The organism is Mesorhizobium sp. CA16 (assembly GCF_020165175.1).
Classification (GTDB): domain Bacteria; phylum Pseudomonadota; class Alphaproteobacteria; order Rhizobiales; family Rhizobiaceae; genus Mesorhizobium.
Window position 1 is genome coordinate 57,155 of sequence record NZ_JAIUHP010000005.1, and the last position, 56,092, is coordinate 113,246.

Sequence of the window (56,092 nt, forward strand, 5' to 3'; positions counted from 1 at the left end):
GGTCTCAACCCGAAGAAGATTGTCGAGTTCAATTACGACGGGGCGCTGATCGCCCGCTTCTTCTTCATCGAGGATCCCGACGGCTACAAGATCGAGGTCCTGCAGCGGGGAGGGCGCTTCCAATAGGGGATACGCCGCGGAGAGGCGCGGCGCCAGCAACGGCACTCTCAGGGTGCGAACAGCAAGCAGGGAGGAAAATCATGGTTACAGTCTACGAGAAGAAACCGGGCTATGAGAGAAAGGCCGGACTATCTAGGCGCGAGCTTCTGAAACGTGGCGGCGCGGGCGCGCTGCTCATCATCTCCGGCAGCGCCGTCATCAGCCCCGAACACGCCTGGGGTCTCGAAACCTCGGCGCTGAAGCCCGAAACGATGGCGACGCTGATCCAGGTGGCGCGCGACATCTACCCGCACGACCAGGTGCCGGACAAATATTACGCCATTGCCGTCAAGGGCCATGACGAGACGGCCGCCAAGGACCCCGCCCACAAGGAGCTGATCGAGAAAGGCATCGCCGAGCTCGATAAGAAGGCTGGCAAGGGCGGCTATCGCGGGCTTGGCTGGGAAGAGCAGCGGGTGGCGCTCCTCACCGGTATCGAGAAGACGCCGTTCTTCCAGGCGGTGCGTGGCGGTCTTGTCGTCAGCCTCTACAACCAGAAGGAGGTGTGGCCGATCTTCGGCTACGAAGGCGAGTCCTACTCCAAGGGCGGCTATATCGCGCGCGGCTTCAACGACATCGAGTGGCTGTAGGCCGCTCTGTCACGAACCGCTTTTCGACAGATTTCATGGGAGGAAACCATGGCAGCACAATTTGATCTCAACAATGACGGGGTGGTCGTCATCATCGGCTCCGGCGCGGGCGGCGGCACGCTCGGCAACGAGCTCGCCCAGAAAGGCATCGACGTCGTCATCCTCGAGGCGGGCGCACGCCACGAATATGAGGACTTCATCAACGACGAGTGGGAGTCGTTCGCCCAGCTCGCCTGGAAGGACAAGCGCACCACTTCGGGCGACTGGCGCGTGGCCAAGGATTTTCCGAACCTGCCGGCCTGGATCGTCAAGTCGGTCGGCGGCTCGACCACGCACTGGGCCGGTGCCTCGCTGCGCTTCCAGGAGCACGAGTTCAAGGCGGCCACGACCTACGGCAAGGTCAAGGGCGCGAACCTTCTCGACTGGCCGGTGACGCTGGCCGAGATGGCACCCTATTACGCCAAGGCCGAAGCCAAGATGGGTGTCACCGGCACCAACAATTGGCCGCGGCTGCCGGGCAACAACAATTTCAAGGTGCTCAAGGCCGGCGCCGACAAGCTCGGCTACAAGGAATGCCACACCGGCAACATGGCCATCAATTCGGTGGAGCGCGACGACCGCAATTCCTGCCAGCAGACCGGCTTCTGTTTCCAGGGCTGCAAATGGGGCGCCAAATGGTCGACGCTCTACACCGAAATTCCGAAGGGCGAGGCGACCGGGCATCTGGAGGTGCGACCGAACTCGATGGCGATCAAGATCAATCATGACGCTTCAGGCAAGGTGACCGGCGTCGTCTATGCCGACAAGGACGGCAAGCTGCAGGAGCAGAAAGCCCGCATCGTCGCGGTCGCCGGAAATTCGATCGAGAGCCCGCGCCTGTTGCTCAACTCGGAATCATCGAAATTCCCGCACGGGCTCGCCAACTCGTCGGGGCAGGTGGGCAAGAATTACATGCGCCACACCACCGGCTCGGTCTATGCCATCTTCGACAAGCCGGTGCATATGTATCGCGGCACCACCATGGCCGGCATCATCCGCGACGAGGCGCGCCACGATCCGTCGCGTGGCTTCGTCGGCGGCTATGAGATGGAGACGCTGTCGCTCGGCCTGCCATTCATGGCGGCCTTCCTCAATCCCGGCGGCTGGGGCCGCTCCTTCACCACGGCGCTCGACCATTACGACCATATGGCGGGCCTGTGGATCGTCGGCGAGGATATGCCGCGCGAAGAGAACCGCATCACGCTGCACAAGGACGAGAAGGACGAGCACGGCATGCCGATCGCCGACGTCCATTTCGATGACCATCCGAACGACGAGGCCATGCGCAACCATGCCTACAGCCAAGGCCAGGCGCTCTACGCCGCGGTCGGCGCGACGCGGACCTTCCCGACGCCGCCTTATCCTTCGACCCACAATCTCGGCACCAACCGGATGAGCGAAAAGCCGGAGGACGGCGTCGTCAACAAGCACGGCCAGTCGCACGACATCAAGAACCTGTTCATCTCAGACGGCAGCCAGTTCACCACGGGTGCGGCGGAGAACCCGACGCTGACCATCGTGACGCTGGCGATCCGCCAGGCTGACTACATCGCCGCCCAGATGTCGGCGAAAACGATCTGACCTCCCGACTGCCTGCTGGCGCGGGACCCAAACGGGTTCCGCGCCTTTTTTATGCGGGCTATCTTTTGGTGCAGGTCGAGGCTGTGAAGGCGCCGTCCTGCTGTTTCATGATGATGTCGAACGAAGGACCGCTCGGGTCATCCAAGGTCGCCTGGGTCATCGAGATCGAATTGCCGCCGCTGGTGTAGCCGCCGAGCGGACCGAGCCAGGTGATCTCGCCATTGGGATTCATCTGGTAATTGTAAGGCGGCGGCGCGGCGCCGAAGGTCACCGGGCCGCTGTAGAGGCTGCCCTTGATGGTGATGTCGCCGAGGTTGAAGAACAGGCCAAGCAGGTAGACCTCGCAGTGATAGATGCCGTCCGGCAGCTTGCCGTCGGCAAAATCGGCGCGGGTGCCGCCGGCGGCGGACACAAGAAGCAGGAAAGCCAGGATTGTTCGCAGGGCCATGACGTCGCTCGTTTGCACGGCGACCTTGCCCCATTTCGCCATGAGCCCGCAACAGGGCTGACAAAGCTATCCTTGCTGATGTGGTGAAATCGTAGGCATTTTTACAATTTGGGCAAAATATAGGCAGAGGTGCGTAAACTTTTCTCAATCCTGCCGCGTTGCAGTAGAGGCGACAGTTGCGCGGCTATCATATAACCGACTGTAATCACGGCATTATCGCGAAAATCAGTTCAGCGCATTCCTATCTGGCACGTCGCTTGCACCCGCTAATATTGCGATGCAAAACAACCAGCTTGGGAGTGTGTCATATGAGGGGTAACTTCGCGAAAATAACAAAAATCCTGTCCGCCGGCGTCGTCGCGGCTGGTCTGCTGGCTTCAGCTTCCGCCAAGGCGGCTGAAGACACGATCAAGGTCGGTATCCTCCATTCGCTGTCGGGGACCATGGCGATTTCGGAAACGACGCTGAAAGACGTCATGCTGATGCTGATCGACGAGCAAAACGCCAAGGGCGGCCTGCTCGGCAAGAAACTGGAAGCCGTGGTGGTCGATCCGGCGTCCAACTGGCCGCTCTTCGCCGAAAAGGCGCGCGAGCTGATCTCGAAGGACAAGGTCGCGGCCGTGTTCGGCTGCTGGACCTCGGTGTCGCGCAAATCGGTTCTGCCGGTGTTCTCGGAACTCGACAATATCCTGTTCTATCCCGTCCAGTATGAGGGCGAGGAGAGCGAGCGCAACGTCTTCTACACCGGTGCGGCGCCGAACCAGCAGGCCATTCCGGCCGTCGATTACCTGATGAGCGCCGATGGCGGCTCGGTGAAGCGCTGGGTGCTTGAAGGCACCGACTATGTCTATCCGCGCACCACCAACAAGATCCTCGAAGCCTATCTCAAGTCGAAGGGCGTGCCGGCCGAGGACATCATGGTCAACTACACGCCGTTCGGCTTCTCCGACTGGCAGACCGAGGTCTCGGCGATCAAGAAATTCGGCTCGGCCGGCAAGAAGACGGCCGTGGTGTCGACCGTCAACGGCGATGCCAACGTGCCGTTCTACAAGGAGCTCGGCAACCAGGGCGTCAAGGCCGAGGACATTCCGGTCATGGCCTTCTCGGTCGGCGAGGAAGAATTGGCCGGTCTCGACACCGGGCCGCTGGTCGGCCATCTCGCCGCCTGGAACTACTTCGAAAGCATCGACACGCCGGCGAACAAGAAGTTCATCGACGACTGGCACAAGTTCATCAAGAACGACAAGCGCACCACCAACGACCCGATGGAAGCCCACTATATCGGCTTCAACATGTGGGTGAAGGCGGTGGAGAAGGCCGGCACCACCGATCCGGACAAGGTCATCGACGCCATGGTCGGCGTTTCGGTGCCGAACCTGACCGGCGGCTATTCGACGATGATGCCCAACCACCACATCACCAAGCCGGTGCTGATCGGCGAGATCCAGGCCGACGGCCAGTTCGAGACCGTTTCGCAAACGCCCGGCCTCGTCATGGGCGACGAATGGTCCGACTACCTGCCGGATTCCAAGGACCTGATCTCCGATTGGCGCGCGCCTCTGTCCTGCGGCAACTTCAACGTCGCCACCGGAAAGTGCGGCGGCAAGGGCACCAACTGATCCCGGTCCGTGATCCCAGGTCTGTCGGATCGCGGAGTGGCCCCGCGATCCGAGACCGCCGCCCGGGCAGGTTCCTGACCCGCCCGGGCAAGATCCCTGAAACCTAGTTTTGCGCAATTCCGGACGGAAAACCGCTTCACACTTTTCCTGGAATTGCTTGAGAAAGCTGCTTGAAAACGACGATGCTGCTGCTGCGCGCAATCGGTCTGATGTTGCTGCTGACGATGGCTGGACTGACGCCGTCGAAGGCGGCTGAGGCCGACCTTCGCGCATCGATCGGCAAATTCGCAGCTGCAACCGGCTTCTCGGCTACCGAGGCCGTCGTGCGCGAGCTTGCCGCGAGCGGCGATCCCGCCGTCGAGCGGCCGCTTTCGGCGCTGGCCGACGGCAATCTCTACATCCGCAAGGCCGATTCCCAGGTTTTTGTCGGCAAGGAGAGCGGCGACAGCATCGAGCTGCTCGATCCGCTGAGCGGCGAGAACGCCGCCGAAGCGGCCAAGGCCGACCTCACCAAGATCAAGGTCAATAACGGGCTGCGTCGTGTCATCCGCGACGCGCTGGGCACGCTGACCTTGCGCGCCAAGGACGCAAGCGTGCGTCTTGCCGCGGCAATGACGATGTTCAAGACGCCCGATGCGGCGAACATCGGGCCGCTGGATGCCGCAATCGCCGCCGAAATCGATCCCGGCGTCAAGGCCCTGTTCGAGCAGGCGCGCGCGGCATCGGTTCTGGTTTCCGACAAGCCCGAAGCCGATAAGCTCGCGGCGATCTCGGTCGTCGCCGCTCGCGGCGACCGCGACGCGCTCTCGCTGCTCACCTCAGTTGAGGCGAACGCCCAGGGCGCGGTCAAGGAGGCGGCAGCCGCCGCGATCGGCAAGATCAACTCCAAGCTGGCTTTGTGGGATGCGGGCCAGAACATCTGGTACGGCATTTCGCTGGGATCGGTGCTGCTGCTTGCGGCGATCGGGCTTGCCATCACCTTCGGCGTCATGGGCGTCATCAACATGGCGCATGGCGAGATGGTGATGCTCGGCGCCTACACCACCTTCGTCGTCCAGCAAGTTATCCGCACCTCGTTTCCGGGCCTGTTCGACTGGTCGCTGGTGATCGCGCTGCCGCTCGCCTTCCTTGTCGCGGGGCTGGTCGGCCTTGCAATCGAACGCGGCATCATCCGCTTCCTCTATGGCCGCCCGCTCGAAACGCTTCTGGCCACCTGGGGCGTCTCGCTGGTCCTGCAGCAGGCGGTGCGCACCATCTTCGGGCCGACCAACCAGGAGGTCGGCAATCCGTCCTGGATGTCGGGTTCGTTCGATGTCGGCCAGCTGGCCATCACCTGGAACCGGCTGTGGATCTTGGTGTTCGCGCTCGCCGTGTTCGGTGTGCTGCTCTACGTCATGAAGCGCACGGCCTGGGGTCTGCAGATGCGCGCCGTCACCGCCAACCGCCGCATGGCCGCCTCGATGGGCATCAGGACGCCCTGGGTCGACGCGCTGACCTTTGCGTTGGGCTCGGGCATCGCCGGGATCGCGGGCGTGGCGCTCAGCCAGATCGACAATGTCTCGCCCAATCTCGGCCGCGGCTACATCATCGACAGTTTCATGGTCGTGGTCTTCGGCGGCGTCGGCAATCTGTGGGGGACGCTGGTCGGCGCCCTCTCGCTCGGCATCGTCAACAAATTCCTCGAGCCCTATGCCGGCGCGGTGCTCGGCAAGATCGTCATGCTGGTGCTGATCATCCTGTTCATCCAGAAACGCCCGCGCGGCCTGTTCGCGCTGAAGGGCAGGGCGGTGGAAGCATGATCGCGCAGCGCTTCCTTTCCGCCGATCGCCGCATCGGCATTGCCATCTTCGTCCTGCTGGCCGCCGCCATCATCGTGCCCCTGCTCGACCTGGCGGTCTCGCCGCAAAGCGCCTTCTACATCCCGCCTTACATCGTGGCGCTGATTGGCAAATATCTCTGCTACGCGCTGCTGGCGCTGGCGCTCGACCTGGTCTGGGGCTATTGCGGCATCCTTTCGCTCGGCCACGGCGCCTTCTTCGCGCTTGGCGGCTATGCGATGGGCATGTATCTGATGCGCCAGATCGGCTCGCGCGGCGTCTACGGCAATCCCATCCTGCCGGACTTCATGGTGTTCCTGAACTACAAGCAGCTGCCCTGGTTCTGGTACGGCTTCGATCATTTCTGGTTCGCGGCGCTCATGGTGCTGGCCGTGCCTGGCCTGCTCGCCTTCGTCTTCGGCTGGTTCGCCTTCCGCAGCCGCGTCACCGGCGTCTATCTTTCGATCATCACCCAGGCGATGACCTATGCGCTGCTGCTCGCCTTCTTCCGCAACGACATGGGCTTCGGCGGCAACAACGGCCTGACCGATTTCAAGGATATACTCGGCTTCAGCGTCCAGGCCGACGCGACGCGCTCGGCGCTGTTTGCGGCTAGCGCCGTGACGCTGGCGCTCGCCGTCTTCGTCACCGCTGCGATCGTGCGCTCAAAATACGGCAAGCTCCTGATGGCGGTGCGCGACGCCGAAAGCCGCACCCGTTTCCTCGGCTGGCGGGCGGAGAACGTCAAGCTGTTCGCCTTCACCGTCTCGGCTATCATGGCCGGCATCGCCGGCGCGCTTTACGTGCCGCAGGTCGGCATCATCAATCCCGGCGAATTCGAGCCGTCCAACTCGATCGAGGTGGTGATCTGGACCGCCGTCGGCGGGCGCGGCACCATTGTCGGCCCGATCCTCGGCGCGCTGCTGGTCAACGCCGGCAAATCCTGGTTCACCGGCGTGCTGCCGGAATTCTGGCTGTTCGCCCTGGGCGGCCTGTTCGTCGCCGTCACGCTGCTTTTGCCCAAGGGCATCGTCGGCATGTGGGATGCCTGGCGCAGCCAGGCCAAGGCGCTGCGGTCAGCTTCGCTTGCGGCGGAGGCCGGCGCCGATCCGCAGGCGCCGGAGCCGAAGATCGTGCGCTCGGCGGCGACGACGCCCGGCGCCTGGTCTGCCACCGGCGCCGAGCCGCAGCCGGCGGAGTGAACGATCATGAGCAAGTCGAACACCATCCTTTATCTCGACGGCGTCTCGGTTTCCTTCGATGGCTTTCGCGCCATCAACAAGCTGTCGCTGGTGCTCGACAGGGGCGAAATGCGCGCCATCATCGGACCCAACGGCGCCGGCAAGACGACGATGATGGACATCGTCACCGGCAAGGCGCGGCCGGACGAGGGCGAGGTGTTCTTCGACGGCGAGGTCGATCTCACGCGGCATGACGAGGCCGAGATCGCCATGATGGGCATCGGCCGCAAATTCCAGAAGCCGACGGTCTTCGAGAGCCATAGCGTCGAGGACAATCTCATGCTGGCGCTGAAAGGGCCGCGTTCGATCTTCCCGGCGCTGTTCCATCGCCGCTCGGCGGCCGAGACGCGGCGCATCGACGACATCCTAGGCATCATCCGTCTCGGCGACAAGCGCGGCGAGCTCGCCGCCAACCTCAGTCACGGCCAGAAGCAATGGCTGGAGATCGGCATGCTCCTGGCGCAGGACCCAAAGCTTTTGCTCGTCGACGAGCCGGTCGCCGGGATGACCGATGCGGAGACCGAGGAGACCGCGCGTCTGCTCAAGGACATCGCCCGCGACCATTCGGTGGTGGTCGTCGAGCATGACATGCATTTCGTGCGCGAGCTCGGCGTCAAGGTTACCTGCCTGCACGAGGGCTCGGTGCTGTCGGAAGGCACACTCGATTTCGTCTCGGCGGACGAGCGTGTCGTCGAAGTCTATCTGGGGCGGTGAGCATGGTTTGGCGGGTTCCATTTTGCCGTTTCGATTTCGCCTTCCTGAAGCGCTGGAGAAGGGGCTGACCATGCTCGAGGTCTCCAATGCCACCCTGCATTACGGCGCCGCCCAGGCGCTGCGTGGCGTTTCGCTGAAAGCCGACGCCGGCAAGATCACCTGCGTGCTCGGCCGCAATGGCGTCGGCAAGACAAGTTTGATGAGATCGATCGTCGGCCATCACCGGCTGACGAGCGGAAGCGTTGCCTTCGAGGGGAAGGCGCTCGACCGGAGCGCGGCGTATGATCGCGCCCGGTCGGGCATCGCATTCGTGCCGCAGGGCAGGGAAGTCTTTCCGCTGCTCACGGTGCGCGAAAACCTGGAGTCCGGCTTCGCGCCGTTGAGGCGCGCCGACCGCAACATTCCGGCCTATGTCTTCGAGCTGTTTCCGGTCTTGAAGCAGATGCTCGGCCGCCGCGGCGGCGATCTCTCCGGCGGCCAGCAGCAGCAACTTGCCATCGGCCGCGCGCTGGTGATGCGGCCCAAGCTCCTGGTGCTCGACGAGCCGACCGAAGGCATCCAGCCGTCCATCATCAAGGATATCGGCCGCGCCATCCGCTATCTGCGCGACCAGGCGGGGATCGCCGTGCTTCTGGTCGAGCAATATCTCGACTTCTGCCGGGAACTTGCCGACGAGGTCAACATCATGGATCGGGGCCAGATCGTGCATACCGGTCCTGCAAAAGACCTCGACCGGGCGGATGTGCGGAAGTTTCTGACAGTCTAAAATCGTTTGCTCGACTTCGGTCGACATCGCGAGGCGGCAGCAATCCCAGTATTTCTCTCCGCTGGCCAGGCAGAGCTCTGGCGCGTTGAATACCGCATGCTAGTCTTTTCTTGGCCCTGGTGAGTCGGCCGCTTTCCGTATCAGTTGCGAATGAGGGGGAGGCGCGGACTCCGTCCGCAAGTTCCACGCAAGCCAATCCACCTAGCTTTCCCCGCAGTGATTGTCGGTCAATGCGTCCAAAAAGAATTTTGCCAGGGGACGGCGATGGAACGTTTTGTCGAGGACTACCAAAAGCGGCGCCTCACCGAGCGCGTCGACATCATGACCGCGATCAACATCCTGATGTCGCAAGGCTATGACGAAGATCATCTCCTGGATGAGATCACCAAGGTTTTCTACGTCGATCTCGACGCCTTCAACGAAGTAATCTCACACCATTGAGAGTTTGCACGCGGCGGTAAAACTCAGCCGGCGCGGCGAAAATCCAGGACGCGGTTGCGGCCGCCGCGCTTGGCGGCATAGAGCGCCTTGTCGGCGGCGCTGAGCACCTTGTCGAAGCTCATGCCATCCCTGCTGCCAAATGCGAAGCCCGCGCTGACCGTGCAGCGCAGCGGTCCGGTCTCGGTCTCGACCGTGCGCGCAGCGAACGCGGCCCGGACGCGTTCGGCCGTCGCCTCGGCTGTCTCGGGCAAAGTGCGCTTCAACACCATGGCAAATTCCTCGCCACCCATGCGGGCCACCGAGTCGTTCGGGCGCAGGTCGGCGGAGATCACTTGGGCAAAGACCTTCAACACTTCGTCTCCCGCGGCGTGGCCGAATTGGTCGTTGATCGCCTTGAAGCCGTCGAGGTCGAACACCACCACCGCCGTGAAAGCGCTGACGGGCGCCTTGCCGTGCAGGTCGAACAAAGCGCGGCGGTTGAGCAGCCCCGTCAGCACGTCGGTCTAAGCCTCATGCTTGTGGTGGCGCGCGAGCCGCCCCTGGTTGAGCGCCAGCGACAGCGCGCCGATGCCGGTCATCGAGGCGATGACGATGACCAAGCTCAGATCCTCCGCCCAGTTGCTCGGCGCGTGGCCGAGGATGAGCTTGCCGTCCCAAGCCAGCACGGCCGCGCAAAGCACGAAGGAAACAGCGGTCAATGAATAGAGCAGCGCCACGCCCCCGAGTTGCGCCGGTGCCTCCTCGCGACCCTTCCAATATTCATGCGCGGTGCCGAATAGGAGCAGCGCGGCAAGGAAATTCTCAAGCATGAAGCCCAGACCGTCATAGCCGAGCGCCATTGGGGGTAACGCCAGCGCAAAGGAGATGGCAGTGCCAAGCGTGATGCGCGGCAGCGGCGAGCGTCCGGTCCGGAACTGGTGGGCGGCGCCCAACATCACCGAGAAGCCGAACAGCAGCAGCGCCAGCGCCAGGATGCCGAGGGCTGTTCCGGGCGCATCGATATAGGCGTCATAGACAAAAACCTCCGCCACCACCACCAGCACGCTGGTCGCCCAGGTCAGCAGGAACCTGTCGGAACGGGCGGTCAGCCAGGTTCCGAACAGGGTGAGGCTGAGGCAGGCGGCGGAGAAGCCGACGGCCAGCAGCAATGAATTGTAGTCGAGAAGCATGCGCTCGCCCTTGCCGCCGCCGGGTCTCTGCAACCTGCCGTGCGTTCCATTAGTGCAGCAAGGAAGTATCGATTACGTTACGATAGCGGTGAAGATGCCATAATTCCGCGGCGTCAGAGGACCGCCACCAACAACAGCAGGATGATGCCGACCCCCATCATCACCAGACCCGGCCAATTCTGCGACAGGCCGAGGAAACCGAGTCCGCGCCGGCGTGGCTCAAGCGTCGGGCCAGGCGTTGCCAGGTTTGGCATCGGGCGATCCGAGGCTGCAGGTGCCGGATCGCTAAGTTTCCCGCGCCTGAGGACCGCGCCGGCCATGTACACGATGCCGGCGACAATGAGCAATGCCCCGATGAGGATGACAGCCATATCACCTCGCTTTCTTCGGGCTTCCCCGATCCCGGAGCCTGGGTCATTGCCGCGAAAGCTCAACCGCTATGGAAACCCGCTCCCGGCGAGAAAGGCAAAACGGTCAAGATGCCTCGTAAGTTCCGACGGGGCTCGCCCCTTCAATCGGTCACCCGCTTCATCAGCGCCATGGCGCCGAAGGGGGCGCGCACCTTGCCCTCGGTGATGAAGTAGACAAACACGTCGCGCGGCTTGACCGGCGCATCGGTCTTGGGATCGGCGCGCGGCAGCTCGGCGGGTTGCTTGCCTTGCGCCCATGTCTTCACGCGTCCCGCCCATTCGTCCAGGCCTTTCGGCGTGTAGCAGTCAGGGTTGTCGTCGCTGCCGGTCTGCAGCCGCGCATAGACGAAGTCGCCGGTTACATCGGCGATCGCCGGATATTTTGCGTGATCGGCATAGACGATCGCGGCGTTGTATTTTCGGGCGAGCGCTGGAAACTCCGGCACGACGAAGCTGTCGTGGCGCACCTCCAGCGCGTGACGCAGAGGCACACCGTCCTGCTTCTCGGGCAGCAGCTTCAGGAAGGCTTCGAAATCGTCCGCGTCGAATTTCTTGGTCGGCGCGAACTGCCACAGAATCGGGCCGAGCTTCTCGCCGAGCGCGGCAACGCCGGAGCCCAGGAAGCGCATCATCGATTCGCCGGCCTCGCCGAGCACCCTCCGGTTGGTCACGAAGCGGTTGCCTTTGAGCGAGAAGACGAAACCCTCCGGCGCTTCGTTGGCCCACTTGGCGAAAGTCGGTTCCTTGAAGCTGGAATAATAAGTGCCGTTGACCTCGATGGTCGGGACCTGCCGGCTGGCGTAGTGGAGTTGCTTGGCCTTGGCGAGCTTGTCCGGGTAGAAGGAGGTGTCCCAAGGCTCGAAAGTCCAGCCGCCCATGCCGGAGCGGATTTTTCCTTGGCTCATTATCGTCCTCCTCTGTTCAAATGTGATCAGGCGGCTCGGTCGGCCGACTTCATCATGTCGACCAGGGTCCATCCTGGCCGGTGTGGGTTGGCGCGGCGACCCGTTTCCCGATAGCCGTAGGCGGAATAGAGCGCGATGTTCCGCTCCATCCGCGAATTGGTGTAAAGCCGCACCTCCGGTACGCCCACAACCGCGCCTGCTCGTCGGCGAAGTTGAGCAGTTTGATGCCGAGTTTTTTACCTTGGAAGGCCGGCGCGACGGCGACGCTGAAGATCATGGCGTGGTCGGGATGCCGTTCGAGGACGATCAGCCCGGCCAGTCCTCCGTCCTCTTCGAGCAGCCAGACCTCGCCGCGCTCGATGCGCGGCGCGTAGTCTTCCGTCACCGGAATCGGCGGGGCGCCGAACAGAGCGGTGTAGGACGCATAGGCAGCCGTCGTCACCGCGGCAACGGCCGGAAGATCACCGGAAAGCGCTCTTCTAATTGTCATTCAAGCGCCCTTCCGACGAAATGCGCGCTCACTCCGCCGCTTCGCGTTTGCCTCCGGGGCGCCGCTCCAGCAGCTCCTTGAGGAACTGGCCTGTGTAGCTGCGCTTCTCGCGCACGATCGCTTCCGGCGTGCCGGACGCTACCAGCTCGCCGCCGCCGTCGCCGCCTTCGGGGCCGAGGTCCAGCACCCAGTCGGCGGTCTTGATGACTTCGAGATTGTGCTCGATCACCACCACCGTGTTGCCCTGGTCGACCAGCTCGTGCAGCACTTCGAGCAGCTTGGCGACGTCGTGGAAATGCAGGCCGGTGGTCGGCTCGTCGAGGATGTAGAGCGTCTTGCCGGTCGCCTTGCGCGACAGTTCCTTGGCAAGCTTGATGCGCTGCGCCTCGCCGCCCGAGAGCGTCGTCGCCTGCTGCCCGATATGGATATAGCCGAGGCCGACCTGCTTCAGCGTCTCCAGCTTGTCGCGCACGCCCGGCACCGCCGAGAAGAAGTCGACGCCTTCCTCGACCGTCATGTCGAGCACGTCGGCGATCGACTTGCCCTTGAACAGCACGTCCAGCGTCTCGCGGTTGTAGCGCTTGCCGTGGCAGACGTCGCAGGTAACATAGACATCGGGCAGGAAGTGCATCTCGATCTTGATGACGCCGTCGCCCTGGCAGGCCTCGCAGCGGCCGCCCTTGACGTTGAAGGAGAAGCGGCCCGGCTGATAGCCGCGCGCCTTGGCTTCGGGGAGGCCGGCGAACCAGTCGCGGATCGGCGTGAAGGCGCCGGTATAAGTCGCGGGGTTGGAGCGCGGCGTGCGGCCGATCGGCGACTGGTCGATGTCGATGACCTTGTCGAGGAATTCCAGGCCCTCGATGCGGTCGTGCTCGGCCGGATGCTCGCGCGAGCCCATGATGCGGCGCGAGGCCGCCTTGAACAGCGTCTCGATCAGGAAGGTCGATTTGCCGCCGCCGGACACGCCGGTGACCGCGGTGAAGGTGCCAAGCGGGATTTCCGCCGTCACATTCTTCAGATTGTTGCCGCGCGCGCCGACCACCTTGATGCGCCGGTTCTTCTTCGCCTCGCGCCGCACTGCGGGCGTTGCCACTTCGAGCTCGCCCGACAAATATTTGCCGGTGATCGAGGCAGGTGTGGCCATGATCTGCTGCGGCGTGCCTTGCGCGATGATCTGGCCGCCATGGACGCCGGCCGCCGGGCCGATGTCGACGACATAGTCGGCATGCAGGATGGCGTCCTCGTCATGCTCGACGACGATCACCGTGTTGCCGATGTCGCGCAGGTGCTTGAGCGTATCGAGCAGGCGCGCATTGTCGCGCTGATGCAAGCCGATCGACGGCTCGTCCAGCACATAGAGCACGCCGGTGAGGCCGGAGCCGATCTGCGAAGCGAGCCGGATGCGCTGGCTCTCGCCGCCCGACAGCGTGCCGGAATTGCGCGACAAGGTCAGATAGTCGAGGCCGACATCGTTGAGGAAGCGCAGCCGCTCGCGGATTTCCTTCAGCACGCGGACCGCGATCTCGTTCTGCTTGTCGTTCAACTGCGCCGGCAGGTCGGTGAACCACTGGTCGGCCTTGCGGATCGACATCTCCGTGACTTCGCCGATATGCTTGCCGCCGATCTTCACCGCCAGCGCTTCCGGCTTCAGGCGGTAGCCGTTGCAGGCGGGGCAGGGGGTGGCCGACATGAAGCGCTCGATCTCCTCGCGCATCCAGGCGGATTCAGTTTCCTTCCAGCGCCGGTCGAGATTGGGGATGACGCCCTCGAAGGTCTTGGTCGTCTTGTAGGAGCGCAGGCCGTCATCATACTGGAAGGTGATCTCGCGCTCGCCCGTGCCGCGCAACACGGCTTCTTTGGCCTCGGCGCTCAGATCCTTGAACTTGTCGCCGAGCTTGAAACCGTAGACCTTGCCCAGCGCTTCCAGCGTCTGCGCGTAATAGGGCGAGGTCGATTTCGCCCACGGGCTGATGGCGCCGTCGCGCAGCGACACGTTCTCGTCCGGCACGACGAGGTTGGGATCGATGGCGCGCTGGCTGCCGAGGCCGTCGCAGGTCGGGCAGGCGCCGAACGGGTTGTTGAAGGAGAACAGCCTGGGCTCGATCTCCGGAATGGTGAAGCCAGACACCGGGCAGGCGAATTTCTCCGAGAACAGGATGCGCTCATGCGTCTCGTTCTTCGACTTGTTGACCGAATCCTCGCCGGTCTGGCTGGCGTCGAGCGGCTTGTCGGCGAATTCGGCCACGGCAAGACCTTCGGCAAGCTTCAGCGCTGTCTCGATCGAGTCCGCGAGACGCGTGGCCAGATCGCCGCGCACGACGATGCGGTCGACGACGACGTCGATGTCGTGCTTGTATTTCTTGTCGAGCGCCGGCACGTCGGCGATCTCGTAGAAGACGCCGTCGACCTTGACGCGCTGGAAGCCCTTCTTCTGCAGTTCCAGCAGTTCCTTGCGGTACTCGCCCTTGCGGCCGCGCACGATCGGCGCCAGCAGGAACAGGCGCGTGCCCTCGTCCAGCGCCAGCACGCGGTCGACCATCTGCGAAACCGTCTGGCTTTCGATCGGCAGGCCGGTGGCCGGCGAATAGGGGATGCCGACACGCGCGAACAGCAGGCGCATGTAGTCGTAGATTTCGGTGACGGTGCCGACGGTCGAGCGCGGGTTGCGCGAGGTGGTCTTCTGCTCGATCGAGATGGCGGGCGACAGGCCGTCGATCTGGTCGACGTCCGGCTTCTGCATCATCTCGAGGAACTGGCGGGCATAGGCCGACAGGCTTTCGACATAGCGGCGCTGGCCCTCGGCATAGATGGTGTCGAAGGCAAGCGACGATTTGCCGGATCCCGACAATCCGGTCATGACGATCAGGCTGTCGCGCGGCAGGTCGAGATCGACGTTCTTGAGATTGTGTTCGCGCGCCCCGCGAATGGAAAGGTATTTATGGTCGGCCATCGCCGGTCGCCGCCTCAGATCTGGAATTTGCTGGATTGGCGGGATTGTCCCGGCCATCCCCTATGTAGGTATTTTCACCGCCACGTCGAGAGACGCCACAATCTCGACGGGACAAGCCGATCATGGGTTTAACCGTCTTTCGCGCGACCGGGCAAGCGGAAAGAACAAAGGTCGAACACGCTCCTGACAAAGCGTTGTGGAAACAATCGCTCAAGCGTTGTGAGAACAATTGTCCAAGCGTTGTGGAAAACAATCGCGGCCGAGCTACGCGCCGTTGGGTGTGTCGAAGCACTCGACTTACCTGCACGTAACCTCCAGACGATCACATTTTTCGGTAACCGACTATTCAACGGTTGACGTCCCGGGCCCAGGGGAGCAGTCTCAAACGCGTCAACGAAGCCGGCCGTCTTTCGATGGCCTCGCCGCCCAATAGGCGGTCTGCGAGACGCCGCAGGCGATAGCGATTTGCGCTTCGAACGACATTGTCGCAACGGACCCAGGAGCGGAGCATGACGCCACCGGACAGTCCCTTGAGGCTCCACACTGAGATGGAGCCGCGGCGGGCATAAGTGCCAGGGCAGACTTGAAACGCCGGCCCGACAAACCGTGACTTGCCGATTCTTAACAATCAGAGACGATAGTCGGATCGTCGGCTGAACGCCGCGTTGCATCCGAAACAGAACGCCGGCAGTCCACTCCCGGCTAAAATTGGATTATCAGATCCATGAAAGCCCCGTCCACCTGCGGAAGCAGTGGCGGGGCTTACACTTTGTGGTGTTCGCGTTTGACCCGCTCGCAATCAATGGTTCGGGATCCGAGCGCCGCCCGTGGCCATATCGATCGTTATGCTGCCACCGATCCTGACATCGGTGTCGCCGATCTTGAAGGAACCGTCGCTGCCGGCCGGTAGCGCGTCTGGTTCCGGCTGCGGCGCCGGCTTGGCGATGCGATAGTCGCCGCTGACGCCAGGCAGTTTCTGCGCCGAACTGTCGTCGGCAAGGGCGGCGCCGGCCACCAGCGCGCCGGCAAGCGCGGCGAGGGCAACGCACAAGTGCCTGGATTGGAACGGATCGATCATGCGCGGACTATAGGGACGCGGCTAGGGCAATGCCAGACGCGCGGCGATCAATTTGCCGCGCGCCTTCCCGCAACGTCAGGCCGCTTTCTTGCGCGTGTCGTAGACGTGGTCGACAAGGCCCCAAGTCTTGGCTTCCGCGGCGCTCATGAAGTAATCGCGATCGAGCGTGCGCTCGACCTCCTCGTAGGTCCGGCCGCAATGCTTGGCGTAGAGCTCGGTCATATGCTGCTTGGTACGCACGATGTCCTCCGCATGGCGCTGGATGTCTGAGGCCTGGCCCTGAAAGCCGCCCAGCGGCTGATGCAGCACGATCCTTGTGTTGGGCAGCGCGATCCGCCGCCCCGGCGCGCCGGCCATCAGCAGGAAGGAGCCCATCGAGGCGGCAAAGCCCATGCAGACCGTCGACACCGGGCAGGAGATGTACTGCATCGTGTCGTAGATGGCGAAGCCGCTGGTCACCATGCCGCCCGGCGAGTTGATGTAAAGCGAGATCTCCTTGTCGGGGTGGTCCGATTCCAGCGACAGGAGCTGTGCGCAAACCAGAGCCGAGACGTTGTCGTTGATCTCGCCATTGATAAAGACGATGCGCTCGCGCAGCAGCCGCGAAAAGATATCGAAGGAACGCTCGCCGCGGCTCGATTGCTCGATGACCATCGGCACCAGATTGGCAATGCTCATGGCGGGTTTCCTCGGTCCTCTTTTTGATCAGGCCGCGCGCAGCATCATGCAGGGCGCATTGGCGGCGGTCGGGTTCTTGCGCGCGTCGAGCGAAAGCCCGCAGCCGGCGCCGGAAACAGCGATAAGAGGCTGTGCGACCGGCACGAAGCCGTCATGCACGATGCTGAGATGTGTGCCGCCCGAGGCCGTGCCGGCAAGCGTGAAGGTGACGACACTGTCGAAGGGTGGAAGCCCGCCGTCGTCAGCACCAGGTTTTTCGCGCCAGGAATAGCGCAGCAGCCTGCCGGGCTCGGCCTCGAGCACCTCGCATTCGATCGGCGCATCCGGTCCGGCAAAGGCGAAGCGGCTGCCGGCTTCCGGCTTGATGTCGTTCGGCATCATCCAGGCGGCGAGCAGTTCCGGCTCGGTCAGCGCCCGCCAGACCTTTTCCGGCGGCTCAGGGAGGTCGCATTCGAAGCTGAGCGGCGCTTCGTTGACAATCGGGTTTTCGGTTGCCGTCATTGGTCCATTCCCTTCAGAACCGTCTTCAACTTCTCGATGCGTTCCGGCCAGAAGGCGCGGTAGCGTTCGATCCAGCCGAGCAGCGGGTCGAGCCCTTGCGGATCGGCGCGATAATATGCGTTGCGGCCGGCGCGCCGCTCGACCACCAGGCCGGCGCCGCGCAATACGGCAAGGTGCTGCGAGACCGCCGGCTGGGACACCCTCATGCCGGCGCGCAGCTCGCTCACGCTCATCTCGCCAGCGGTCAGCCGCTCGTAAACCGCGCGTCGCGTCGGGTCGGCCAGAGCGCGGAAAATCTCTGCTTCGATCATGACAGAAGCATAAGTCGATACTTATCGATTTGGCAAGCTTCTATTTGATCGCCATATCAGAATGCACGTCCACTCCTGCCTTTGCTGACATTCCTTGACAGAAAGTGCAGCTATGACTAGAACGAAAAGAGAACAAAAACCTTGTGGGAAAAGCCAGCCTTTTGCGGGCGGCGACGACCCGCAGGCTATAAGGTGAGCGACTTGAAATTTGTTTCGGATGAGCGCGGAGAAGTAAGATGGCGGGTAGCGTCAACAAGGTCATTCTGGTCGGCAATCTCGGAGCGGATCCTGAAATCCGCCGCCTGAATTCCGGTGATCCGGTCGTCAACATTCGCATCGCCACGTCGGAAAGCTGGCGCGACAAGAACTCGGGCGAGCGTAAGGAAAAGACCGAGTGGCATAACGTCGTCATTTTCAACGACCAGCTCGCCAAGGTGGCCGAGCAGTATTTGAAGAAGGGCATGAAGGTCTATGTCGAGGGTCAGCTGCAGACCCGCAAATGGCAGGACCAGACCGGTGCCGACAAATACACCACCGAGGTCGTGCTGCAGAAATTCCGAGGCGAGTTGCAGATGCTCGACGCGCGCGGCGAGGGCGGCGGCGGCCAGGTCGGCAATTATTCCGGCGGCGGCAACAGCCGAGGGTCGGATTTCGGCCAGTCCAGCCCGAATGAAAGCTTCAACCGCGGCAGTGGCGGCTCCAGGGGCGGCGGTGGCGGCGGCTCGTCACGCGAGCTGGACGACGAGATCCCGTTCTAAGCGTCTCGAAACGGCCGTCTGAGGGGAAGGCGTGATGTCGCTCGGACCGCTTCTGTCGGCGTCGCCTCCCATTCCGTGGCATGCATTCGCGGCCTTTGCCGCTTTGGCCATCGGCGGCGCCCAGCTGGCGCTGCCGAAAGGTACTGTGCGTCATCGTGTGCTGGGTTACACCTGCGTGGCGTTGATGCTGGTCATCGCCATATCGAGTTTCTGGATCCAGTAGATCCGGCTCGTCGGTTCGTTCAGCCCGATCCATCTGTTGTCGATCCTGGTGCTGGTCACCGTGCCGCTGGCGACCTGGTATGCGCACATGCATAAGGTAACCGCGCATCGCGGCGCCATGATCAAGCTCTATCTGTTCGCGCTGGTCGGCGCCGGCATTTTCACGCTGCTGCCCGGCCGGATCATGCACGCCGTCGTGTTCGGCCAGTAAGAATTTCTCAAGGAAGATCAACGTGAAAGCACGCATCAAATGGGTCGAGGAACGCACCTTCGTCGGCGAGTCCGGCAGCGGCCACAAGGTCGTGCTGGGCACGGCGCACAGGCCGGATGGGAAGACGCCGGGACCGAGCCCGATGGAACTGGTGCTGATCGGCACCGGCGGCTGCTCGGCCTATGATGTCGTGCACATCCTCGAGAAGGGCCGGGAGGCGGTCGAGGATTGCGTGGTCGAGCTCGACGCCGACCGAGCCGAAGCCGATCCAAAGGTGTTCACCCGCATCCACATGCATTTCATCGTCAAGGGCAGAGCCCTGTCGCACGACAAGGTGAAACGCGCGATCGATCTGTCGATCGAGAAATACTGCTCGGCCAGTGCCATGATGGCAAAGACCGCGACGATCACGCATGATTTCGAGGTGGTCGAGACGGCGGCGAAGTGAGGCAGTAGGCAGTAGGCAGTAGGCAGTAGGCAGTAGGCAGTAGGATACTTGTTCAAGCGGCCATCAGCGCCTTGATGCCGTCCGCCACGAACTGAACGGCAAGCGCCGCGAGGATGACGCCGAGCAGACGGGTCAGGATCGAGCGGCCGGTCTGGCCGAGGATGCGGTCGATACGCTCGGACAGCACGAAAACCAGAAAGGTGATCACCAGGCAGATCGCTATGATCCCGACCAGCGCCGCCTGTGCGCCAAAACCCTGGAAGGAGCCCGATAGCAGTACGGTTGCCGAGATGGCGCCCGGACCGGCGATCAGCGGGATTGCCAGCGGGAAGGCGGCGATGTTGTGAATCATGTCCTTGGTGATGGCGACGTCGCCGATCTTCTCCTTACGGTCCTGACGGCGCTCGAACACCATTTCGAAGGCGATGAAGAACAAGAGGAAGCCGCCGGCGACGCGGAAGGCCGGCAGCGTTATGCCGAACACCGACAGGATCGAGGCGCCGGCAATCGCGAACAACGCCATGACCAGGAAACCGATCACCGAGGCGCGGACCGAAACCTGCTGGCGCTCGTCACGGTTCATGCCGCGCGTCACGGCAAGGAACAGCGGCGCCAGTCCCGGCGGGTCGATGGTCACCAGGATGGTGACGAACGCGTTGAACAGGCTGTCGAAACTCGGCATCGCTGGTCCCCTCCCGCCGGGCGAAGCCCAGGTTTTGCAATTGGTAGAGCAAAGCCGCGGCGCTGGAAAGCGGAAGGAAATGGTGTGCGAAGCTGCGAAAGCAGGCGCGAAGGATCGCTACTTTCAATTCCTTACGGGTTTTCGATCGCTATTGAGGTTCATTTAGGCGACGAGCTAGAAACTCGACCTCCATGCGCCAGGTCGCGCCGCCATCATGCGAGCGCTCGCCGAGCCAGCGAAACGAGTTTTCGGTAATGCGTGAAAAGCTCCAGCGCACAGACGCGCCGGTGCCGTCGGCACCGACCTGGACGATCGTGCCGTCCTCGGCGCGGCCGAGTTGGCGGCTGTAATACTGGTTGCGCGGGTCGCTCCAGAAGATGTGCCAGGCGTCGGCGCCCGGATCGTAGACACGCAATGTGGTGCCGTAGAAGGTCCATGCTCCGAGCGAAGTCTGGGTCCCGGTGTTCCGCGCGGGCAAGATCCAGACGTCCTGCACGGCGCGGCCTTCGAGAACCCAACCGAAATGCACTTCGCCGCGACCCGTGAGCCTTGTGCCATCCTCCAGAATGCGTGTGGCATCGAACGTCCATGCGCCGATGAAGCGGCCATAGAGTTTCAGCTTTTCGGCAAGGTCCGGTTTTGGGCCGTCGCTGTGCAGGGCCTCGGCAAAGGGATCGGTCATTGTTGCTGCCTCGTTTGTCAGGAGAGGGCCAGCAATAGCGGTATGGCAGGGTTCTGCGCTTGGGAAAAATTGCTATCTTTCAGCCATGACGACCGCGCAGAAAACTCTGGCTTCCGGACATGGCTGGCAGGTGTCCGACGTGGTGTGCACGGCCGTCGCCGGCGACAAGCCATTCGAGGAAGAGCATTGCAGCTTTTGCGTTGCCGCCGTGACCAGGGGCGCGTTCCGCTACCGCACGCGCCAGGGGACGGCGATGCTGGCGCCGGGCGCCATCCTGCTCGGCAATCCCGGCGCCTGCTATGAATGCGGGCATGAGCACGGCGCCGGCGACCGCTGCCTCTCCTTCCATTTTTCGCCGGCCTATCTGGAGCGCGTCCTGGCCGACCTGCCGGATGTGAAACGGCTCGGCTTTGCCGATCCGCGCCTGCCGCCCTTGCCGGCGCTGGCGCCTCTGCTGGCCGAGGCGGAGGCGGCACGGGAAGCGGGCGACGGCGACGCATTCGAGGAACTCGGCCTGCGCATGGCCGGGGCGGTCGCCACGGCTGCGGCCGACACTTCCACAGCTGGCCGGGCGCCCAGCCGCCGCGACCAGAAACGCGTTGCCGAGGCGGTGCGGCTGATCGAGCTCAACGCCGATCGACCATTGTCGCTGACCAAGCTCGCCGCCGGCGTGGCGACAAGCCCGTTTCACTTCCTGCGCACGTTCCGGCAGGTTGCCGGCATGACGCCCTATCAGTTTCTGCTGAGGACGAGGCTGCACCGCGCCGCGGTGCGTCTGCGCAGCTCGGGCGCGGCGATCTCGACGATCGCCTTCGATGCCGGCTTTAACGATCTGTCGACCTTCAACCGCCGGTTCCGGCGCGAGATGGGACAAGCTCCCGGCGCCTATCGCGCCAGACGGACCAGAGGGCGCTGACGCCGGCTGAAGCGAAATCGACCTTGGCCATATCGTCGCAATCAGCGATATCCATTTGAAATTGCCATCAAAATTGTCTCTGGAAAAGTCCGGCCGACATTGGAGTTTCGGCGAGGCTTCCTATATAAGCGGTGAGTGATTCCCGACTGGATTGTGACCTGATTTGACCGACCAGAAGACACCGCGCGGGCCGGACGGCGGCCCCACCGGCATCGAGCCGATTTCGATCATCGAGGAGATGCAGCGCTCCTATCTCGATTACGCCATGAGCGTGATCGTCAGCCGTGCGCTGCCCGACGTGCGCGACGGCCTGAAGCCGGTGCATCGCCGCATCCTCTATGCCTCGCATGAGAGCGGCTACCACTGGAACCGCAAATATGTGAAATCGGCCCGCCCGGTCGCCGACGTGATGGGTAAATACCATCCGCATGGCGACGCCTCGATCTATGACGCGCTGGTGCGCATGGCGCAGGACTGGTCGCTGCGCGTGCCGCTGATCGACGGTCAGGGCAATTTCGGCTCGATCGACGGCGATCCGCCGGCGGCGATGCGCTACACCGAGTCCAGGCTGACCAAGGTCGCGCATGAGCTCTTGGAGGACATCGACAAGGAAACCGTCGATTTCCAGGATACTTACGATGCCTCCGGCAGCGAGCCCAAGGTACTGCCGGCCCGTTTCCCGAACCTTCTGGTCAATGGCTCCGGCGGTATCGCCGTCGGCATGGCCACCAACATCCCACCGCACAATCTCGTCGAGGTCTGCAACGGCGCCATCGCTCTCATCGACAATCCGGCGATCGACCTGACGGCGCTGATGGAGATCGTGCCCGGTCCGGATTTCCCGACCGGCGGCATCGTGCTTGGCCGTTCGGGCATCTACAATGCCTATTCGACGGGCCGCGGCTCGATCGTCATGCGCGGCCGCGTCGAGATCGAGCAGCGCGGCAATGACCGCGAATCCATCGTCGTCACCGAGATTCCCTATCAGGTGAACAAGGCCTCGATGATCGAGAAGATGGCCGAGCTGGTGCGCGACAAGCGCATCGAGGGCATTTCCGACATCCGCGACGAGAGCGACCGCCAGGGCTACCGCGTCGTCGTGGAGTTGAAGCGCGACGCCGTAGCCGACGTTGTCCTCAACCAGCTCTACCGTTTCACGCCGCTGCAAACCTCGTTCGGCGCCAATATGGTGGCGCTCAACGGCGGCAAGCCGGAAGTGCTGACGCTGATCGACATGCTGAAGGCCTTTGTCGGCTTCCGCGAGGAAGTCGTCAGCCGTCGCACGAAGTATCTGCTGCGCAAGGCGCGCGAGCGGGCGCATGTGTTGGTCGGTCTGGCGATTGCGGTCGCCAATATCGACGAGGTGATCAAGCTGATCCGCACAGCGCCGGATCCGCAGACGGCGCGCGAGCAGTTGATGGAGCGGCGCTGGCCGTCACACGACGTCGCTCCGCTGATCCAGCTGATCGACGATCCGCGCCATCGCATCAACGAGGACGGCACCTATAATCTGTCCGAGGAACAGGCGCGCGCCATTCTTGACCTGCGCCTGCAGCGCCTGACCGCGCTCGGCCGCGACGAGATCGCCGACGAATTGAACCAGATCGGGGCTGAAATCGTCGATTTCCTTGATATTTTGTCATCGCGCGCGCGTATCCAGCAGATCGTCAAGGACGAGCTGGTCGCGGTCCGCGACGAGTTCGGCACACCGCGCCGCACCGAGCTGACCGACGGCGGTTCGGATATGGAAGACGAGGACCTGATCCAGCGCGAGGACATGGTCGTCACCGTCAGCCATTCCGGCTACATCAAGCGCGTGCCGCTTTCACTCTACCGGGCGCAGCGCCGCGGCGGCAAGGGCCGCTCCGGCATGTCGACCAAGGAAGAGGATTTCGTCACCCGCCTGTTCGTCGCCAACACGCACACGCCGGTGCTGTTCTTCTCCTCGCGCGGCATCGTCTACAAGGAAAAGGTCTGGCGGCTGCCGATCGGAAACCCGCAATCGCGCGGCAAGGCGCTGATCAACATGCTGCCGCTCGAGCAGGGCGAGCGCATTACGACGATCATGCCGCTGCCGGAGGACGAAACCAGCTGGGGCGAGCTCGATGTGATGTTCGCGACCACGCGCGGCACCGTGCGCCGCAACAAGCTGTCCGACTTCGTCCAGGTCAACCGCAACGGCAAGATCGCCATGAAGCTGGAGGAAGAGGGCGACGAGATCCTTGGCGTCGAGACCTGCACCGACAATGACGATGTGCTTCTGACCGCGAATTCCGGCCAGTGCATCCGTTTCCGGGTCTCCGATGTGCGTGTGTTCCAGAGCCGCAATTCCGTCGGCGTGCGCGGCATAACCATGGCCGAGACCGACCGCATCATCTCGATGTCCATCATCGAGAACGTCGATGCGTCGCCAGCAGAGCGCGCGGCCTATCTGAAGCGCGCCGCGGCGGAGCGCAGGCTTGCCGCCGGCGGAGCCGGCGAGGAGGAGGAGATCGCGCTCACCAATGAGGAAATCGGCGAGGAAGCCGAGCTTTCCGAGGAGCGCTACGAGTTCCTCAAGGCGCATGAGAAGCTTGTGCTCACGGTGACCGAATATGGCTACGGCAAGCGCTCGTCGTCCTACGATTTCCGGCTGACGGGCCGCGGCGGCAAAGGTATCCGCGCCACCGATGTGTCGAAGGTAGCCGAGATCGGCCGGCTGGTCGCGACGTTCCCGGTCGGCAATGACGATCAGATCATGCTGGTTTCGGACGGCGGCACGGTCATCCGCGTGCCGGTCAACGGCATACGCTTCGCCAGCCGGGCCACTAAGGGCGTGACGATCTTCAACACGGCCGAAGGCGAGAAGGTTGTATCGGTGGAGCGGATTTCGGAACCGCAGTCGGACGAAGAGGCCGAAGACGTGGCTTCAAGCGAGACCGGCACCGACGACATGGGCGAAGGCGAATAGGTTCAAGCTTCACCGGCCTCTCTGGGCCGGTGCGATCATGATCAGTGGCGACGGTAGACGTTGCGATGGGCGAAACCATCGAGCCGCTTGGTATTGGCCTTGACGCGCACTCGCGCTGCTTCCTGATGCAACCCGAATGCAGTCGCGATCAGCATCACAATGGTCATTGCAGTGGCAAGCATGTAGATCAGCATTTGCGTGTTCTCCTGGGCGTACAACGATGAGGTGGGGATTTGGTTTCACCTCTTGAAGCGGCAACCTAGTGAACGCTGCGTGAAATGTTCGTGATTGCCGCATTCATCTGTCGTTCATCGGCGCGAAAAGGTTCACGGCAATGCAATTAATGAGATTTGCCTTTGTCCGAGAGGCTCGCTAGAAGCCTGCCATGACGGAACGCACCGCCCTTTACGCCGGCTCTTTCGACCCGCTGACCAATGGCCATCTCGATGTGCTTAAAGCGTCGCTGGCGGTGGCCGATACCGTCTATGCGGCGATCGGCATTCATCCGGGCAAGAAGCCGTTGTTTTCCTTCGAGGAACGCGTTGAGTTGATCGAGGCCGCAACCAAGGCCGAATTCGGTCGCGACAGCGATCGTATCAAGGTCGTGTCCTTCGATGGGCTGGTCATCGACGCGGCCCGCAAGCACGGCGCCTCGATCATGATCCGGGGGCTGCGCGACGGCACCGACCTCGATTACGAAATGCAGATGGCCGGCATGAACGAGACGATGGCGCCGGAATTGCAGACGGTTTTTCTGCCCGCCAGCCCTTCGGTGCGCACCATTACCGCCACACTTGTGCGCCAGATTGCGTCGATGGGCGGCGATATCCGCCCGTTCGTGCCTGCGGCCGTTGCCGGCGCGCTCGCCGCCAAGTTCACCAAATAGGTTTTCCCGGAGATACCCATGCAGCTGAAGAAGCTCGCTTCGTTCCTTGTCGTGGTTGCCGGCCTTTTCGCGGCGTCCTTGCCGGCCGTCGCCGCCGACAAGGAAGACACCATGATCATCACGCTCAAGAACGGCGACGTGACCATCGCGTTGCGTCCCGATCTGGCGCCCAAGCATGTCGCGCAGATCAAGAAGCTGGTGCGCGACGGCGCTTACGATAACGTCGCCTTCCACCGCGTCATCGACGGCTTCATGGCGCAGACCGGCGACGTCAAATTCGGCAACATGAAGAAGGGGTTCAACCCTGAAGCCGTCGGCACCGGCGGCTCCGATCTTCCCGACCTGCCGGCCGAGTTTTCGCAGAGCGAGCAGTTCGCGCGCGGCGTGGTCGGCATGGCCCGTTCGCAGGACCCGAACTCGGCCAACTCGCAATTCTTCATCATGTTCGCGCCGGCGCCGAACCTCGACGGCCAGTACACCATCGTCGGCAAGGTGGTCGGCGGCATGGATCTCGTCGACAAGATCAAGAAGGGCGACGAGCCCGACAACGGCACGGTCACCGACCCCGACCGCATGATCAAGGTTCGCATCGCCGCCGACAGCAAGTAACTCCCTCAATTTTCAAAGGATTTTCCGACATGGCTGAGATCAAAGACCGCGAGAACGCGCTCATCATGGAAACGACCAAGGGCCCGGTCGTCATCGAAATGTATCCCGAGCTTGCGCCCGGCCATGTTGCGCGCATTAAAGAGCTGGCGCGCGAAGGCGCCTATGACGGCGTGGTGTTCCACCGCGTCATCGACGGCTTCATGGCGCAGACCGGCGACGTCAAGTTTGGCAATTCGAGCAAGCCCACTTATGCGCCGTCGCGCGCGGGCATGGGCGGCTCCGACAAGCCGGACCTCAAGGCCGAGTTCTCCAACGCCAATCACGGCCGCGGCGCCTGCTCGATGGCTAGGGCCCAGAACCCGAACTCGGCGAACTCGCAGTTCTTCATCTGCTTCGACGACGCGGCCTTCCTCAACCGCCAGTACACGGTTTGGGGCCAGGTCATCGAAGGCATGGAGAATGTCGACAAGATCAAGCGCGGCGAGCCGGTGCAGGATCCCGACAAGATCGTGTCGCTGAAAGTCGCGGCAGACGTCAAGTAAAGGCGGAACCATGATGGGCGCTGTCTGGTCTCTGCTCGGCATCCTGTCCGGCGCCTTCATCGCCATCCAGGCGCCGATCAATTCGCAATTGGCTAAGGGCCTCGGCCTTCCGGTCGCGGCCGCCGCCTTTTCCTTCCTGTCCGGTGCCATCGTGCTTGGCATCATCTCGATTTCGGTGGTGAAGCTGCAGGGCATCTCGCTCGACTGGAAGGCGCCGGCGCCCTGGCTGTTCGTCGCCGGCGGCATGCTCGGCGGCTTCTATGTGACGCTGTCGACGATCCTCACGCCACGCATCGGCGCGGCGGCGCTGATGGCCTTCCTGGTCGCCGGTCAGCTGATCGCCGGCATGCTGATCGACCGCGCCGGCTTCCTTGGCGTGGCGGTGCGCGAAATCTCGCTTGGCCGCGTCGCCGGCGCTGTGCTGCTCTTGGCCGGAGCGCTGCTGGTGCGGCTGACCTGAGCGTCGGCTGTTTCGTTCGACGGCAATTGCTCGCAAGGCGCGGCAACAAGACGGTGGCGAGAGCGCGGCGATCGGGTTATTGCCGCAGGCATGAAAGTGGACCTCTTCGATTTCGATCTTCCCGAAGACCGCATCGCGCTCAGGCCGGCCGAGCCGCGCGACAGCGCTCGGCTGCTGGTGGTGAGGCCGGACACCGGTTTCGAGGACCGGACGGTCCGGGACCTGCCGTCGCTGCTCGAGGCCGGCGACGTGCTGGTGTTCAACGACACCAAAGTCATCCCGGCGCAATTGAAGGGCATCAGGCTGCGCGGCGAAGCGGCGGCGCAGGTCGAGGCGACGCTGCACATGCGCACCGGTCCCGACCGCTGGCTGGCCTTCATGCGGCCGGGCAAGCGCATCGCCGCCGGCGACCGCATCCAGTTCGGCCATGACGGCAGTTCCTGCTTTCTGGGCCGGCTCGACGCCACGGTGCTTGAAAAAGGCGAGGGCGGCGAAGCGCTGCTCGGCTTCGATCTGTCGGGCGCCTTTCTCGACGAGGCGCTGCATGCCGTCGGGCATATCCCGCTGCCGCCCTACATTGCGTCGAAGCGCGAGGACGACGAGCGCGACCGCGCCGATTATCAGACGATCTATGCGCGCGAGGAAGGCGCGGTCGCCGCGCCTACCGCTGGCCTGCATTTCACCCCGGAGCTGTTCGCGGGGCGCGACGCCAAGGGCATCGAGCGCCGCTTCGTCACGCTGCATGTCGGCGCCGGCACCTTTTTACCGGTGAAGGCCGACGACACGACCGACCACAAGATGCATGCCGAGACCGGCTCGGTAAGCCCGGAGACGGCGGCGGCGCTCAACGCGGCCAAGGCGCGGGGAGGCCGGATCATCTGCGTCGGCACGACATCGCTGCGGCTCTTGGAGAGCGCGGCGCGCGACGACGGCAGGATCGAGCCCTGGTCCGGACCAACCGACATCTTCATCACGCCCGGCTATCGCTTCCGTACGGCCGATATACTGATAACCAATTTCCATCTGCCGCGCTCGACGCTGTTCATGCTGGTCTCGGCCTTCAGCGGGCTGGAGGCGATGCGCTCGGCCTATGGGCATGCCATCGAGAACCGCTACAGGTTCTACTCCTATGGAGACGCAAGCCTGCTTTTTCGTACGGAGACGAGCAATGGACGATGACCTCGACAGCATGGACCGCGATACGCTGATCGCGCAGGTGAAGAAACTGCGCGCCGGCATTCGCGCGCATCGCGACGCGACAGGGCATGATCTGTGCTGGCATCATCCTGACCTCTGGGAGCTTTTGCCGGAAAGGACCGAGCCGGCGATCGCCGTGCCGCCATGGCCGAAATTCATGCGCGGCTGCATCCGCTATCGGCAGTCGCTCGACGAGCAGGCGCCCGGCGCGCCGGAGCACGACAAGGAATTCAATGGCTGACACTTTTTCATTTCAGGTGCTTGCCACCGATGGCAAGGCGCGGCGCGGCCTGGTCTCAATGCCGCGCGGCGAGATCCGCACGCCGGCCTTCATGCCGGTCGGCACCGGCGGCACCGTCAAGACCATGTATATGGACCAGGTGCGCGGGGTCGGCGCCGACATCATCCTCGGCAACACCTACCATCTGATGCTGCGACCAGGCGCCGAGCGCGTGGCCCGGCTCGGCGGCCTGCATGAGTTCGCGCGGTGGCCGCATCCGATCCTGACCGACAGCGGCGGCTTTCAGGTCATGTCGCTGTCGAAGCTCAGGAAGCTGACCGAACAGGGTGTCACCTTCCGCTCGCATATCGACGGCGCTCCCTACGAGATGTCGCCGGAGCGATCGATCGAAATCCAGGGACTGCTCGATTCCGACATCCAGATGCAGCTCGACGAATGCACGGCGCTGCCGGCCAAGCCCGAGGAGATCGAGCGCGCCATGGAATTGTCGCTGCGCTGGGCGGAGCGCTGCAAGGCGGCGTTCGGCGACCAGCCGGGCAAGGCGATGTTCGGCATCGTCCAGGGCGGCGACAGCGCAGCCTTGCGCGTGCGCTCCGCCCAGGCGCTGAAAGCGATGGATCTGAAAGGCTATGCGGTTGGCGGGCTCGCGGTCGGCGAGCCGCAGCCGGTGATGCTGGAGATGCTCGACATCACTTGCCCGGAGCTGCCGGCCGACAGACCGCGCTACCTGATGGGCGTCGGCACGCCGGACGATATCCTGAAATCGGTGGCGCGCGGCATCGACATGTTCGACTGCGTGATGCCGACCCGCGCCGGCCGCCATGGCCTTGCCTACACGCGCCGCGGCAAGGTCAATCTCAGGAACGCCCGCCATGCCGACGATCCGCGCCCGCTCGACGAGGAAAGCGACTGCCCGGCCGCGCGCGATTATTCGCGCGCCTACCTGCATCACCTGGTGCGCTCGCAGGAAGCGCTCGGCGCCATGCTGCTCACCTGGAACAACCTGTCTTATTATCAGAGGCTGATGCAGGACGTCCGAACAGCCATCGAGACGCAGGCTTTCGAAGCGCGCGCCGCCGCGATTACCGAAGGCTGGGCGCGGGGCGATATCCCGGTCCTTTGATCAGGAAGCCGTCGGAAAACCTTTCATAAATCAGATCAAGAGTAAGTATGCCTTGCCATATCGAGGCAAGGGGCGGCACGACTTTGGTAAAGATGGACGCGTCGATCGTCGACCATAAAGCAGCAAGCGCTAATTTTTACCGGCCAGGTTCTGCGGCGACCCAGCAATGGAGTTACAGTCTATTACTTGTAATTTCAGGGGTCGTGCTTGTCGGCCTTATCTTGCGCCTGCTCGGCGCGCGCGGGGATCTCTGGCACGACGAGATCTGGAGCATCACGCTGCTGAAGCCGCTGACCTCGATCGACCAGATATTCTGGCGTGTGAACCACGACAACAACCACTTTCTCAACTCGATATACCAGTATGTCGTCGGGCCCGATGCCGCGCCGCTGGTCCAGCGCGGCTTCTCAATAACGCTCAGCGGATGCACCGTCATTGCAGCCGCGGCGATATCGCGCGGACGTTGGGCAATGATTGGGTCGGCGCTGCTGTTTGCGTTGAGCTATCCGATGGTTCACTACGGCTCGGAGGCACGTGGCTATGCCGGCCTGGCGCTGTTCACACTCGTTGCGGTGGCTCTTCTGGAGCGCTGGTTCGACAAGCGGGGTGCGTACGGCGTCGCTCTTGCTGTCGCAATTCTGCTTGGCTTCCTTTCCCACCTGACAATGGTCGAAACGGTGGTGGTGCTAACGGCCTGGACGGCGTGGCTGAGCTGGCGAGGCAGCCGCAGTCTGATTGTCGTCAACAAGGAGGTCGTCCAGGCCTTTCTGCCTGCTTTCCTTGCCGTGCTTCCGCTTGCCGCGGCAATGCTTGTAGGCGCACGATGGTTCAGCTTCAATATCGGCGGTTTTTCCTCTTTCTCGCTCGAGAAATTCGCCGCCGGTTATGGCGGAATGATCCGCTATCTTTTCGGCCTGCCGGACTGGATCGGCGACTGGACGTGGGTCGCGGTGACCTGCATCCTGGTCTTGGCACATGCAGGCGTCTCGCGCGATCGCCGGGCCAGCCTTTATGCCATCGGCGTCGTCGGGCTGCCCGCCATAATGGCGGCGGCGCATCTGCCGAATGTTGAATTCCCGCGCTATTTCATTGTCAGCGGAACCTTGTTGCTGCTTTGGGCCGGAGACTTGATCGGACGCGGCTTCGACGCCGGCGGTAAGAGAAGGCTTTTTGCCGCCGGGATGCTCGTTCTTGTGGCCGGCGGCAACGCGGCGTTGCTGGCCCATTTCTATGAGCATGGGCGCGGTTCCTATTCCGGGATGGTGGACGAGATGACAAAGAGCGGCGCCGCCACATATGCCACCAACGCCGATTTCCGCACCGGCATGGTGGTCGATTATTTCGCTGCGCGCATCGGCCGCCAGGCATCGCTCGTCACCCAGGACAAGATTTGCGCCGGACGCGCGGACTGGCTGATTCTCGAAGGCGATACCCAAAAACAGCCGGAGCGCGTGGATTTCGATTGCGCGCTTGCCTACGAACGAGCCGGAGCCTCGACCTTCTGGGGCCTCTCCGGTATGGGCTGGACACTGTATAGCCGCCGAGATTGAGCGGTCATGCCGGTCGGGCTCAGGTACTGACCGAAGTCGAGGCGCGCAGGCTGCAGCCGGTGATCTTGAAGCTGCCGTCCGCTTGTTGCTGCAGCGTATAGACCGCCTCATAATCCTTGCCGTCGGGCCCGATGATCAGCACCTGCTGGATGATCGAGCCGGGTCCGGTCTGCTCGACCTTGCCGAAGGAATAGGATCGGGGCTTGCGCACCGGCGCGTAGCCGTTCGTCACCATGTTCATGAAGGTGTCGACGGTCGGAAAGATCTGCTTCACGTTCGGCGCGGCGAAGCTGTAGGCGGTGGCGCCGTCATCGGCGACGAAGGCCTTCAACTGGCTGTCGATGACTGTCTGCGCGGCCTTGATCTCAGCGTCGCCGGCGAAAGCAAGCGAGGCTATCAACATCGGAACAAGAGCAAGTGCGAACAAAGCGCGGCGCATGGCCTGCCTCCCCGGAATTCGCTTTGGCGAATGCAATCTAACATACGCATCGCGCCATGGCGTGGTTTCACCGGGATGCGAAGATTTCACCATTTCAGCGTCGGGAAGCGGGATCAGGTACTCTTCGAGGTGTGCGGCGCGGGAAGCTTGAAAGCCGGGCAGCAGTCTGCCACAAGGGCCGCTTATTCATGAAGCAGGCTGGCAGGACCGGGCAATGAAGGCATTTTTCGTGCAGATCAAGTGCGACCTGGGCAAGTCCTATGAGGTCGCCAGCGCGCTCGCCGATGCCGAAATCGCCTCCGAGATCTACTCGACCGCGGGCAATTACGACCTGCTTGCCAAATTTTATATCGACGACGAGGAAGACGTTGGCCATTTCGTCAACGAGCGGGTGCAGATTCTGCCTGGAATCAAGGACACCTTCACCATTGTGACCTTCCGGGCGTTCTGACCGGGCCTGTCTGTGCCCCGCCGGAAAGCAGGAGCTGACCCAGCCTTGCTGTCCGTGCCTTGATTCTAGGCAATTTGCATAGAGTGGCCGCCGCGGCTTCCTAAATCTCCGATTGCGCTTGATTTTCTCCGGCGAGGCCAGTGAAATGGTCTCAGAGGGGAGTACGCGATTGGCAGCGTTCGACGAAATGCTTCCGGAAGTTTCCGGATTGAGAAGACCTTATGAGGCTTACGATCGCTGGCTGAAGGAGCAGGACCCAGCCAGGCTTACCCAGAAAATGCAGGATGCCGAGCGCGTCTTCCGCAAGACCGGCATTACCTTTGCCGTCTATGGCGAGCAGGAAGCTTCCGAGCGGCTGATCCCTTTCGACATCGTCCCGCGCATCCTCTCCGGCCAGGAATGGCGCCGGCTGACGCAAGGCATCGAGCAGCGCGTGCAGGCGCTGAACGCCTTTCTCGATGACATCTATCACCGCCAGGAGATCCTGCGTGCCGGGCGCGTGCCGAGGGAGCTTGTCGCGAAGAACGAGGCGTTCCTGCCGGAGATGATCGGGGTCAGGCCGCCGGCCGGCGTCTACACCCACATTATCGGCGTCGACATCGTCCGCATCTCGGAGAACGAATTCTACGTGCTGGAGGACAATGCCCGCACGCCGTCGGGCGTCTCCTACATGCTGGAGAACCGCGAGACGATGATGCAGCTCTTTCCGGAGCTGTTCCAGAAGATCAAGGTTCGGCCGGTCGAGAACTACCCGCAACTCCTGCGCCAGTCGCTGGCCGCGGTGCGGCCGCAAAGCAGCAAGGGTGCGCCGACCATCGCGGTGCTGACGCCGGGTTCGTACAATTCGGCCTATTTCGAACATGCGTTCCTTGCCGACCAGATGGGCGTGCAACTCGTCGAAGGGCAGGACCTGCGTGTCGTCGACGGCCATGTGGCGATGCGCACGACCGAAGGCTACAAGCAGATCGACGTGCTCTACCGGCGCGTCGACGACAACTTCCTCGATCCGCTGACCTTCCGGCCGGATTCCGCGCTCGGCGTGCCCGGCATCATGGATGTCTACCGCGCCGGCAACATCACCATCGCCAACGCGCCGGGAACCGGCATCGCCGACGACAAGGCGATCTATTCCTACATGCCGGAGATCGTCGAGTTCTACACCGGCCGCAAGGCGATCCTCGGCAACATCCCGACCTGGCGCTGCTCGGAGCCGGACAGCCTGAAATATGTGCTCGAGCACATCGGGGAGCTGGTGATCAAGGAAGTGCACGGCTCGGGCGGCTACGGGATGCTGGTCGGTCCGGCGGCGACCAAGAAAGAATGTGAGGCGTTCGCCAAGAAGCTGCAGGCGAAGCCCTCGAACTATATCGCCCAGCCGACGCTGGCGCTGTCGACCTGCCCGATCCTGACCGAAAAGGGCCTGTCGCCGCGCCATGTCGACCTTCGGCCTTATGTGCTGGTTTCGGATCGTATCCAGATTGTGCCGGGCGGTTTGACACGCGTCGCGCTCAAGGAGGGGTCCCTGGTGGTCAATTCCTCACAGGGGGGCGGGACGAAGGATACGTGGGTGCTGGATGATTAAGAGCGAATAGAGAGTAGCGAATAGCGAGTAGCGAATAGCGAGTAGGGAAAAGGGGGATACGACGGCAATCAATTCCTACAGAGATCTGATTGTTTGGAAGGCGGCTTTGAGGTTGGCCGTGGATTGCTATTCGGCCACGAAAGCTTTTCCAAACAGCGAAGCGTACGGAATGATCTCTCAGATAAGACGCTCGGCGGCTTCCATTGCAGCGAATGTTGCGGAAGGTCACGGAAGAGAAAATACGGGAGCTTTCATTCAATTTCTTCGGGTAGCGCAGGGCTCTCTGAAAGAGTTGGAGACACATCTCATCCTGTGCGGAGAGGTTGGGCTGATGGTCGAAGCGAAGGTCGCCAGCTTGCTTGGCCAAACTGACGAAATAGGAAAGATGCTACGTTCGATGATCCGGAGCCTGCAGCAAAAGTCATGAAGTCTTTTTCTCCCTATTCGCTACTCGCTATTCGCTATTCGCTCGACACCGGAGCAAGCTGATATGCTTTTGGGCCGCACCGCAAACGGTCTCTACTGGATGAACCGCTATATCGAGCGGGCCGAAAACATGGCGCGCCTGGTCGATGCGGGATTGCGCATGGCGCTGACGCGCACGCAGAGCGCTTCGGAGGAATGGAACTCGGTCCTGCTCAGCGCCGGCTCGGACATCGCCTTCAGCCAGAAGTACCAGGACTATACCGCCGCCAACGTCTCGGACTTCCTGCTACGCGACACCTCGAACCCGTCGAGCACGATGTCGTCGATCGAGACGGCGCGCAACAATGCCCGCATGGTGCGCACGGCGCTGACCCGCGAGACCTGGGAAAGCATCAACGAAGCCTGGATGTCGCTGAAGCGCATGCTGGCAAGGCCGATCGACGAACGCGACCTGCCGACGGTCCTCGATGCAATCAAGCGTGAGACGGCGCTGATCCGCGGTTCCTTCTACGGCACCATGCTGCGCAATGAGATTTTCGATTTCTCGCAGCTCGGCACCTATGTCGAACGCGCCGACAACACGGCGCGCATCCTCGACGTGAAATATTATGTGCTGCTGCCGTCGCTGTCCTGGGTCGGCTCGACGCTCGACAACTATCAGTGGGAATCGATCCTGCGCTCGGTGTCGGCGCACCGTTCCTATCGCTGGGTTTATGAAGCCGACTACAAGCCGACGAATATCGCCGACTATCTGATCCTCAACGTGCGCATGCCGCGCTCGCTGACTTTCTGCTACCGCTTCCTCGGCGAGCATTTGAAATTCCTCGCCGACGATTACGGTGAACGCCATGCCTGCCATGGCACGGCCGAGAAGATCCAGGCGCTGCTCAAGAGGGGTTCGATCAAGGACATATTCGATCATGGCCTGCACGAGTTCCTGGCCGAGTTCATTCGCGACAACACCAGGCTGGGCGACGAGATCGCCCAGGACTACCGGTTCTATTGAGCACAGCCGAGGCGAGCGTTATGCGGCTCAAGATCACCCATCGTACCGAGTACCGCTACGATCAGCCGGTGCAGTGTCTGCTGCAGCGGCTGCGCCTTTGGCCTTCCAACGGGCGCACGCAGACCGTCGGCTCCTGGGCGATCAAGGTCGAAGGCGCGCGCGAGGAGGTGCGCTTCACCGACCATTTCGGCAACGAGACGCGGCTGGTGAGCGCCGAGAGCGGCAAGAATTCGATCACCGTCGAGGCAGCCGGAGACGTGACCACGCATGATACGGCGGGCGTGACGGGTCCGCATCAGGGCTTTGCGCCGCTCTGGCTGTTCGGACAGCCGACGCCACTCACCGCCGCCGGCGAGGGCATACGTGAACTGGCCGGCACGCTGGGCCAGGGCACCGAGATCGAGCGACTGCACCGGCTGATGGGCGCTATCGGCGAACGCGTCGCCTACAGGCCGGGCACGACCAGTGTCGTGACGCCGGCGGAGGAGGCGCTCGCATTGAAGTCCGGCGTCTGCCAGGACCACTCCCACATCTTCATCGCCGCTGCCGTCGCCCTCGGCTTTCCCGCACGCTATGTCAGCGGCTACCTGATGATGGATACGGCCGTCGAGCAGGCGGCAAGCCATGCCTGGGCCGAGGCCTATGTCGTGGGACTCGGATGGGTTGCCTTCGACCCGGCGAACGGTATCTCTCCCGACGAACGCTATGTGCGGGTGGCGACGGGGCGTGACTATCGCGATGCCTCGCCGGTGTCGGGGATACTGCTGGGGCAGGCGCAAGAGAAGCTTGCCGTCACCGTTACGGTAGAGCAGTAATCTGCGCCGGAATCGCTAGCAGAAGAGCAATCATGACCTATTGCGTCGGCCTCAAGATCGATAGCGGGCTCGTGTTCATGTCGGACACGCGCACCAATGCCGGCATGGATTCGATCTCGACCTTCAAGAAGATGCATGTGTGGGAACAGCCCGGCGAGCGCGTCATCGTGCTGATGTCGGCGGGCAACCTTGCCACGACGCAGGCCGTTGTCAGCCTGCTCGACGAGCGTAACAAGGCGGTCAGCGACCGTCATCCGAAGCTGCTCGAAACTCCCTCTATGTACCAGACGGTGCGGCTGGTCGGCGATACAGTGAAGGAAGTGATAGAGCATGCCTCGCCGAATGGCGACAAGGCGGATTCTTACTTCAATGCCTCCTTCATCCTCGGCGGCCAGATCAAGGGCAGCCCGCCCAGACTGTTCATGATCTATCCGGAAGGCAATTTCATCGAGTCGACCGACGACACGCCTTTCTTCCAGATCGGCGAGACGAAATACGGCAAGCCGATCATCATCCGTGCCTATGATCGGGCAATGAGCCTGGCCGAAACGGTGAAGCTGCTTCTGGTGTCGTTCGACTCGACGCTGAAATCCAACCTCTCGGTCGGGCTGCCGCTCGATCTGCTGTTCCTGGAACAGGATGCGCTCAGTGTGGGGCTGAACCGACGGATCGGCCATGATGATCCTTACTACCGCACCATATCGGACGGCTGGTCCAACGCGCTGAAAATCGCTTTTTCAAATCTGCCGGACTTTCCGGGATAGGGCTTTGCGAGAGCGGTTCGACCGGCCGGTATCTTCGACGGCCGCTGGGGAGGGAAAATATGGACAGCGACGAATTCCGCGATTGGTCGAGGCGCGCCGCCGACTGGGGCGCCGACTATCGCGCCAACCTGCGCGACCGTCCGGTGCGGCCGGCGATCGCGCCGGGCGAGATTTTCAGAAGCATCGAGGCGTCGCCGCCCGAAATGCCGGAGCCGATGGACAGGATCTTCGCCGACTTCGAAGAAAAGATCGTGCCGGGCATGACGCATTGGCAGCATCCGCGCTTCTTCGCCTATTTTCCCGCCAATGCAGCGCCGGTTTCGGTGGTGGCCGAATATCTGGTCTCTGCGATGGCCGCGCAATGCATGCTGTGGCAGACCTCGCCGGCGGCGACCGAACTCGAAACGCGCATCGTCGACTGGATGCGCCAGGCGCTCGGCCTGCCCGTGGGCTTTTCCGGCGTCATCCAGGATTCGGCTTCCTCGGCGACGCTTGCGGCGGTGCTCACCACGCGCGAGCGGGCGCTTGACTGGCAGGGCAACAAAAAGGGGCTGGCCGGGCAGGCGAAGCTACGCGTCTATTCCTCCGACCAGGTCCATACCTCGATCGACCGAGCCATCTGGGTCTCCGGCATCGGCGAGGACAACCTTGTCCGCATCCCGGTCGCCGGACGTTTTCGCGCCATGGATACGCACGCGCTCGAGGCCGCGATCGTTGCCGATCGCAAGGCCGGCCTGCTGCCCGCGGGCATCATCGCCTGCGTCGGCGGCACCAGCACCGGCGGCACGGACGACATCGCGGCGGTGGCCGCGGTCGCTCAGCGGCACGGGCTTTACCTCCATGTCGACGCCGCCTGGGCAGGGTCGGCGATGATCTGCCCGGAATACCGGCATTTCTGGGCCGGCGTCGAAGGCGCCGATTCCATTGTCTTCAATCCGCACAAGTGGCTCGGCGCGCAGTTCGATTGCTCGATCCAGTTCGTGCGCCAGCCGGAAGATCTGGTGCGCACGCTGGCCATCAAGCCGGAGTTTCTGAAGACGCTGGGTCATGACGGCATCATCAACTATTCGGAATGGTCGGTGCCGCTCGGCCGCCGCTTCCGCGCCCTGAAACTTTGGTTCCTGCTGCGCGCCCATGGCCTCGAGGGCCTGCGCACCATGATCCGCAACCATGTCGCCTGGAGCGCAGGGCTTGCCGCGCGCCTTGCCGGGGAAGAGGATTTCGAGCTCGTCAGCGAGCCAATGCTTTCGCTGTTCTCGTTCCGGCACCGCACGGTGGCAGGCGCCGACCCTGACGAGCACAACCTCCGCCTCGTCGACGCCATCAACACCAACGGCCGCATTTACCTGACTCAAACGCGGGTCGATGGGCGCGTAGCGATCCGCTTTCAGGCGGGGCAGTTCGAGTCGACGGCGGCAGATGTCGATGCGGCGTTCGACGTCATAACCGAGATTGCGCGGCGCTTATCCTGAGGCAGCAGACCTGTTCCACACTGGTTTGCCTTTTTTAATCAGGTGATTTTCGTTAGCCGGCTTATACCTTTTCTTCGCTTTCGTTTTCCGATATAGACGGGAAAAAACGAAAATGGAGGACGCGCAATGTTTCTTTCGCCACGCCATGCCGAGATCATCCAGAGGGCGAAAGACCATGGCCGGGTGCTGGTCGATGACCTGGCGACGCATTTCAACGTGACGCCGCAGACCATCCGCAAGGACCTCAACGATCTGTGCGATCAGCGCCTGCTGACCCGTATCCATGGCGGTGCGCTGTTCCCGTCCGGCATCGAGAACATGGAGTACGAGGCACGCCGCAAGATTGCCGCCGACGAGAAGGAGGCGATCGGCAGCGCGGCGGCGCGGCTGATTCCTGACAATGCCTCGCTGTTCATCAATATCGGCACCACCACCGAGGCCGTCAGCAAGGCGCTGCTCGACCATAACGGGCTTATGGTCATCACTAATAATATCAATGTTGCCAATAGGATGCGCATCTACCCCACGATCGAGGTGGTGATTGCCGGCGGCGTTGTGCGCGGTTCCGACGGCGGCATTGTCGGCGAGGCAGCCGTCGATTTCATCCGCCAGTTCAAGGTCGACTACGCCGTCATCGGCGCCTCGGCGATCGATCATGACGGCGCGCTGCTCGACTTCGATTTCCGCGAGGTGAAGGTTGCGCAGGCCATCATCGCAAATGCCCGCCACGTCATCCTGGTTTCCGACCGGACGAAATTCGAACGCACCGCGCCGGTCCGGATTGGCCATCTTTCGCAGGTGAATACCTTCATAACCGATCGTTGCGAGATCCCGTCGATTCGCAGGATTTGCGAGGAAACCGAAGTCCGGCTGATCGAGACAGCGTTCGAATAAGGCACGCCTCGACGGCTTGCTCAGCCGGCTGCGATATTTCGTTTGACATTCGCTTTGAGTTCGAAATAATTCCGTCACGGTTTCGTAAAACACAAAAATGGTGCAATGCGAAATCGTTGGAGGAATCTTTGGACGCATATCCGATTCATGACATTTTCGTCATCGGCGGCGGCATCAACGGCTGCGGCATAGCCCGCGATGCCGTTGGCCGCGGATTTTCAGTTTACCTTGCCGAAATGAACGATCTCGCCAGCGGGACCTCCTCCGGTTCGACCAAGCTCATCCATGGCGGCCTGCGTTATCTCGAATTCTATGAATTCCGGCTGGTGCGCGAAGCGCTGATGGAGCGCGAGGTTCTGTGGAAGAACGCGCCGCACATCATCTGGCCGATGCGCTTCGTGCTGCCCTATGCCAAGGGCCTCAGGCCCGCCTGGCTGATCCGGTTGGGATTGTTCCTTTACGATCATATCGGCGGGCGCAAGCTGCTGCCGGCGACGAAGACGCTGGACATGGCCCGCGATCCGGCAGGCAAGCCGCTCAAGCCTTTGTTCCGCAAGGCTTTCGAGTATTCGGACGGTTGGGTCAACGACGCGCGCCTGGTGGCGCTGAACGCGCGTGACGCCGCCGATCGGGGTGCCATTATCCGCACCCGCACAAAAGTCGTCAGCGCGCGGCGCGACGGTGCGCTTTGGGCCGTGAAAGTGCAGAATGTGCTCACCGGTGATACCGAAGAAGTTCGCGCGCGGCTTCTCGTCAACGCTGCCGGCCCCTGGGTTGATCACGTGCTCTCGACCGCCGTCGGCCAGAACGACGTCCACAATGTCCGCCTCGTCCAGGGCAGCCATATCGTAGTCGGAAAGAAGTTCGACGATCCGCGCGCCTATTTCTTCCAGAACAAGGATGGCCGCATCATCTTCGCCATTCCTTACGAGGAAGAATTCACGCTGATCGGCACCACCGATCGCGACTATCCGGGCGATCCGCATGAGGTGAAGATCTCCGACGCCGAGATCGACTATCTGTGCGCGGCGGCAAGCGAATATTTCGCGCAGCCGGTGAAGCGGTCGGATATCGTCTGGACCTATTCGGCGGTGCGCCCGCTCTATGACGACGGCGCTTCGAAGGCGCAGGAAGCAACGCGCGATTATGTGCTGAAGGCCGATGGCGGGGAGGGTTCTGCCCCCTTGCTCAACGCCTTCGGCGGCAAGATCACCACCTTCCGCCGGCTGGCGGAATCGATGTTGGAGAAGATCGAAGGTTTTCTCGGCAAGCGCGGCAGGCCGTGGACGCATGATGCGCCGCTGCCCGGCGGCGATTTCGCCGCGACCGGCTTCGATGCCCAGGTTGCCAGGTTGAAGAGCGCCTATCCGTTCCTCGACCAGCGGCTGGCGCGCCGCTTCACCCGGCTCTACGGCACGCGGGCGGAAAGGCTGCTCGGGCTCGCCAAGTCGAATGCCGATCTCGGCCGCAATTTCGGCGCCGACCTTTTCGAGGCGGAAGTTCGCTATCTGGCCGAAAACGAATGGGCGGTCACCGCCGAGGACGTGTTGTGGCGCCGCACCAAGCGCGGCCTGCATTTCAGCCGCGAGCAGACGGCGGCATTGGAAGAATTCATGCGCGGACTGAGCAGCCGTCATGTCGCGGCGGCGGAATGAGGATCGACCGCTGATGCGCAAGGCCTGGGAGGAGGCGTGATGCTGGAATTGAGGAACGTGACGAAGACCGTCGGCGCGCAGGAGCATATCCGCGACGTGTCGCTGACGCTTCAGCACGGCTCGCTGAACGTCCTGCTTGGGCCGACGCTCTCCGGCAAGACCAGCCTGATGCGGCTGATGGCGGGCCTCGACGCGCCGACTTCGGGCTCGGTCTGGTTCGACGGCAAGGACGTCACCGGACAGAAGGTGCAGAAGCGCAACGTCGCCATGGTCTACCAGCAGTTCATCAATTACCCGGCGATGACCGTCTACGAGAACATCGCCTCGCCGCTGCGGGTCGCCGGCGTCGAGCAGGCCATGATCGACAAGGAGGTGCGCAACGCCGCGGCGCTCTTGAAGCTGACGCCCTATCTCGAGCGCACGCCGCTCAGCCTGTCCGGCGGACAGCAGCAACGCACCGCGCTTGCCCGCGCCATCGTCAAGAATGCCAGTCTGGTGTTGCTCGACGAGCCTTTGGCCAATCTCGACTACAAGCTGCGCGAGGAATTGCGCGCCGAATTGCCGAAGATCTTCGCCGCGGCCGGCACGATCTTCGTTTATGCCACGACCGAGCCGCACGAGGCGCTTTTGCTCGGCGGCAACACGGCAACGCTCTCGGAAGGCCGCGTCACGCAATTTGGCTCGACGGTCGAAGTGTTCCGCAAGCCCGTCGACCTGGTGACGGCCCGGACCTTCGCCGATCCGCCGCTCAATACCATCGTGCTCTCCAAGAAGGGGCCGGATTTCCTGCTCGAAGGCGGCGTAAAGCTGCCGGTGCCGACGGAACTCGCCGGCATTGCGGACGCCAGCTACACGATCGGCTTCCAGCCGCATCATCTGTCGCTGGAGCGGCCGAACGCCGGCGCCGTGCCGGTGCGGGCCAAGGTCACCATCACGGAGATCACCGGCTCGGAAAGCTTCGTCCATCTCGATTTCGCCGATGCGCGCTGGGTGATGCTTGCGCATGGTATTCTCGATTTCGAGACGGACGACGAGGTCGAGGTGTTCATCGATCCGCGCCACATCATGGTATTCGACCATAACGGCCGCGCCGTGACGGCGTCGAAGCTGGCGGCCTGAGGAGAAAACGATGGCGCGCATCGAGGTCAACCACATCCGTCATTCCTACCTGCCCAACCCGCAGAAGGATTCCGACTTCGCTCTGAAGGAGGTGCACCACACTTTCGAGGATGGCGGCGCCTACGCGCTGCTCGGGCCTTCGGGCTGCGGCAAGACTACCTTGCTCAACATCATTTCGGGACTGCTGCACCCCTCGCACGGGAAGTTGCTGTTCAATGGTCGGGACGTGACCAGGCTGTCGACGCAGGAGCGCAATATCGCGCAGGTGTTCCAGTTCCCGGTCATTTACGACACCATGACCGTCTACGACAATCTGGCCTTCCCGCTGCGCAACCGGCGCGTGCCGGAAGCCGATGTCGACCGCAAGGTGCGCGAGACGCTCGACATGATCGATCTCGCTTCGATGGCGAACAGGAAGGCGCGCCGGCTCACCGCGGACCAGAAGCAGAAGATCTCGCTTGGACGCGGCCTGGTGCGCTCCGACGTCAACGCCATTCTGTTCGACGAACCGCTGACGGTCATCGACCCGCATATGAAGTGGGTGCTGCGCTCGCAGTTGAAGCAGCTGCACCGCCGCTTCGGCTACACCATGGTCTATGTCACACACGACCAGACCGAAGCGCTGACTTTCGCCGACCGCGTCGTGGTCATGTATGACGGCGAGATCGTGCAGATCGGCACGCCTGCCGAACTTTTCGAGCGTCCGCGCCACACCTTCGTCGGTTATTTCATCGGCTCGCCGGGCATGAACGTGCTGCCGGTTGCGCTGGAAGGCAGGACGGCGAAGCTCGGTGTCCAGCGCATCGAATTGCCGGGCCTGCCCAAGGCCGAAGCCGGCGCCGTCGAGCTCGGCATTCGTCCCGAATATGTGCGGCTCGGCCGCGAGGGCATGACGGTGCAGGTCAGCAAGGTCGAGGACGTCGGCCGCCACAAGGTGGTTCGCGCCAATCTCGAGGGCAGGGAGATCGCCGCGGTGATCGGCGAGGACGACGAGGTGCCGGCCGAACCGAAAGTCCGCTTCGATCCGGCCGGCATCAACATCTATGCCGATTCCTGGCGCGTCGAGATGGGGGCATAGATGGACAAGACCTGGAATAACAAGGCCTGGTTCCTTGTCCTGCCGGTGCTGGTGCTGGTGGCGTTCTCGGCCGTCATCCCGCTGATGACGGTCGTCAACTATTCGGTGCAGGACACGTTCGGCAACAACGTCTTCTTCTGGGCCGGCACCGAATGGTTCGAGGACCTGCTGCACTCCGACCGTTTCTGGGAAGCGATGGTGCGCAACCTGATCTTCTCCTTCATCATCCTGGCGATCGAGGTGCCGCTCGGCATCTTCATCGCGCTCAACATGCCGAAGAAGGGCTGGGGCGTGCCGGTCTGCCTGGTGCTGATGGCGCTGCCGCTGCTCATTCCGTGGAACGTCGTCGGCACGATCTGGCAGGTCTTCGGCCGCAACGACATCGGCCTGCTCGGCTATTACATCAACGCGCTCGGCATCGACTACAACTACGTCCAGGATCCGATCGATGCCTGGGTCACCGTCATCATCATGGATGTCTGGCACTGGACCAGCCTGGTCGTGCTGCTTTGCTATGCCGGCCTGGTCTCGATTCCCGACGCCTTCTACCAGGCGGCCAAGATCGACGGCGCGTCGCGCTGGGCGGTGTTCCGCTACATCCAGCTGCCTAAGATGCAGCGCGTGCTGCTGATCGCCGTGCTGTTGCGCTTCATGGACAGTTTCATGATCTATACCGAGCCCTTCGTCGTCACCGGCGGCGGTCCCGGCAATTCGACCACCTTTCTGTCGATTGACCTGGTCAAGACGGCGCTCGGCCAGTTCGACCTCGGCCCCGCGGCGGCGATGTCGCTGGTCTACTTCCTGATCATCCTGTTGTTATCGTGGGTGTTCTACACCGTGATGACCAACTACGACGCGGAGCGCTGAGATGGTGGGCGCCAACGAGACGACGCGCGTGAGCGAGACGGCGGTCACCGAAGTGGGCAGCACGCTGTCGCAGGACGAGGTGGCGAAGCTGATGCGCCGCCGCGGCGAGGAATCGCGCTGGTGGTGGATCGTGCCGACGGTCTACATCATCATTATCCTGCTACCGATCTACTGGCTCATCAACATGAGCTTCAAGACCAATGCGGAGATCGTGTCGTCGCTGACGCTGTTCCCGCATAATCCGACACTGGCGAACTATCGCACCATCTTCACCGACCCTTCGTGGTATTCGGGCTATATCAATTCGATCACCTATGTGGTGATGAACATGGTGATATCGGTGGCGGTGGCGCTGCCGGCGGCCTACGCCTTCTCGCGTTACCGCTTCCTCGGCGACAAGCATTTGTTCTTCTGGCTTTTGACCAACCGCATGGCGCCGCCCGCGGTGTTCGCGCTGCCGTTCTTCCAGCTCTATTCGGCGTTCGGCCTGATCGACACCCACATCGCCGTGGCGCTGGCGCACTGCCTGTTCAACGTGCCGCTCGCGGTGTGGATCCTCGAAGGCTTCATGTCCGGCGTGCCGAAGGAGATAGACGAGACCGCCTATATCGACGGCTATTCCTTCCCGCGCTTCTTTCTGAAGATTTTCATGCCGCTGATCGCGAGCGGCATCGGCGTCGCCTGCTTCTTCTGCTTCATGTTCTCGTGGGTGGAGCTCTTGATCGCGCGCACGCTGACCACGACGGACGCCAAGCCGATCGCCGCCACCATGACCCGCACGGTCTCTGCCGCCGGCATGGATTGGGGTCTGCTCGCCGCCGCCGGCGTGCTGACGCTGATCCCCGGCGCCTTGGTTATCTGGTTCGTGCGAAATTATATCGCCAAGGGCTTTGCCCTGGGGAGGGTCTAAAGCCATGAATCTCGACTTCTCCTGGATGGCGTGGACGTGGCCGACGGCCGCCTTCTTCATCGTCATTGTGCTGATGCTCTTTGGCATGGGCGTCTGGGAATATGCCTCGCCCGGCGGTCATCCGCGCATCGGGGTGCTGCGCTTCGAGACGACGCGCGGCGATCGTTTGTTCCTGTCGCTGCTTGGCAGCGCATTTATCCATCTCGCTTGGCTGGGTCTGGTTGGACCCAACCTGTGGTGGGCTCTCGCTCTCTCCGTGGTCTACGCCGTTGGCGTGTTCCGATACGTATAGAGGGGGAATAGCCGGAGCGGCCGCGTGCTGGCGGCCGCCCGGATCGCACTTGCAACTTAAGACTGGAGGAGACACATGCGACGGCAATTTCTAACATCGACGACAGCCCTTGTCCTTTTGCTGGGAGGGGGCCATGCCTATGCCGGTATGGACGAGGCAAAAGCCTTTCTCGACAAGGAGATAGGCGACCTGTCGACGCTTTCACGCGCCGACCAGGAAAAGGAAATGCAGTGGTTCATCGACGCAGCCAAGCCGTTCGCCGGCATGGACATCAAGGTCGTTTCGGAAACCATCGCCACGCACCAATACGAGTCACAGGTGCTGGCACCGGCCTTCTCCGCCATCACCGGCATCAAGGTCACACATGACGTCATCCAGGAAGGCGACGTCGTCGAGAAGATCCAGACCCAGATGCAGACCGGCCAGAACCTCTATGACGGCTGGGTCAACGACTCCGACCTGATCGGCACGCATTGGCGCTACCAGCAGGTGCGCAACCTGACCGACTGGATGGCGAACGAGGGCAAGGACGTCACCAATCCGAACCTCGATCTGAAGGACTTCATCGGCACGTCGTTCACGACGGCGCCCGACAAGAAGCTCTATCAACTCCCCGACCAGCAGTTCGCGAATCTCTACTGGTTCCGCTACGACTGGTTCAACGACGAGAAGAACAAAGCCGACTTCAAGGCCAAATACGGCTACGACCTTGGCGTTCCCGTCAACTGGTCGGCTTATGAGGACATCGCCCAGTTCTTCACCGGCCGCGAGATCGACGGCAAGAAGGTCTACGGCCATATGGACTACGGCAAGAAGGACCCGTCACTCGGCTGGCGGTTCACGGACGCCTGGCTGTCCATGGCCGGCAATGGCGACAAGGGCATTCCGAACGGCCTGCCCGTCGACGAATGGGGCATCAAGGTCGACGAGAAATCGCGTCCTGTCGGCTCCTGCACGGCGCGTGGCGGCGATACCAACGGCCCGGCCGCGGTCTACTCGATCCAGAAATATCTCGACTGGCTGAAGGCCTACGCTCCGGCGGAAGCCCAGGGCATGACCTTCTCCGAATCCGGCCCGGTGCCGGCGCAGGGCGGGGTCGCGCAGCAGATCTTCTGGTACACCGCCTTCACCGCTTCGATGGTCGACGCCGGCGCCAAGGCGGTGCTGAACGACGACGGCACGCCGAAGTGGCGCATGGCGCCGTCGCCGCACGGCGTCTACTGGAAGGACGGCATGAAGCTCGGTTACCAGGACGTGGGTTCCTGGACACTGATGAAGTCGACGCCTGACGATCGCGCCAAGGCCGCCTGGCTCTACGCGCAGTTCGTCACCTCGAAGACGGTCGACGTGAAGAAGAGCCATGTCGGCTTGACCTTCATCCGCGAGAGCACGATCCACGACAAGAGCTTCACCGAGCGCGCTCCGAAGCTCGGCGGCCTGATCGAGTTCTATCGCTCGCCCGCCCGCGTCCAGTGGTCGCCGACCGGCACCAACGTGCCTGATTATCCGAAGCTGGCGCAGCTCTGGTGGCAAGCGATCGGCGATGCCTCTTCCGGCGCCAAGTCGGCCCAGGAAGCGATGGACTCGCTCTGCGCCGAGCAGGAAAAGGTCATGAGCCGCATCGAGAAGTCGGGCGTCCAGGGCGACATCGGCCCGAAGATGGCCGAAGAGCACGATCTTGCCTACTGGAACGCCGACGCGGTCAAGAAAGGCAATCTCGCTCCTCAGTTGAAGATCGAGAACGAAAAGGAAAAGCCGGTCACCATCAACTACGACGAACTGGTGAAGAGCTGGCAGCAGCAGTAACTGCATGACGCGGGCGTGCTTGCCCATGTCGGAAGTGCAGGGGAGGCGGCTTTGCCGTCTCCCCTGTTGCATGAAAAGCGGAGGGATGCGGAATGAGCGGTTTTGTGCTGGCCATCGATCAGGGAACGACCTCGACCAGGGCGATACTGTTCGACGACAAGATGAAAGTCGCCGGCACCGGCCAGCAGGAATTCGCGCAGCATTATCCGGCTTCCGGCTGGGTCGAACATGACCCGGAAGACATCTGGGCAAGCGTTCTCGCCACGGTGAAAGCGGCGTTGAAGGCCGCCGGCCGCACGGCATCGGATGTGGCCGCGATCGGCATCACCAACCAGCGCGAGACCGTCGTCATCTGGGACAGGGCGACCGGCAAGCCTATCCATAACGCGATCGTTTGGCAGGACCGCCGCACCGCGCCGATCTGCCAGAAGCTGAAGAAGCAGGGACTGGAGAAGACATTCACGAAGAAGACCGGCCTGCTGCTCGACCCCTATTTCTCCGGCACCAAGATCGCCTGGATGCTGGACAAGGTGAAGGGTGCCAGAAGGCGCGCCGAGAAGGGCGAACTGCTTGCCGGCACCATCGACAGCTTCCTCATTTGGCGGCTGACCGGCGGCCAAGTGCACGCCACCGACGCGACAAATGCCTCGCGCACGCTGGTCTACAACATCGAGAAGAATATCTGGGACGACGAGCTGCTTTCGATCCTGAAGATTCCGGCCGCGATCCTGCCGCAGGTGAAGGACTGCGCCGACGATTTCGGCGTCACCGAGAAGAGCCTTTTCGGGGCCGAGATGCGGATCCTCGGGGTGGCCGGCGACCAGCATGCGGCGACCATCGGCCAGGCCTGCTTCGAGCCCGGCATGATGAAATCCACCTACGGCACGGGCTGCTTCGCGCTGCTCAACACCGGCGCCGATCTGGTGCGTTCGAAGAACCGGCTTTTGACCACCATCGCCTATCGGCTCAACGGCAAGACAACCTACGCGCTGGAAGGCTCGATCTTCATCGCGGGCGCAGCCGTGCAGTGGCTGCGCGACGGCATCAAGGTGATCGGCAAGGCCGAGCAGAGCGGAGTATTGGCTGCGGCCGCCGACCCTGCGCAACAGGTCTATCTGGTGCCGGCCTTCGTCGGCCTCGGCGCGCCGCATTGGGACGCGGATGCGCGCGGCGCGATCTTCGGGTTGACGCGCAATTCGGGCCCGGCCGAGTTCGCCCGCGCGGCACTCGAATCGGTCGCCTTCCAGACGCGCGACCTGCTCGACGCCATGCGCAAGGACTGGAAAGGCGCCTCGGCCAAGACGGTGCTTCGCGTCGACGGCGGCATGGTGGCATCCGACTGGACCATGCAGCGGCTCGCCGACATTCTCGACGCACCGGTCGACCGTCCGACGATCCTGGAGACGACGGCGCTGGGCGCGGCCTGGCTTGCCGGGTCGAGGGCGGGTGTCTGGCCGAAAGCGAAGGACTTCGCCAAGAGCTGGGCGCTGGAGCGGCGCTTCAAGCCGGAGATGGACGCCGCAACGCGGGGTGCGAAACTGGCCGGATGGCGCGATGCGGTGCGCAGGACGCTGAGTGTGTGAAGCGGTTTACGGGACCGGGCGAACGGGAAATGCAGCCGGATTGGTATCCTGCCTGGCGCGATGAGGCCTTTGAACAGCTCATCGCTAAGAATGCGCGCCTGGCGAAAGATTTTCGCCTCGGCAGTTGGTCGCGTTACGACTACGATTTGACGGGCAGGAAAGCTGCTGTTCTCCGACCGGAGTGGAGTCAAGGTCGTTTCGGAAATCCAGGTTGCGGGCTCTACCAGCGCCAAGGCTGGCAATTGGCTCTGGGCTTGGGCCAATTCGATTTGGCCTTCGGAGTTCATAACTGACGCCCAGTCAGCTCGATCTTTCGGTGAGAAGCACGGCATCGGCGAGCTAACTCAAGACTATGTGACGGACGAAGATCTTAATGCACTCGGTTGGGAATTGACCTCGGCAGCGGCTCGGATTTGCAACGCCTGCGGAGCCTATCGCTCTCCTTCTGATGACGGCGTAGGTCTGTATCTGATTTTGAAGAACATTAGCTGGGCCAGTTGAATTCGGCTGAAGGGCAACGAGAGAGCCCGCGCCTTGCGGCACGGGCTCAGTCAACGGCCCTGGGTACTGACTGGAGGCTGTCAGTAGGGCGAGACGCACTGCTGACGCGGGCCGTTGTTAGGCTGGAAGGTGTTGTCCGAGGCGCGATAGGAGCGGTAGCGGTCGTAGCACCACTGCACGTGCGCGTTGCCGCGATAGAGGCGGTTGTTCTCGCTGTTGACGATGGCGCCGGTGATCAGCGCGCCGGTCGCGAAAGCTGCCAGCGGAAACCAATAGTCGCCATGCCGGCGATAGCCGCGGCGATACTCACGATAGCCGCGATGGCCGTTCCAGTATACGGCGTCACCACGACGCGAGAAATCCCGGTTGAAGCTGCGGTGCCTTCTCCAGTCCCGATACTGCACGGTCTGAAGATCTGACGACAGGCCCTGGGGTTGCGGTACATAAGCTGGCTGAGCGTTGACCGGCACCATCTCCGCCGCGAGGAACGACGCCGAGAGAGCGGTTGCCAACAGGCCGGATGCGATCTTGTTCATTGATCTTCTCCTCGATGGTTGATGGGGACGTCCTGTTTTGCGAAACGGGCCCGAATTGCAATGGTTCCCGTTCCAGCATCAGCCCATTGTGTCAGCCCATTGTTATTGTAGGGCTTTCTGAAGCAGCCCCAGGCCGGGCCATTGGCGCAGGCATCGAAAGCCGTTCACCCGCGGCGTCCCTTCGAATCCGTTCAAGAAATCCGCCTTGGAAGCCCGTCTTTTTCCGGTTGACCGGCCGCGGCACTCTCCCTATGTTCCGCGCAATTTCGAGGGCGGCGTTCCGAGCCCACGGGAGCGCGTAGCTCAGCCGGTAGAGCAACTGACTTTTAATCAGTAGGTCATGGGTTCGAATCCCATCGCGCTCACCAAAATTTTTAACATCAAATAGATGCGAGAACCGACCCACGGGCCCTTCCATGTCCGGGGCGTTCGAAGCAGCACATTTGTCTGCGTCTCCGGCAATCGGAACAAAAACTTGGGCGCGGCTGTTTCCCTGTTGAAGGGACCGCAATCTGGGATGCGGATACAGTGGACGTACTGAACTTGGAACTGGCCAGGGCCAGGCTGCGCGTCAAGCGCGCAGAAACTTCGCTCAATCATGCAAAAGAAATGCTGGATGAAGAATGTGGCGTCGGGATCAATCTCGCGCTGTGCGACCGCATAAGGTCGGAGAAGAAGCGAGTGGCGGAGGCCAGAAAGCGGCTGATGAAGATCGCTTCGAACGCCTCAGCGTAACGGGGTGACTTGCCCGAAGGCAAGAGAGATCCTGCCGCGTTGCCTTGTCCCTGGATGGGGTCGTGGTTAAACTCGGCGCCTCCGAGGGAGGCTCCAGGATGGCACTTGACCTTTCGGTAGATTCACAGGCGCCCAAGGCGGCGACGCCGCCGGGCAGATATCTTTTCGGCCCGGTCGCCGATTTCCTGATGCTCGGCGGCAGCGCGTTTCTGATCCTGCCACTGCTGTTCCTGGTGCCGCGCGAGTATGAAGGCTCATTGGCCGCGACGATGGTCGTCGTGGCCTATTTGGTGAACTATCCGCACTTCGCCCACTCCTACCAGATTTTCTACCGCAATTTCGGCCGCAAGGCGCGTGGCGAGGGCTACGACAGAAGCCTGCAGCTCCGCTACATTTTCGCCGGCGTCATCGTGCCAGTGGTCATGGCCCTGTTCTTTGCCTATGGCGCGGCGACGTCGAACACGCGGCTGCTCGGCTTCGCGGCCAACGCGATGTTCTTCTTCGTCGGCTGGCACTACGTCAAGCAAGGCTACGGCATGCTGATGGTCGACGCCGTCCTGAAGCGCAAATTCTTCGACGACCGGGACAAGAAGGTGCTGCTCGTCAACAGCTATGCGGTGTGGATCCTGGCCTGGCTGCAGACGAATACGGCCGTGACGCAGGGGCAATATTACGGCCTTCAATATTACACCTTCGCGGCGCCGTCATGGATCACCGACATTGCCGTGCTGGCGGCCGTCGGATCGACGGCGGCCACGCTTTTCATGCTGGTCAACCGCTGGCGAAGGAATGCCGGCGGACTGCCTTACAACGGCATCGTGGCCTATGTCGCCTCGCTCTATCTCTGGATCCTGATCGCCAGGATTAACCCGCTCTGGCTGCTCGTGGTGCCGGCGCTGCACTCGCTGCAATATCTGGCCGTGGTGTGGCGCTATCAAACCAATGTCGAGCGTGACGTCTCGGATGCCGCGCGGGATCCGGAGCCGAAGATATTATCCGTGCTCGGGCCCCGCTACAGGCTGCGGGTGCTGGGATTCATCATTGGGGGCGGCGCGCTTGGCTATCTCGGCTTCTGGCTGATCCCCTTCGTGCTGACCGCCCTGGTTCCCTACGACAAGCAGGTGCTCGGTTCGTCGCTGTTCTTCTTCATCGTGCTGATCTTCATCAACGTGCACCACTATTTCCTCGACAACGTGATGTGGCGCCGCGGCAATCCCGAAGTGTCGAAATATTTGTTCCGGTAGGAGGATCCAAACCCGGAACTGAAGGCCGCAGGTCACGCGATCAGCGACACATTCCCGCCGGCGTGACGCTCAAGTCGTCCCGCAAGGTCGAGTTCAAGCAGCACCATCGATATCTGCGCTGCACTCATGCCGGTGTGGCGGATAATGTCGTCCACCGCGATCGGCGTAGGCCCGAGCGCTTCCAGCACATCGGCGCGGTCGTTTTCGCCTGGCGGCGGCATGGCTGATATGTCGGGCGCCTCGGCAAGTGGGGCGGTTCTTGGAAGCCGGGCGCCGGCAAGCGGCGCCAGCGCGCTAAGGATATCGGCGGCTTCAGTGACCAGCGTGACGCCGTCCTTGAGCAGCGCGTTGCAGCCGGCAGCGCGCGGATCGAGCGGCGAGCCCGGCACGGCGAAGACCAGCCGGCCCATTTCGTTGGCAAGGCGCGCGCTGATCAGTGAGCCGGAGCGCTGCGCCGCCTCAACCACCACCAGTCCAAGCGCCATCCCTGCGACCAGGCGGTTGCGGCGTGGGAAATCCTGGGAGCGCGGCTGCCACCCGAAGGGCATCTCGGAAACAATGGCGCCGCCGCGATCGGCGATCTCATCGCAAAGGCCGGCATTCTCGGGCGGGTAGGGGACATCGAGCCCGCCGGCCAGCACGCCGACTGTGCCGGTCGAAACGCTGCCTTTGTGCGCGGCCGTGTCGATGCCGCGCGCCAGGCCGGAAACGATGGCGTAGCCGTCTCGGCCGAGATCGGCCGCCAGCATGCGCGCCATCTTGATGCCGGCCAGCGAGGCATTGCGAGCGCCGACAATCGCCACCGCCGGCAAGCGGAAGACCGCGCCTTCGCCTTTTACCGCCAGCAACGGCGGCGGGTTGTCGAGAGTCTTCAGCAGGGGCGGATAATCGGCCTCGCCGACGCCGACGAAGCGGGCGCCGGCGCGCCGCGCGGCCTCCAGCTCGGCTTCGGCCTCGGCGATGGAGGGGATGCGGACGATGCGATTGGCGCCGCCGGAGATCATCAATTCGGGCAGCATTTCAAGCGCGGCTTCGGCCGAGCCGAAGCGGTTGATCAGCTCGCGAAACGAGGCCGGGCCGACATTGGGCGTGCGGATCAGGCGAAGCCAGGCAAGCCGCTGCCGATCGCTGAGACGCGGGCCGGCAGCCAGGGCGCTCATCCCTTCGCCCCAATCTTGCCCTCGGTGCCGGCGAGCAGCCGCGAGATGTTTGCTCGATGCTTGACGATGACGATCAGGCTCATCGCCGCGAACAGGCCGGCGATCTGCGGTGTGTTTGTGACATAGAGCGCGATCGGCACGACCACCGCGGCCGCCAATGCCGCCAACGAGGAATAGCGGAACAGGAAGGCCATCGCGAGCCAGACGACGGCGAAGACAAGCATGCCTTGCCAGGCAAGGCCAAGCAGCACGCCGAGATAGGTGGCGACACCCTTGCCGCCCTTGAAGCCGAGCCAGACCGGGAAGAGGTGGCCGAGAAAGGCACCGAAACCGGCCAACAGTCCGAAGTCCGGCGAAAAATGTCCGGCGATCAGCACCGCGGCAGTGCCTTTCAGCGCATCGAGCAGCAGAGTGGCGGCAGCAAGGCCCTTGTTACCCGTCCTCAGCACATTGGTCGCGCCGATGTTGCCGGAGCCGATCTGGCGCACGTCGCCGAGCCCGGCCGCACGGGTGATCAGGAGCCCGAACGGGATCGAGCCGAGCAGATAGCCGAAGACGAGCGCGATCACGTAACCCATTGTTTCCCCCATATTTCCTGCCGCCCGGTTGCTCTTCCTATGATTGATACACTGTGCGCGATGCAACCATAGTTTGCAAGCGCTGGCCCTGCTTGGGCGTGAATTTATCATAATGGTAGAGTCGGGAGGGTTCGCCAAGCAAGTCTATGCCGGGCAGGCTGAGCAGGGCTTAAGCGATGCGGTGGCTTATGCGGAAAACACCGTGCGGCCCGCCACCACCGTTTGCAGGACCGTGCCCTGCAGACGCGCGCCCTCGAAACAGGTGTTCTTCGAGCGCGAGCGCAGACCGCTTTCGCTGACGATCCACGGCTCGTCCAGATCGACGACCGCGAGATCGGCCGGCGCCCCCGGCTTCAGCGTGCCGCCCGGCAGGCCGAACAGTCTGGCCGGCGCCGTGGACAGCGTCTCGATCAGCCTCAACAGCGGCACGTCGCCATTGTGGTAAAGCCGAAGCGCCGCGCCCAGCAACGTCTCCAGCCCGATGGCGCCGGCAGCGGCGTCGGCGAAGGGCAGGCGCTTGGTGTCGACGTCCTGCGGATCGTGCGAGGAGACGACGATGTCGATCGTGCCGTCCTTGATCGCCTCGATCATCGCCAGCCGGTCGTCCTCGGCGCGCAGGGGCGGGGTCAGCCGGAAGAAGGTGCGGTATTCGCCGACATCGTTCTCGTTGAGCGACAGATTATGGATAGCGACGCCGGCTGTGACATTGGCGCCCTCGGTCTTGGCACGGTTTACCGCGCCGGCCGCCATCGCCGACGAGATTTTTGCCGCGTGGTAGGCGCCGCCGGTCAGCCGGACCAAAGCCAGGTCGCGTTCCAGCGGAATCAGCTCCGCCTCACGCGGAATGCCCGACAGGCCGAGCCAGCTCGCATAGAGCCCTTCGTTCATCACGCCGGACGAGGCGAGGTTGGCATCTTGCGTTTCGTGCGCGATGACGCTGCCGAAATCGCGGGCGTAGGTCAGCGCGCGGCGCATCACCAGCGCATTGGCGATCGTGTGGCGGCCGTCGGTGTAGGCGACGGCGCCGGCCTCGCGCAGCAGGCCGAACTCGGTCATCTCGCGGCCTTCGAGGCCCTTGGTGATCGCTGCCGACGGGAAGATGTTGACGCTAGCGGTGTCGCGTGCCGTGCGCAGCACGAATTCGACCAGCGCGACATTGTCGATCACCGGATCGGTGTCCGGCATCATGACGATGGAGGTGACGCCCCCCGCCGCCGCGGCGACGCTTGCCGAAGCGATGGTTTCGCGATGCTCGCCGCCTGGCTCGCCGATGAAGACGCGCGCGTCGACAAGGCCTGGAATGATCGTCTTGCCGGCGCAGTCGACGACGGCGGCGCCTTCCGGCACGCCCTGGTTCAACGCGGCTTTCCCGGCAGCGACGATTTTGCGGCCGTCGACTATGACGCTGCCGATCTCGTCCACGCCGCGCGAGGGGTCGACAATGTGCGCCTTGCTGAAGACGGTCACGCTCATGCGCCGCGCCCTTCATGGTTGCGGCGCGGATCAAGCAGCGCCTCCATCACCGCCATGCGCACGGCGACCCCCATCTCGACCTGTTCCTGGATGACGCTTTGCGGTCCGTCGGCGATCTCGGAGGCGATCTCGACGCCGCGGTTCATCGGGCCGGGATGCATGACAAGCGCATCGTCCTTGGCAGCTTTCAGCTTCTCGGCATCAAGGCCGAAATAGCGGAAATATTCGCGGACCGACGGCACGAAAGCGCCTTCCATGCGCTCGCGCTGCAGGCGCAGCATCATGACCACGTCGGCGTCCTTGAGGCCTTCGGCCATCGAGCGCGACACGATCACGCCCATCCTGTCGATGCCGGACGGCAGCAATGTCGAGGGCGCGACGACGCGCACCTGCGCGCCAAGCGCGTTCAGAAGCATGATGTTGGAGCGGGCGACGCGGGAATGCAGGATGTCGCCGCAGATCGCCACGATCAGCTTCGACAGCGGTCCCTTGGCGCGGCGGATGGTCAGCGCGTCGAGCAACGCCTGCGTCGGGTGCTCGTGCGCGCCGTCGCCGGCATTGACCACCGAGCAGCCGACCTTCTGGGCGAGCAGGGCAGCTGCGCCAGCCGATTGGTGGCGGATGATCAGGATGTCGGGGCGCATGGCGTTGAGGGTTATGGCCGTATCGATTAGCGTCTCGCCCTTCTTCACCGAGGAGCTTGCCACCGACATGTTCATGACGTCGGCTCCGAGACGCTTGCCGGCGAGTTCGAAGGAGGATTGCGTGCGGGTCGATGCCTCGTAGAACAGGTTGATTTGGGTGCGGCCGCGCAGCGTCGAGGTCTTCTTTTCCGATTGCCGCGAGATCGCCACGGCCTGGTCCGCCCGATCAAGCAACAGCTCGATATCGGCGGGGGAAAGATCGCGGATGCCCAGAAGATGGCGGTGGGGGAAGAGCGGCAGGGACGAAGCGTCGGTCATCTCAAGGCGCTGCTATAGGGTGCGGTCCGGCCTGCCGCAAGCGCCAGCTTTGGATCGCGGGCGTTCTCCCCGGTATTTTCGTCGCGCGCCTTCCGTGGCTTGGGCTATAAGGCCCAGTGGCTTCGGATTCGCGACCGCGGGCTTGGAAATGGTAAGAACCTCTCGGCCAACTGAAGGATTGGGCAACTGAAGGATTGGGCGTGACCGACGAGGTGATCAACCAGCCGCCGCCATTGGCAGGCGGCAATGCATGGCGGGGCGATCCGTTGCTCATCCAGCTGGCCGAGCGTTTTTCCGACCCCGTGCGCAAGGATCTCGATGGGCTTGGCCGGTTCGTGATGACGCAGGAAGCGCAGGAAC

General features: G+C 62.8%; 59 protein-coding genes, 1 tRNA gene and 3 pseudogenes (2 of these 63 cut by a window edge). 44 read left to right on the forward strand and 19 right to left on the reverse strand.

The annotated features are described in order from the left end of the window. From LB525_RS09510 to LB525_RS09520, 3 genes are all read left to right on the forward strand, one after another. Positions 1-126, forward strand: partial view of a VOC family protein gene (locus tag LB525_RS09510; RefSeq protein WP_224544433.1) — the end only. Its footprint begins 270 nt before the window's first position; 126 of the gene's 396 nt are visible here — the last part of the coding sequence; its start codon lies off the left edge, out of view; it ends in the stop codon at positions 124-126. Positions 127-200: 74 nt separating this feature from the next. Then, positions 201-749: a Twin-arginine translocation pathway signal gene (locus tag LB525_RS09515; protein WP_095765276.1), complete on the forward strand. Its 549-nt coding sequence runs from the start codon at positions 201-203 to the stop codon at positions 747-749. 48 nt (positions 750-797) lie between these two features. Beyond that, positions 798-2,369 (forward strand): GMC family oxidoreductase, encoded by a 1,572-nt coding sequence (locus LB525_RS09520; RefSeq protein WP_095765277.1) that lies wholly within the window; start codon positions 798-800, stop codon positions 2,367-2,369. Between the two features lie 58 nt (positions 2,370-2,427). On the opposite strand, the gene LB525_RS09525 is transcribed toward LB525_RS09520, so the two are convergent. Further along, a complete protein-coding gene (locus tag LB525_RS09525) occupies positions 2,428-2,817 on the reverse strand; it encodes a hypothetical protein (protein WP_224544434.1) in 390 nt (129 codons plus the stop codon). Positions 2,818-3,125: 308 nt separating this feature from the next. Between LB525_RS09525 and urtA the strand changes: the two genes are divergently transcribed. The 6 genes from urtA to LB525_RS09555 all read left to right on the forward strand — a co-directional run bounded on the left by urtA (position 3,126) and on the right by LB525_RS09555 (position 9,415). Continuing rightward, positions 3,126-4,436, forward strand: coding sequence for an urea ABC transporter substrate-binding protein (urtA, locus tag LB525_RS09530; protein ID WP_095765278.1), 1,311 nt, complete (start codon positions 3,126-3,128; stop codon positions 4,434-4,436). Between the two features lie 182 nt (positions 4,437-4,618). Next, a complete protein-coding gene (urtB, locus tag LB525_RS09535) occupies positions 4,619-6,235 on the forward strand; it encodes an urea ABC transporter permease subunit UrtB (protein WP_224544435.1) in 1,617 nt (538 codons plus the stop codon). Beyond that, a complete protein-coding gene (gene urtC / locus LB525_RS09540) occupies positions 6,232-7,455 on the forward strand; it encodes an urea ABC transporter permease subunit UrtC (protein WP_095765280.1) in 1,224 nt (407 codons plus the stop codon). The genes urtB and urtC overlap by 4 nt, the downstream gene beginning before the upstream one ends. Before the next feature lie 6 nt (positions 7,456-7,461). Next, complete coding sequence (gene urtD, locus LB525_RS09545) at positions 7,462-8,208, forward strand: urea ABC transporter ATP-binding protein UrtD (protein WP_224544436.1); 747 nt, start codon at positions 7,462-7,464, stop codon at positions 8,206-8,208. A 70-nt stretch (positions 8,209-8,278) separates the two neighbouring features. Continuing rightward, complete coding sequence (urtE, locus tag LB525_RS09550; protein ID WP_224544437.1) at positions 8,279-8,974, forward strand: urea ABC transporter ATP-binding subunit UrtE; 696 nt, start codon at positions 8,279-8,281, stop codon at positions 8,972-8,974. A gap of 264 nt (positions 8,975-9,238) precedes the next feature. Next, entirely contained in the window at positions 9,239-9,415 is a 177-nt protein-coding gene (locus LB525_RS09555; protein ID WP_095765283.1) for a hypothetical protein, read from the forward strand. A 23-nt stretch (positions 9,416-9,438) separates the two neighbouring features. On the opposite strand, the pseudogene LB525_RS09560 reads toward LB525_RS09555, so the two are convergent. From LB525_RS09560 to LB525_RS09600, 9 genes and pseudogenes are all read right to left on the reverse strand, one after another. Further along, a pseudogene (locus LB525_RS09560) lies at positions 9,439-10,584 on the reverse strand (GGDEF domain-containing protein). Positions 10,585-10,697: 113 nt separating this feature from the next. Further along, the gene (locus LB525_RS09565; RefSeq protein ID WP_224544438.1) at positions 10,698-10,955 is read right to left on the reverse strand and encodes a hypothetical protein; all 258 of its coding nucleotides are present in this window, start codon (positions 10,953-10,955) and stop codon (positions 10,698-10,700) included. A gap of 140 nt (positions 10,956-11,095) precedes the next feature. Further along, entirely contained in the window at positions 11,096-11,899 is an 804-nt protein-coding gene (locus LB525_RS09570; RefSeq protein ID WP_263492743.1) for a DUF72 domain-containing protein, read from the reverse strand. Positions 11,900-11,925: 26 nt separating this feature from the next. After that, a pseudogene (locus LB525_RS09575) lies at positions 11,926-12,389 on the reverse strand (GNAT family N-acetyltransferase). A gap of 28 nt (positions 12,390-12,417) precedes the next feature. After that, positions 12,418-15,339, reverse strand: coding sequence for an excinuclease ABC subunit UvrA (uvrA, locus tag LB525_RS09580; RefSeq protein WP_224544439.1), 2,922 nt, complete (start codon positions 15,337-15,339; stop codon positions 12,418-12,420). A 799-nt stretch (positions 15,340-16,138) separates the two neighbouring features. Next, positions 16,139-16,417 carry a hypothetical protein gene (locus LB525_RS09585; protein ID WP_224544440.1) on the reverse strand — a complete coding sequence of 93 codons (279 nt, stop codon included), beginning with the start codon at positions 16,415-16,417 and terminating at the stop codon, positions 16,139-16,141. Between the two features lie 75 nt (positions 16,418-16,492). Beyond that, on the reverse strand, positions 16,493-17,095 hold the full coding sequence (locus LB525_RS09590; RefSeq protein WP_095765288.1) for an ATP-dependent Clp protease proteolytic subunit: 603 nt from the start codon (positions 17,093-17,095) through the stop codon (positions 16,493-16,495). Positions 17,096-17,122: 27 nt separating this feature from the next. Then, the gene (locus LB525_RS09595) at positions 17,123-17,596 is read right to left on the reverse strand and encodes an SRPBCC family protein (protein ID WP_140841183.1); all 474 of its coding nucleotides are present in this window, start codon (positions 17,594-17,596) and stop codon (positions 17,123-17,125) included. After that, positions 17,593-17,907, reverse strand: coding sequence for an ArsR/SmtB family transcription factor (locus LB525_RS09600; protein WP_095765290.1), 315 nt, complete (start codon positions 17,905-17,907; stop codon positions 17,593-17,595). Before LB525_RS09600 ends, LB525_RS09595 begins: the two co-directional genes overlap by 4 nt. Before the next feature lie 236 nt (positions 17,908-18,143). Here LB525_RS09600 and LB525_RS09605 point away from each other — a divergent pair, with 236 nt between their 5' ends. From LB525_RS09605 to LB525_RS09615, 3 genes and pseudogenes are all read left to right on the forward strand, one after another. Then, positions 18,144-18,665 carry a single-stranded DNA-binding protein gene (locus LB525_RS09605; protein ID WP_095765291.1) on the forward strand — a complete coding sequence of 174 codons (522 nt, stop codon included), beginning with the start codon at positions 18,144-18,146 and terminating at the stop codon, positions 18,663-18,665. A 34-nt stretch (positions 18,666-18,699) separates the two neighbouring features. Continuing rightward, positions 18,700-19,098, forward strand: a pseudogene (locus LB525_RS09610) (DUF2306 domain-containing protein). 22 nt (positions 19,099-19,120) lie between these two features. Next, positions 19,121-19,546, forward strand: a complete 426-nt coding sequence (locus LB525_RS09615) for an OsmC family protein (protein WP_224544441.1) — start codon at positions 19,121-19,123, stop codon at positions 19,544-19,546. Positions 19,547-19,598: 52 nt separating this feature from the next. On the opposite strand, the gene LB525_RS09620 is transcribed toward LB525_RS09615, so the two are convergent. Both LB525_RS09620 and LB525_RS09625 read right to left on the reverse strand, forming a co-directional pair. Continuing rightward, positions 19,599-20,228: a MarC family protein gene (locus tag LB525_RS09620; protein ID WP_140546758.1), complete on the reverse strand. Its 630-nt coding sequence runs from the start codon at positions 20,226-20,228 to the stop codon at positions 19,599-19,601. A gap of 148 nt (positions 20,229-20,376) precedes the next feature. Beyond that, a complete protein-coding gene (locus tag LB525_RS09625; protein ID WP_224544442.1) occupies positions 20,377-20,910 on the reverse strand; it encodes a hypothetical protein in 534 nt (177 codons plus the stop codon). 85 nt (positions 20,911-20,995) lie between these two features. Here LB525_RS09625 and LB525_RS09630 point away from each other — a divergent pair, with 85 nt between their 5' ends. Further along, entirely contained in the window at positions 20,996-21,826 is an 831-nt protein-coding gene (locus tag LB525_RS09630; protein WP_224544443.1) for an AraC family transcriptional regulator, read from the forward strand. Between the two features lie 163 nt (positions 21,827-21,989). Continuing rightward, a complete protein-coding gene (gyrA, locus tag LB525_RS09635) occupies positions 21,990-24,776 on the forward strand; it encodes a DNA gyrase subunit A (protein WP_224544444.1) in 2,787 nt (928 codons plus the stop codon). A 41-nt stretch (positions 24,777-24,817) separates the two neighbouring features. On the opposite strand, the gene LB525_RS09640 is transcribed toward gyrA, so the two are convergent. Continuing rightward, on the reverse strand, positions 24,818-24,970 hold the full coding sequence (locus tag LB525_RS09640) for a hypothetical protein (protein ID WP_095765297.1): 153 nt from the start codon (positions 24,968-24,970) through the stop codon (positions 24,818-24,820). Between the two features lie 191 nt (positions 24,971-25,161). Between LB525_RS09640 and coaD the strand changes: the two genes are divergently transcribed. The 8 genes from coaD to LB525_RS09680 all read left to right on the forward strand — a co-directional run bounded on the left by coaD (position 25,162) and on the right by LB525_RS09680 (position 31,384). Then, positions 25,162-25,662, forward strand: a complete 501-nt coding sequence (gene coaD, locus LB525_RS09645) for a pantetheine-phosphate adenylyltransferase (protein WP_140696281.1) — start codon at positions 25,162-25,164, stop codon at positions 25,660-25,662. Between the two features lie 18 nt (positions 25,663-25,680). Further along, on the forward strand, positions 25,681-26,271 hold the full coding sequence (locus tag LB525_RS09650) for a peptidylprolyl isomerase (protein ID WP_411909041.1): 591 nt from the start codon (positions 25,681-25,683) through the stop codon (positions 26,269-26,271). 29 nt (positions 26,272-26,300) lie between these two features. Further along, positions 26,301-26,813, forward strand: coding sequence for a peptidylprolyl isomerase (locus LB525_RS09655; protein WP_095765300.1), 513 nt, complete (start codon positions 26,301-26,303; stop codon positions 26,811-26,813). Positions 26,814-26,823: 10 nt separating this feature from the next. Beyond that, on the forward strand, positions 26,824-27,273 hold the full coding sequence (locus LB525_RS09660) for a DMT family transporter (RefSeq protein ID WP_095765301.1): 450 nt from the start codon (positions 26,824-26,826) through the stop codon (positions 27,271-27,273). 90 nt (positions 27,274-27,363) lie between these two features. Next, positions 27,364-28,452, forward strand: coding sequence for a tRNA preQ1(34) S-adenosylmethionine ribosyltransferase-isomerase QueA (gene queA / locus LB525_RS09665; protein ID WP_224544445.1), 1,089 nt, complete (start codon positions 27,364-27,366; stop codon positions 28,450-28,452). After that, entirely contained in the window at positions 28,442-28,711 is a 270-nt protein-coding gene (locus tag LB525_RS09670) for a hypothetical protein (protein WP_095765303.1), read from the forward strand. The genes queA and LB525_RS09670 overlap by 11 nt, the downstream gene beginning before the upstream one ends. Next, positions 28,704-29,834 carry a tRNA guanosine(34) transglycosylase Tgt gene (gene tgt, locus LB525_RS09675; protein ID WP_224528948.1) on the forward strand — a complete coding sequence of 377 codons (1,131 nt, stop codon included), beginning with the start codon at positions 28,704-28,706 and terminating at the stop codon, positions 29,832-29,834. Before LB525_RS09670 ends, tgt begins: the two co-directional genes overlap by 8 nt. 92 nt (positions 29,835-29,926) lie before the next feature. Continuing rightward, complete coding sequence (locus LB525_RS09680; RefSeq protein WP_224528945.1) at positions 29,927-31,384, forward strand: hypothetical protein; 1,458 nt, start codon at positions 29,927-29,929, stop codon at positions 31,382-31,384. A 19-nt stretch (positions 31,385-31,403) separates the two neighbouring features. On the opposite strand, the gene LB525_RS09685 is transcribed toward LB525_RS09680, so the two are convergent. After that, a complete protein-coding gene (locus tag LB525_RS09685) occupies positions 31,404-31,823 on the reverse strand; it encodes a DUF4864 domain-containing protein (protein ID WP_224528943.1) in 420 nt (139 codons plus the stop codon). Between the two features lie 214 nt (positions 31,824-32,037). Here LB525_RS09685 and LB525_RS09690 point away from each other — a divergent pair, with 214 nt between their 5' ends. The 18 genes from LB525_RS09690 to LB525_RS28695 all read left to right on the forward strand — a co-directional run bounded on the left by LB525_RS09690 (position 32,038) and on the right by LB525_RS28695 (position 49,044). Further along, positions 32,038-32,274, forward strand: coding sequence for an Lrp/AsnC ligand binding domain-containing protein (locus LB525_RS09690; RefSeq protein WP_040995065.1), 237 nt, complete (start codon positions 32,038-32,040; stop codon positions 32,272-32,274). A 169-nt stretch (positions 32,275-32,443) separates the two neighbouring features. After that, complete coding sequence (locus LB525_RS09695) at positions 32,444-33,856, forward strand: circularly permuted type 2 ATP-grasp protein (protein WP_224544446.1); 1,413 nt, start codon at positions 32,444-32,446, stop codon at positions 33,854-33,856. A gap of 67 nt (positions 33,857-33,923) precedes the next feature. Then, entirely contained in the window at positions 33,924-34,283 is a 360-nt protein-coding gene (locus tag LB525_RS09700; protein ID WP_224544581.1) for a four helix bundle protein, read from the forward strand. A gap of 63 nt (positions 34,284-34,346) precedes the next feature. Further along, complete coding sequence (locus LB525_RS09705) at positions 34,347-35,288, forward strand: alpha-E domain-containing protein (protein ID WP_095765309.1); 942 nt, start codon at positions 34,347-34,349, stop codon at positions 35,286-35,288. 20 nt (positions 35,289-35,308) lie between these two features. Then, on the forward strand, positions 35,309-36,103 hold the full coding sequence (locus tag LB525_RS09710; protein WP_224544447.1) for a transglutaminase domain-containing protein: 795 nt from the start codon (positions 35,309-35,311) through the stop codon (positions 36,101-36,103). A gap of 32 nt (positions 36,104-36,135) precedes the next feature. Next, on the forward strand, positions 36,136-36,867 hold the full coding sequence (locus tag LB525_RS09715) for a peptidase (RefSeq protein WP_095765311.1): 732 nt from the start codon (positions 36,136-36,138) through the stop codon (positions 36,865-36,867). Positions 36,868-36,926: 59 nt separating this feature from the next. Further along, a complete protein-coding gene (locus LB525_RS09720) occupies positions 36,927-38,339 on the forward strand; it encodes a pyridoxal phosphate-dependent decarboxylase family protein (RefSeq protein ID WP_224544448.1) in 1,413 nt (470 codons plus the stop codon). A 126-nt stretch (positions 38,340-38,465) separates the two neighbouring features. Beyond that, positions 38,466-39,233, forward strand: coding sequence for a DeoR/GlpR family DNA-binding transcription regulator (locus LB525_RS09725; protein ID WP_140545843.1), 768 nt, complete (start codon positions 38,466-38,468; stop codon positions 39,231-39,233). 128 nt (positions 39,234-39,361) lie between these two features. Beyond that, entirely contained in the window at positions 39,362-40,888 is a 1,527-nt protein-coding gene (gene glpD / locus LB525_RS09730; RefSeq protein WP_095765612.1) for a glycerol-3-phosphate dehydrogenase, read from the forward strand. A 39-nt stretch (positions 40,889-40,927) separates the two neighbouring features. After that, complete coding sequence (locus LB525_RS09735) at positions 40,928-42,007, forward strand: ABC transporter ATP-binding protein (RefSeq protein ID WP_224544449.1); 1,080 nt, start codon at positions 40,928-40,930, stop codon at positions 42,005-42,007. A gap of 10 nt (positions 42,008-42,017) precedes the next feature. Further along, on the forward strand, positions 42,018-43,085 hold the full coding sequence (locus tag LB525_RS09740) for an ABC transporter ATP-binding protein (protein ID WP_224544450.1): 1,068 nt from the start codon (positions 42,018-42,020) through the stop codon (positions 43,083-43,085). Beyond that, positions 43,086-43,952: a carbohydrate ABC transporter permease gene (locus LB525_RS09745; RefSeq protein WP_095765316.1), complete on the forward strand. Its 867-nt coding sequence runs from the start codon at positions 43,086-43,088 to the stop codon at positions 43,950-43,952. Between the two features lies 1 nt (position 43,953). Next, positions 43,954-44,862, forward strand: a complete 909-nt coding sequence (locus LB525_RS09750) for a carbohydrate ABC transporter permease (protein ID WP_224544451.1) — start codon at positions 43,954-43,956, stop codon at positions 44,860-44,862. 4 nt (positions 44,863-44,866) lie between these two features. Then, positions 44,867-45,154, forward strand: a complete 288-nt coding sequence (locus LB525_RS09755; RefSeq protein WP_095765318.1) for a DUF2160 domain-containing protein — start codon at positions 44,867-44,869, stop codon at positions 45,152-45,154. A 75-nt stretch (positions 45,155-45,229) separates the two neighbouring features. Continuing rightward, the gene (locus LB525_RS09760; RefSeq protein ID WP_224544452.1) at positions 45,230-46,960 is read left to right on the forward strand and encodes an ABC transporter substrate-binding protein; all 1,731 of its coding nucleotides are present in this window, start codon (positions 45,230-45,232) and stop codon (positions 46,958-46,960) included. Between the two features lie 92 nt (positions 46,961-47,052). Continuing rightward, positions 47,053-48,543 carry a glycerol kinase GlpK gene (gene glpK, locus LB525_RS09765; protein WP_224544453.1) on the forward strand — a complete coding sequence of 497 codons (1,491 nt, stop codon included), beginning with the start codon at positions 47,053-47,055 and terminating at the stop codon, positions 48,541-48,543. Next, entirely contained in the window at positions 48,540-48,836 is a 297-nt protein-coding gene (locus LB525_RS09770; protein ID WP_224544454.1) for a hypothetical protein, read from the forward strand. Before glpK ends, LB525_RS09770 begins: the two co-directional genes overlap by 4 nt. Continuing rightward, positions 48,748-49,044 carry a DUF6882 domain-containing protein gene (locus LB525_RS28695; protein WP_411971016.1) on the forward strand — a complete coding sequence of 99 codons (297 nt, stop codon included), beginning with the start codon at positions 48,748-48,750 and terminating at the stop codon, positions 49,042-49,044. Before LB525_RS09770 ends, LB525_RS28695 begins: the two co-directional genes overlap by 89 nt. A gap of 80 nt (positions 49,045-49,124) precedes the next feature. Here LB525_RS28695 and LB525_RS09775 read toward each other — a convergent pair whose 3' ends face one another. After that, positions 49,125-49,580, reverse strand: a complete 456-nt coding sequence (locus LB525_RS09775; protein WP_224544455.1) for a BA14K family protein — start codon at positions 49,578-49,580, stop codon at positions 49,125-49,127. A 292-nt stretch (positions 49,581-49,872) separates the two neighbouring features. Here LB525_RS09775 and LB525_RS09780 point away from each other — a divergent pair. From LB525_RS09780 to LB525_RS09790, 3 genes are all read left to right on the forward strand, one after another. Then, positions 49,873-49,948: transfer RNA gene (locus tag LB525_RS09780), tRNA-Lys, on the forward strand. Between the two features lie 160 nt (positions 49,949-50,108). Beyond that, the gene (locus tag LB525_RS09785) at positions 50,109-50,315 is read left to right on the forward strand and encodes a hypothetical protein (protein ID WP_224528907.1); all 207 of its coding nucleotides are present in this window, start codon (positions 50,109-50,111) and stop codon (positions 50,313-50,315) included. A gap of 98 nt (positions 50,316-50,413) precedes the next feature. Next, on the forward strand, positions 50,414-51,559 hold the full coding sequence (locus LB525_RS09790; protein WP_224528904.1) for a hypothetical protein: 1,146 nt from the start codon (positions 50,414-50,416) through the stop codon (positions 51,557-51,559). Positions 51,560-51,591: 32 nt separating this feature from the next. Here LB525_RS09790 and dprA read toward each other — a convergent pair whose 3' ends face one another. The 4 genes from dprA to LB525_RS09810 all read right to left on the reverse strand — a co-directional run bounded on the left by dprA (position 51,592) and on the right by LB525_RS09810 (position 55,732). Further along, the gene (dprA, locus tag LB525_RS09795; RefSeq protein WP_224528899.1) at positions 51,592-52,719 is read right to left on the reverse strand and encodes a DNA-processing protein DprA; all 1,128 of its coding nucleotides are present in this window, start codon (positions 52,717-52,719) and stop codon (positions 51,592-51,594) included. Continuing rightward, complete coding sequence (plsY, locus tag LB525_RS09800; RefSeq protein WP_224544456.1) at positions 52,716-53,297, reverse strand: glycerol-3-phosphate 1-O-acyltransferase PlsY; 582 nt, start codon at positions 53,295-53,297, stop codon at positions 52,716-52,718. Before plsY ends, dprA begins: the two co-directional genes overlap by 4 nt. A gap of 186 nt (positions 53,298-53,483) precedes the next feature. After that, a complete protein-coding gene (locus LB525_RS09805; RefSeq protein WP_224544457.1) occupies positions 53,484-54,770 on the reverse strand; it encodes a dihydroorotase in 1,287 nt (428 codons plus the stop codon). Continuing rightward, a complete protein-coding gene (locus LB525_RS09810) occupies positions 54,767-55,732 on the reverse strand; it encodes an aspartate carbamoyltransferase catalytic subunit (protein ID WP_224544458.1) in 966 nt (321 codons plus the stop codon). Before LB525_RS09810 ends, LB525_RS09805 begins: the two co-directional genes overlap by 4 nt. A 200-nt stretch (positions 55,733-55,932) precedes the next feature. Between LB525_RS09810 and LB525_RS09815 the strand changes: the two genes are divergently transcribed. Further along, positions 55,933-56,092, forward strand: the 5' portion of a protein-coding gene (locus LB525_RS09815) for a DNA alkylation response protein (protein ID WP_224544459.1). 1,469 nt of this gene lie beyond the right edge of the window; 160 of the gene's 1,629 nt are visible here — the first part of the coding sequence; the start codon lies at positions 55,933-55,935; its stop codon lies beyond the right edge, outside the window.

Coding starts and splice junctions, on each gene's coding strand:
- LB525_RS09620 (WP_140546758.1), bottom strand. CDS start 20,228: ATGCCGAGTTTCGACAGCCTGTTCAACGCGTTCGTCACCATCCTGGTG.
- LB525_RS09755 (WP_095765318.1), top strand. CDS start 44,867: ATGAATCTCGACTTCTCCTGGATGGCGTGGACGTGGCCGACGGCCGCC.
- LB525_RS09740 (WP_224544450.1), top strand. CDS start 42,018: ATGGCGCGCATCGAGGTCAACCACATCCGTCATTCCTACCTGCCCAAC.
- LB525_RS09680 (WP_224528945.1), top strand. CDS start 29,927: ATGGACGCGTCGATCGTCGACCATAAAGCAGCAAGCGCTAATTTTTAC.
- LB525_RS09810 (WP_224544458.1), bottom strand. CDS start 55,732: ATGACCGACGCTTCGTCCCTGCCGCTCTTCCCCCACCGCCATCTTCTG.
- LB525_RS09655 (WP_095765300.1), top strand. CDS start 26,301: ATGGCTGAGATCAAAGACCGCGAGAACGCGCTCATCATGGAAACGACC.
- LB525_RS09670 (WP_095765303.1), top strand. CDS start 28,442: ATGGACGATGACCTCGACAGCATGGACCGCGATACGCTGATCGCGCAG.
- uvrA (WP_224544439.1), bottom strand. CDS start 15,339: ATGGCCGACCATAAATACCTTTCCATTCGCGGGGCGCGCGAACACAAT.
- LB525_RS09515 (WP_095765276.1), top strand. CDS start 201: ATGGTTACAGTCTACGAGAAGAAACCGGGCTATGAGAGAAAGGCCGGA.
- LB525_RS09590 (WP_095765288.1), bottom strand. CDS start 17,095: ATGAGCATTGCCAATCTGGTGCCGATGGTCATCGAGCAATCGAGCCGC.
- LB525_RS09650 (WP_411909041.1), top strand. CDS start 25,681: ATGCAGCTGAAGAAGCTCGCTTCGTTCCTTGTCGTGGTTGCCGGCCTT.
- queA (WP_224544445.1), top strand. CDS start 27,364: ATGAAAGTGGACCTCTTCGATTTCGATCTTCCCGAAGACCGCATCGCG.
- LB525_RS09585 (WP_224544440.1), bottom strand. CDS start 16,417: ATGATCGATCCGTTCCAATCCAGGCACTTGTGCGTTGCCCTCGCCGCG.
- LB525_RS09565 (WP_224544438.1), bottom strand. CDS start 10,955: ATGGCTGTCATCCTCATCGGGGCATTGCTCATTGTCGCCGGCATCGTG.
- LB525_RS09600 (WP_095765290.1), bottom strand. CDS start 17,907: ATGATCGAAGCAGAGATTTTCCGCGCTCTGGCCGACCCGACGCGACGC.
- LB525_RS09805 (WP_224544457.1), bottom strand. CDS start 54,770: ATGAGCGTGACCGTCTTCAGCAAGGCGCACATTGTCGACCCCTCGCGC.
- LB525_RS09605 (WP_095765291.1), top strand. CDS start 18,144: ATGGCGGGTAGCGTCAACAAGGTCATTCTGGTCGGCAATCTCGGAGCG.
- LB525_RS09640 (WP_095765297.1), bottom strand. CDS start 24,970: ATGCTGATCTACATGCTTGCCACTGCAATGACCATTGTGATGCTGATC.
- LB525_RS09725 (WP_140545843.1), top strand. CDS start 38,466: ATGTTTCTTTCGCCACGCCATGCCGAGATCATCCAGAGGGCGAAAGAC.
- urtB (WP_224544435.1), top strand. CDS start 4,619: ATGCTGCTGCTGCGCGCAATCGGTCTGATGTTGCTGCTGACGATGGCT.
- coaD (WP_140696281.1), top strand. CDS start 25,162: ATGACGGAACGCACCGCCCTTTACGCCGGCTCTTTCGACCCGCTGACC.
- urtC (WP_095765280.1), top strand. CDS start 6,232: ATGATCGCGCAGCGCTTCCTTTCCGCCGATCGCCGCATCGGCATTGCC.
- LB525_RS09690 (WP_040995065.1), top strand. CDS start 32,038: ATGAAGGCATTTTTCGTGCAGATCAAGTGCGACCTGGGCAAGTCCTAT.
- LB525_RS09705 (WP_095765309.1), top strand. CDS start 34,347: ATGCTTTTGGGCCGCACCGCAAACGGTCTCTACTGGATGAACCGCTAT.
- LB525_RS09750 (WP_224544451.1), top strand. CDS start 43,954: ATGGTGGGCGCCAACGAGACGACGCGCGTGAGCGAGACGGCGGTCACC.
- LB525_RS09595 (WP_140841183.1), bottom strand. CDS start 17,596: ATGACGGCAACCGAAAACCCGATTGTCAACGAAGCGCCGCTCAGCTTC.
- dprA (WP_224528899.1), bottom strand. CDS start 52,719: ATGAGCGCCCTGGCTGCCGGCCCGCGTCTCAGCGATCGGCAGCGGCTT.
- urtD (WP_224544436.1), top strand. CDS start 7,462: ATGAGCAAGTCGAACACCATCCTTTATCTCGACGGCGTCTCGGTTTCC.
- tgt (WP_224528948.1), top strand. CDS start 28,704: ATGGCTGACACTTTTTCATTTCAGGTGCTTGCCACCGATGGCAAGGCG.
- LB525_RS09775 (WP_224544455.1), bottom strand. CDS start 49,580: ATGAACAAGATCGCATCCGGCCTGTTGGCAACCGCTCTCTCGGCGTCG.
- LB525_RS09625 (WP_224544442.1), bottom strand. CDS start 20,910: ATGACCGATCCCTTTGCCGAGGCCCTGCACAGCGACGGCCCAAAACCG.
- LB525_RS09555 (WP_095765283.1), top strand. CDS start 9,239: ATGGAACGTTTTGTCGAGGACTACCAAAAGCGGCGCCTCACCGAGCGC.
- LB525_RS09790 (WP_224528904.1), top strand. CDS start 50,414: ATGGCACTTGACCTTTCGGTAGATTCACAGGCGCCCAAGGCGGCGACG.
- LB525_RS09710 (WP_224544447.1), top strand. CDS start 35,309: ATGCGGCTCAAGATCACCCATCGTACCGAGTACCGCTACGATCAGCCG.
- plsY (WP_224544456.1), bottom strand. CDS start 53,297: ATGGGTTACGTGATCGCGCTCGTCTTCGGCTATCTGCTCGGCTCGATC.
- LB525_RS09715 (WP_095765311.1), top strand. CDS start 36,136: ATGACCTATTGCGTCGGCCTCAAGATCGATAGCGGGCTCGTGTTCATG.
- LB525_RS09745 (WP_095765316.1), top strand. CDS start 43,086: ATGGACAAGACCTGGAATAACAAGGCCTGGTTCCTTGTCCTGCCGGTG.
- LB525_RS09570 (WP_263492743.1), bottom strand. CDS start 11,899: ATGAGCCAAGGAAAAATCCGCTCCGGCATGGGCGGCTGGACTTTCGAG.
- LB525_RS09735 (WP_224544449.1), top strand. CDS start 40,928: ATGCTGGAATTGAGGAACGTGACGAAGACCGTCGGCGCGCAGGAGCAT.
- LB525_RS09685 (WP_224528943.1), bottom strand. CDS start 31,823: ATGCGCCGCGCTTTGTTCGCACTTGCTCTTGTTCCGATGTTGATAGCC.
- LB525_RS09660 (WP_095765301.1), top strand. CDS start 26,824: ATGATGGGCGCTGTCTGGTCTCTGCTCGGCATCCTGTCCGGCGCCTTC.
- LB525_RS09720 (WP_224544448.1), top strand. CDS start 36,927: ATGGACAGCGACGAATTCCGCGATTGGTCGAGGCGCGCCGCCGACTGG.
- glpK (WP_224544453.1), top strand. CDS start 47,053: ATGAGCGGTTTTGTGCTGGCCATCGATCAGGGAACGACCTCGACCAGG.
- LB525_RS09525 (WP_224544434.1), bottom strand. CDS start 2,817: ATGGCCCTGCGAACAATCCTGGCTTTCCTGCTTCTTGTGTCCGCCGCC.
- urtE (WP_224544437.1), top strand. CDS start 8,279: ATGCTCGAGGTCTCCAATGCCACCCTGCATTACGGCGCCGCCCAGGCG.
- LB525_RS09520 (WP_095765277.1), top strand. CDS start 798: ATGGCAGCACAATTTGATCTCAACAATGACGGGGTGGTCGTCATCATC.
- LB525_RS09760 (WP_224544452.1), top strand. CDS start 45,230: ATGCGACGGCAATTTCTAACATCGACGACAGCCCTTGTCCTTTTGCTG.
- LB525_RS09630 (WP_224544443.1), top strand. CDS start 20,996: ATGACGACCGCGCAGAAAACTCTGGCTTCCGGACATGGCTGGCAGGTG.
- urtA (WP_095765278.1), top strand. CDS start 3,126: ATGAGGGGTAACTTCGCGAAAATAACAAAAATCCTGTCCGCCGGCGTC.